This window comes from Rothia sp. HMSC064D08, assembly GCF_001809525.1.
GTDB lineage: Bacteria > Actinomycetota > Actinomycetes > Actinomycetales > Micrococcaceae > Rothia > Rothia dentocariosa.
Genome location: NZ_KV797900.1, coordinates 598,790 through 656,460, shown reverse-complemented (window position 1 = coordinate 656,460; position 57,671 = coordinate 598,790). Strand labels below are relative to the sequence as shown.

Sequence of the window (57,671 nt, the reverse complement as noted above, 5' to 3'; positions counted from 1 at the left end):
TTCTTCGCAGCGGGTGGTAACTCCCTTGCGGCACTCTCCGTCATCGCCAAGATTGAAGAAAACCTTGGAAAGACGCTCAGTATTGGTGCCCTCTTCGCTAATCCTACGGTCAAGGGGCTCGCTGCGGTCTTGAACGAGGATTCTCCTGATATCGAGTTCGCCCCGGTTCTGCCTCTGCGTGAGGTGGACTCGACGGACTCCGCAACATCGAAAAATACCGTACCGCTCTTTATCCTGCCGCCTGCCGGCGGCCTGGGATGGTGCTATGCCGCCTACCTGCCCCACATACCCGGGTATCCGCCGGTTTACGCACTGCAACATGAGGCATTCACGAACCCAAATGCTGGCTACGCCCAGAGCCTTCGTGAACTTGCCGAGGGGTATCTTGTGCGTATTCGTGAAACCCTTGAGGAACGTCAGCTTCCATCACAATTTTCCTTGATGGGCTGGTCCGTTGGCGGTACTGCCGCCGTCGAGGTAGCCGCGCTTGCCGAGACTGCCGGTTACGATGTACAACAGGTTACGCTTCTGGATGCATACCCCGTCGAACAGTGGCAGGGGATTCCTGAACCGGACGAGCAAGAGAGCTTTCGTGCCCTCTTACGTATGGGCGGTCTTCCCGAAGTATCGGCGCAGACCGTTCTTGACTTGCCACAGACGCTCGAACGACTGCGAGATGCCGGGTCGGCTATGGGATATCTACCCGAAGACAAGCTAGAAGTATGTTTGGAATCTATGCGTGCCTCTGCCGCCCTTATGCGCGGCTCGAACCACCTTAACTTTGGCGGAAAAGTCGTATTGATTGGAGTGAGCCATGACGATCAACCCTATCTGGATGCGCACGGCTGGGAGCCTCATGTGGGCTCGTTCCGTACCGTCACGTTGAAGAACGGTACCCATCCCGATCTGGTGAACCCGGAGCGCATTCCTGAAATTATTGCAGAAGCCTTCTAAAAGCGCCCTATGGGTATTGGGGGAAGAACAGAGACATCAACAGCACCACGCTAGGAGTTCGGCATAGGTCACGCCTGCGGGCCTTTTGCACTCTATGAAGGCTCAGCAGGAACCTTCCTAAGCACCTTCGCCAAATGCGAGGCATCAGCGGTAGTGCGTCCATCCTCGGGTTGAGGGAAACGCACCCCGCAGGTCGTCACATGATGTTCCGCAGACATAGGTGCCTGAGGATACGCCCCGGGTTCGCCTACCGTCAGGATCCTGCCTAGAGTTCCGTTACCGGCTACCGGATATGCTGTATAACCGTCCGCACCCGTGCGGTACGCGACCGCCAGCATTCGGTACCGTTCATGCTCGGATCGCTGCATTAAATCTTCACAATACGTGGTGTACCTGCCATCAAGGGTTGCGACCAGAATGCCTCGGGAATACAGCATCATATCTGGTTTCGCAAAGGCCGCACCCTGCTGGCGACCCTCAGCATTGCGGTGATAAAGCATACCAACGGGGCTTTCCACACGCACTTCTAAACCGGTATCCGTGAGGGCCCGCACCAACATTTTTCGCCATAATGACGAAGTATCAAATTTAATATTTGCCAGCACACCCGCTTCATACGGACTATCGCTTAAACCAAAGCCATATTGTTGCGACAAAATAGATTGCGCATAGTGGTAAGCGCGCAAAGTTTGTGCCGACAATCGCATAGCAAAAGCAGGGGAGAGCGTTTCGGTCAGCAGACTACGAATATTCTGCGTGCTCACATCACGCAACACAGACTCGTACCCTAAAGCATCGTCGACGACCTCATTATCGGCGGCATGAGTTGCCACCTGCTGTAATCCGGCGCGGATCATTTGCCATAAATGCGTATCCGTCGTCAGAGAATCGAACTCGCAAACAACCCCAATACGTCGGTTAATCCGCCGGTTTACAAGCTCGCGTGGAAGCATACGACCACGCACAAAAAGTAATTCATCCACCTCAGGCTCAAAAACCGGACGACGATGCGCCAAAGCCTGCCCGCTTGAATCAACAAAAACGCGGTACATAGCCTCTTTGAGCGAAGGAATATGCGGAAAAAGTTCGGAACCCTGCGGGGTAATGTCACGATGTCCCTGAATAATTGCCTGTTCCTCATGATGCTCTGCCAGCATACGCCATAGCAAAGAAACCTTCTGCCAGCCAGTACCTTGACCACCTGCCGAAAAGTCCATATTCTCACGGGCCGTAGCCGGCCCTAAAACCCGTCCACAAACCGTAGCAGCCACTGCATAGACAGGCTTTTCAGGGTACTCCAGCGCTGTCCACAGTGGATCTGAGGCACCGCCCTCATTATCATCATCATGCGGCGGCAGGGCAGAGCCCGAAACCGTCTCTAAATACCCAGCCCAAGGCTTCGGAAGCACCAGAATCTCAGTCTCATAGACATAGAGAGATAACGTACCGTCATCGCTATGCTCGTAAAGCGAAGACTCAGGATCCTGCACAGAGGCGAACTGTCCGCCTGCCTCAGGGGCGATTTTCACATTAAAAGGCGCAATAACCTCCGGCTGCTCAGCCGATACCCATTGTTTGCACCAGAGCTTGGGCAACACATGGATAACCAGAGTATGCACGGCACCCGGCTGAGGATGCGTGTGTTTTAGGATCGTAACGCCGACACCGTTACCGCGCGCGCTCGCTTGAAAGTAGCGAACTTCACTCACCACTCGTTACTTCCAACCAGGGAATTTGACCTGCGGGCTTAGGAGCAGAAGGCAGACCGGGACCGCTCCATGAACCAACCACGCGTGGGCGGCTGCCGAGTCGCTGGCCCACCATCTTGACGGATAGCCCATTGATAGAACCGATCTTTTCGAGAATGCCGGAACTGATATTGAAAGTCGCTGCAATTTCCGCAAGCTGGGTTAACAAAGCCCGTGCAATGTCTTCGGGAGTGGAATTTCGAGAGAAGAAATAGGAATGTCCTAGACGTGCATCCGGGCCAACCTCGGATTCAAGAATGGCGTTAATATCCGCATACCGTTCTATAACGATGTCTAATTCTTCAGAAATAGCACCTCGTTCAGCTTCAAGCTCTGTACGCAAATCTGTTTCATTGTGAGGATTCATTTCCATCCAGATAAAGCGACGGCGCAAAGCCAAATCAATGGTACCCACAGAGCGGTCGGTAGAATTCATAGTTCCCAGAATGTGCAGGTTATCTGGAACTACTAAACGGTTATATATTTTACCCTGATAATAAAGCGGAGTTTGCAAAGTCGCATAGGTGAAACCCTGGGGAATATCCGCATCAGCCGCAAATACTGAACCGTAAAGTTTTTCACGATGATCCTGAAGTTTTTTTACGGAAACACGCTTTGACGTTTCAATAACGAGCATAAGGTCGCCGAAAACACGAGAGGTATTGGCACGGTTAATCTCGTCAATGAAAAGCAGATGTGGTGTCGTGGGGTTCTCAACAGCTTTTCGGCAGGCTTGAAGAAATACACCTTCGTGCGACACAAATTCAGGCTCATCTTCTTGGCGTGAAAAGTTTGGACGCAGACCGCTCACGAACTCTTCGTAACTCGTAGACGGGTGGAAGACTACCGTTGTAATGTTGGCCTTGCCGTACCCAGTATCCTCGCGTGAGAGAGTATTGATCTGGTAAGACTTTCCACAGCCCGCGACTCCCTCAAGAACGACACATTTATTTTTAAAAAGAGATTTTGCAACAGGCCCGGTGGGATAAAACCTGCCGCTTTCTTCTTCAACAGCATTGAGGGTATTCTCAAAATCTTTAGGCGTGGGTTTTTTTCGTTGAGTAGGCGGTTTTTCGATTAAAGGTTTAATATGCTGCGAAATGAGATCCTGAAGTTTTACAGGAACTCGGGAATATGGCATTCCGGCAGAATTTCCAAAATAGATGCAAATACGAATATCGCGGTATATGGAAAACTTTTTTACGGTATCTTGTGAACGTTTATGGGCTTCCTGTACTGCGGTATTAAAAAGAGGAATGCACTCCACAAGCTGGAGTGCAGAAATATTAGGATTTTGATTCTCGGCAGCTTTAATTTGACGATCGATAATACGGTTCATGCCACCCGGAAGCAGGTTGTCATGGCCGTCAAGGATCATGCGCAGAGTTTCCCGAAAACCTTGCCAAATATTCTCGTAGAAAGCATGTTCTGTTTGAACGATAGTGTCATTGTATTTAAAGGAGTAATATACCTGCACGCTACCATTAAAAGGTTTACTCGGTAGTATTTGAGTATTCTTTTGTTGCGCGGATTTAATTTTCTCGACAAAAGTATAAAAAGATACAAATTCGGAATCGTGGATACTTTCTCCAAAAGCCCACGACGATGTAATCTCCGCGTCTATACTTTTAAAGTTTGCCTGGAGGTTGTTAGACACTGAAGTCCCTTGGTGATTGTGGTGATTCTGACCTTCCAATTATATACCGAGACATGGAGTAAAAAATATCATCAAAACATATTTATTTGATAAAGCTCCACCTGTGATAGAAGCCCCTCGGAAGTTGTACTGGACGGTTTTCAAGGGTAAAAAGTTCCCTCGCTCTTGCACCGTACAAGAGCGAGGGAAGCAGTTAATTTGGCTTTCCGCTGAAAGCCTGGCTAGAACACAATGGAACTAGTCATCGATATGTGTTGCCTGAATTGCGTTAACGTTATTCAGATCGTACTTGGCAAACGCCTTGGCAGCCGCATCGGCGGGCACCTTACCGTCCTTTGCCAACATCTGCAGGGCACGAACTACCATTGACTGAGCATCAATGTGGAAGAAGCGACGTGCACCGGGGCGGGTATCCGCGAAACCGAAGCCATCGGCTCCCAGAGTTGCAAAATCGTTCGGGAGGAACTGGCGAATCTGGTCAGGCATAGCCGACATGTAATCGGAGGTCGCCACAATAGGACCTTCAGCACCGGCAAGCTTCTGAGTCACGTAGGGTACACGTGCAGGCTTATCGGGGTTGAGTAAGGTTTCTTCTTCGGCGGCAAGACCTTCGCGGCGCAGCTCGTTCCACGAGGTTACCGACCATACATCAGCCGAAACGCCCCAGTCCTCAGCCAAGAGCTTCTGAGCTTCCAAAGCCCACGGTACAGCAACACCGGAGGCGAGCAGCTGAGTCTTGGGTCCGGAGGTAAGCTCAGAATCCTTGAGCTTGTAGATGCCCTTGAGCAGACCATCAACATCCAGGTTCTCGGGTTCTGCAGGCTGGTGGATCGGCTCGTTGTACACGGTCAGGTAGTACATGACATCGTGATCTTCATCGAGGTTGCCGTACATCTGCTCAAGACCACGCTTGACGATGTGTCCGATCTCGTAGCCGTATGCAGGGTCGTAGTGCTTCACGGCAGGGTTGGTGCTTGCCAGGATGGGGGAGTGGCCATCCATATGCTGCAGACCCTCGCCGGAAAGCGTGGTACGACCCGCAGTAGCGCCGATAATAAAGCCTCGTGCCAACTGGTCGGCAGCAGCCCAGAAAGCGTCGCCGGTGCGCTGGAAGCCGAACATCGAGTAGAAGATGTAAATCGGGATCATCGGCTCACCGTGTGTATCGAAGGAGGTACCGGTCGCGATAAATGCTGCGGTCGCTCCAGCCTCGTTAATACCCACGTGCAAAATCTGACCCAGAGGCGACTCCGTGTAGGAGAGCATAAGCTCGTGGTCAACAGGAACGTAGTTCTGTCCGTTCGGGTTGTACAGCTTAGCTGAGGGGAAGAATGCGTCCATACCGAAGGTACGTGCCTCATCGGGAGTAATAGGCACAATACGGTGGCCGAAGCCCTTGACGCGCATCAGGTCCTTCATGAGACGCACGAATGCCATTGTGGATGCGGCAAGCTGCTTGCCTGACCCCTTCTTGGTACCCGCGTAGACCTTGTCGTCCGGCAGTTGAATCTCAGGCTGAGTATTGGGGCGACCGGGGAGGAAGCCACCGAGCTCTTCGCGGCGCTTGAGCATGTACTGAATTGCCGGGTTGTCCTGACCGGGACGGTAGTACGGTGGGTTGTAGAGGTCCTTCTCCAGCTCTTCATCAGAGATCGGGATGTTCAGATGGTCACGGAAGCCCTTGAGCGCTTCCATGGTGAACTTCTTGATCTGGTGGGTCGAGTTACGGGACTCGAAGTAGGGGCCAAGAGCGTAACCCTTAATGGACTGTGCCAGGATAACGGTTGGACGTCCCTTAGTCTCCAGCGCTTCTTTGTATGCAGCGTAGATCTTCTTGTAGTCGTGACCGCCGCGGCGAATAGCCCAGATTTCGTCATCGGTCAGGTCTGCAACAAGTTCCTTGGTTTCGGGGTACTTGCCGTAGAAGTGCTCACGGATGTAACCGCCGTCTTCGCCGCGGAAGTTCTGGTAGTCGCCGTCCAAGGTTTCGTTCAGCAGTTGGGTGAGCTTACCGCTCTTGTCCTTAGCGAGAAGCTCGTCCATCTCGGAGCCCCAGACAACCTTGATGACATGCCAACCAGCGCCGCGGAAGAATCCTTCGAGCTCCTGGATGATCTTGCCATTACCACGCACGGGACCGTCGAGACGCTGCAGGTTGCAGTTCACTACAAAGGTCAGGTTGTCGAGTTTTTCGTTAGCCGCGAGCTGCAGTGCACCGCGTGACTCGGGCTCATCCATCTCGCCATCGCCGAGGAATGCCCAGACGTGTTGCTGTGAGGTGTCCTTGATACCGCGGTTCTGCAAGTAGCGGTTAAAGGAAGCCTGGTGAATAGCATTGAGGGGGCCTAGACCCATCGATACTGTGGGGAACTGCCAGAACTCAGGCATGCACCGGGGGTGCGGGTAAGAGGGAATGCCGTGCTCGCCCTTGGTCTTCTCCTGACGGAAGCCATCCATGTCTTCTTCGTTGAGGCGGCCCTCAACGAAAGCACGCGCATAGTTACCGGGAGAGGCGTGGCCCTGGAAGAATACCTGGTCACCACCGCCGGGGTGATTGCGCCCGCGGAAGAAGTTGTTGAACCCAACTTCATAAAGATCAGCGATACCTGCATAGGTGGAGATGTGTCCACCAACACCGATGCCCTGTTTCTGTGCGCGCTGCACCATAATGGCAGCGTTCCAGCGAATCCAGTTACGGTATTGTTCTTCAAGATCAGCATCGCCGGGGTATTCAGGCTGCTGGTCGACTGCAATGGTGTTAATGTAGTCGGTCTTGGTTAGAACCGGTACCTCAACGCCTTTCTTGCCTGCTTCCTGAATTAGGGATCGCAGGATGTACTCGGCACGTTCGGTGCCGTGAGTTTTGATGAGGTCCTCAAGGGACTCGGTCCACTCCTGGGTCTCCTCAACGTCGACGTCCTTGAGGCCGTCAAGTAGAGTACTCAGGGAGTGTTCGTTCGGTACGTTAGCCAAACTAATCCAACCTCTCTTCTTATCCAATTGTGAAGGCGCTTGTGGCGCTGGTGCGAGGCACCCTTCGGTAAGCATGCGCACAGTGTTCTAGGAGCATACTTCTTTCTCTACTATCTTAGACCTTATTTTGATCTCCGATGACTGTTTTTGAGGTTTTTTCGTTGGAGGCTTTGGGTTATGAATGAAAGTAGGCAGGTTGGTGCGATATTCCGCGGTAAGAATTTTTGCCTAAAATGTGCAAATTTCCCGATATAGGGGCTTTCCCCCTTAAAATTTGACACCTTGAGGCATGTTGTTATCTGTGTTTATGTGGTTTTATGAGGGGTATAGTCATGGGGTGAAGACTTTGAGGGCGTAGTAACCACTATCTAATTCTGATGTGACATATAACATGCACATCTCAGTTGCGAGTACATGAGAAACCCCGTATAGTATTACCTTGTTCGCAGGAAAACAAAGGTTTTTATGGCGAAAATTGGGTCTTTAGCTCAGCTGGTAGAGCGCCACGTTTACACCGTGGATGTCATCGGTTCGATCCCGGTAGGACCCACATATAAATCCCGTACCGTAACAGGCGGTACGGGATTTTCCTTTATATCCACTCTCTCCGCGCATTATGGGTATATCGTGGAGTGCTCACAATAATCATTCAAAGACTGCCGAATGTTATTCCTGTCTAATCCAAACGCTTAATTCCTTGGATACACGCGGATAAAACGTAAAACAGCGTATTCTTGTATACATGACTGAAAACAAGAAGGCACAGATTGGTGTTACCGGGCTTGCCGTCATGGGCGCTAACCTAGCACGTAACCTAGCACGTAACGGGTACACCGTAGCACTGCATAACCGTTCTGTTGAGAAGACCGATGCCTTGCTCTCTGAGCACGGCGCAGACGGTGACTTCATCCGTACCGAGTCGCTTCAAGGTTTGGTGGACTCGCTCGAATCTCCCCGCCGTATCCTGATTATGGTGAAGGCGGGTGCCCCTGTAGACGCTGTTATTGAGCAGTTAACCCCTCTTCTTGATGAAGGGGACATTATTATTGACGGCGGTAACTCTCATTTCCCCGATACTATTCGCCGTGAACGATCTCTTGCAGAAAAAGGTATGCACTTTGTGGGCGTCGGCGTTTCTGGCGGCGAAGAAGGTGCCCTCTGGGGACCCTCGATTATGCCGGGCGGTTCGGCTGAATCCTACAAGCATGTAGGTCCTATGTTAGAGAAAATTTCAGCAAAAGCGCCGCAGGATGGTTCTCCCTGCTGTGCCTGGATCTCTACCGATGGCGCAGGACATTTCGTCAAAATGGTGCATAACGGAATTGAGTACGCCGATATGCAGGTTATTGGTGAAGCCTACGATATTCTACGTTCTGTTGCAGGTATTGAACCCGCCGAGCAGGCTGAAATCTTCAAGAAATGGAATGAGACCGACCTCAGCTCGTATCTGATTGAGATTACCTCGGAAGTCTTGGCACAGGTTGATGCGAAGACCGGTAAACCGTTGGTAGACGTTATTCTTGACCAGGCCGGTCAGAAGGGTACCGGTCGTTGGACCGTTCAGGCCGCTCTTGACTTGGGAGCTCCAGTATCCGCTATCGCTGAATCTGTCTTCGCTCGTGCCCTGTCTTCTTCAGATGTTAAGGCGCGTGCACAGGCTCAGCAGGAACTTCCTGCTGGTCTCATTGCGACCACCGGAGTCGGTGCAGGCGATCCCGAATTTGTCGAAGACGTGCGCCGTGCGCTCTTTGCCTCCAAACTGGTGGCGTATGCACAGGGTATGGATATGATCGCTCGTGCCGGGCAGGAATACGGCTGGGAACTGCACCTTGACACTATCGCATCGCTTTGGCGTGCCGGATGCATTATTCGCGCGGAGCTTCTGGGCGATATTATGGCGGCTTATGCGGGCGAGGTACCGGCCAATATGCTTCTCGCACCCGCCTTCAAGAATCTGATGGAAGAGCTTGTTCCTTCTTGGCGCCGTGTGGTTGCAAAGGCTACCGCGTTGGGTGTGCCGGTTCCGGTCTTCTCCTCGGCGCTCTCTTACTATGACGGACTGCGCCGCGACCGTCTGCCCGCAGCCCTTATACAGGGACAGCGTGACTTCTTTGGAGCGCACACCTATGGACGTGTGGACGCAGAAGGCGCATTTCACACTATGTGGAGCGGTGACCGTTCAGAAGTAAACGCTGCAGATATCCACGTTCACTAGAACCTGGATCTTAAGAACAGCATCAATAAAAGGGGTGTGGCCGCTTCGTGAGAAAGCAGCCACACCCCTTTTTATTTTTTATATCAATGCAGGTGGTTCAGCGACTGGTCAGAGTGATAGCCTCACAAACATGTTGGCAATCAGCGATACTCCTCCGTCTGTCTAAGAAAATTTAAAGCACCACATGGAAGGTGACACTGGATTATCTTCCCTAAAAAATGGATTTAATACCTTATTCAGGGTACAGAAACCTTATATCGTAGTAGTTGCACTATTGAGGTTTGCGGCGAGATGCCGTCATAGATAAAACACCACAAACCTCATAGAGAGCACCACTCAAGATTAGATCCACATTGCCGGGTCGATATATTCCACAGCATCGACCAGAGGTTTCTTCTTCTCGGGTGTACGCAGACGATGTTTCGCAGGGATACCCGTAATTATGGAATCACGCGGATGATCGTTTACCACCACGGCATTTGCTCCGATAGCGCTATCTGCCCCAATAACTACTGGCCCCAAAACCTTAGCACCAGCACCGATTGTTACTCTATCTTCAATCGTAGGATGGCGCTTAACTTTTTCAAGCGAACGGCCACCGAGAGTAACGCCGTGATAGAGCATCACATCGTCGCCTATTTCGGCGGTCTCACCAATAACAATTCCCATGCCATGATCGATAAAAAAACGCCGCCCAATGACAGCCCCCGGATGGATCTCGACACCGGTCAAAAAACGGGTGAGCTGCGAGAGGGTACGAGCTAGAGATTTCGTGCCGTCCTTTTGCCAAAGTTTGTGTGTAAGCCGGTGAGCCCATATCGCATGCATGCCCGAATAGTTAAGCATGATTTCGCCAGCCCCACGCGCTGCTGGATCATGCTCTCGAACATTTTCAATGTCTTCGCGCAGACGGGCAAAAAATCCCATAATCTTCTTTCTGTTACCGTAGATACTTCCCCAAGGTACCAACATCGAAGCCAGTTTTCATATTAGGCGCGCCTGCGCCGCACAATATTGATGTTGACCCTTTATTGCGTACAACTAGAAAAGAATGCTGAAATTCCCTATTCTTCTCAGAGCAGAGAAACGCCCCACAGCACCGTAGCGAACGGAAGCGTGGGGCGTTGTTTCTTGAGGAAGGTTAGCCACGGATATCTTCGTAGAGTACCGTAGAGATATAGCGTTCACCGAAGTCGGGAACAACTGCAACGATCAGCTTATCCTTATTTTCGGACTTCTTAGCTTCTTCCAATGCTGCATAGACGGCTGCGCCGGAAGAAATACCACCCAGGATACCCTCCTGGGTTGCTAGTGCGCGGGAAGTGCGGATTGCTTCCTCACCAGATACTGCGATGACCGAATCGTAGATTTCGCGGTCGAGGGTATCCGGCACGAAGTTAGCGCCCAAGCCTTGAATCTTGTGCGGGCCAACGCGGCCTTCAGACAGGAGCGGTGAATCCTGAGGTTCAACGGCAACAATCTGCAGGTTAGGGTTCTTCTCCTTCAAGTACTTGCCTGCACCGGAGATAGTACCGCCGGTACCGATACCCGATACGAAAATATCAATCTTGCCGTCAGTCGCATCCCAAATTTCAGGGCCGGTGGTCTTGTAGTGAATAGCAGGGTTTGCCTCATTGGAGAACTGCGATGCGAGAATTGCGTTGTCCGTGGTGGCAACGATTTCCTGTGCCTTCTCAACAGCGCCGCGCATGCCGTCGGTGCCGGGAGTGAGAACAATTTGCGCACCGTAAGCGCGAAGCAGTACTCGACGTTCAGCCGACATGGTCTCGGGCATTGTCAAAATAACGTTGTATCCACGCGCTGCACCAACCATTGCAAGGGCAATACCGGTGTTTCCAGAAGTCCCTTCGACAATGGTACCGCCGGGCTTGAGAGCTCCGGCTTCTTCAGCGGCATCAATGATGGCGCGGCCGATGCGGTCTTTCACAGAGCCTGCGGGGTTGTAGAATTCGAGCTTGACGGCTACGTTGCCGGGCAAACCAGCATCGAGGCGGTTGAGTCGAACAAGGGGAGTCTGACCAATAGCATCAACAATGCTGTTTACGATCTCTGCCACAGTATTTAATCCTTTAGTGTGTGGTGAAAAATCCGATTGATTTTCCGGGGAACCTTGGGTACGTGAGAAACTTTACTACGCTGCGGGTAGCGGTGTAAGTTTACCCGTCACAGTTCGTAATATGCTACTGAGTTGGGAATAAAAACGCTGGCGGCGGTGTAGCAGGCAATAATTTTTCACCCTTAATAGTCCGCGTGCCGTATATATTTCCCATTGGAAAATTATACGGCACGGCGTTCCTTCTCGAGGCTCTAAGCGGTACTAATGGTCGAGTGAAAGAATAGTCCAAGCGTTATTCTGGTACTTTGCTTTGATATCGATATCTTGATCTAAATTTAATCTGTTGTTTTGAGTGTCGGTTGCCGTACCGTCTTTAACAGTCCATGCGCCAAAATCGACTTTGAAATGACCCGGCCAGGTATATGTATCACCATCTTTGGTGGGAGAACCAGCTTTGAGGGCGATGGTTACAACGGGGTTATCGGTCCACGTAGTACCCCCGAGGAAAGGGGAGTTAGACATAAAGAATACTTTGGTTCTCTCAGGAATATTGACCTCTTGAAGATAGCTCGTATCTCCAGTGCGCAGTGCATATTGCATGGCAGCGGCGGCAAAAGCGAGGGTTGAGTATAGCCCGCCGGTTGAATCATCGTTGATGTCTTGAGGCTTCTTGGGTTTTGGAACATTCTGCGCTGGATGCTCCTTTGTTGCGGGCTCATAAGAACCTGCAGATTCGTCATAGGAATCAAGTTTGACTTCGCCTTGGTAATCTTTGCCGCATGCGGTGAGCATTGGAATAACCGCGAGACTCAGTATTCCTAAACTGGTAAATCTGAGCGTGTTACGGCGGGAAAATATCCCGGAAGCAGGCATGATGAAGTAGTCCTCTCTCATGGGATGGGTTGGTGATGGTTTTAGCTTACCTAAACTTTATTATTTGGTACAAGCTTTTAATGTACTTCGCACAAAGTTAACACGCACTCTAAACGCTTTTGTTCGAGTCGCATTTATACAAGCGTGGAAAGACAGCATTTTGACGAGCAGGTGACTGACTGCCAGCTGCTCGTAGAACTAGAGTTAAGCACAAGAGTCGAGAGAGTCGTCGCACACATTCTGATACCCGCGTTGTGTCGTCTGCTGGACTCTTGTTAATTGGTGTCTTTTCGGTACGAAGACTGCTGCTTTGGTGGGTAGGGGGAGCCTCACATAAATATTTTTCTGCCGCACGTATCTTGGTATGCGGTACAGAAAAGAGATTTGAAAAATAATCGAGAAGATATAAAAACACCGTATACTCAACGTTTGTGAGCATACGGTGTTGTGCTGCGGAACGATACCTATTAGTCGATATCCATGTGTAGATCCCACACGTTATTGATGTAGCGGCCTACAGCCTCGCCCTGCATACGTACGTAGCGTTTATCAGAAGGGGTATCTTGCTCTTTACCCTTATTGAAGAGTTTTTCGCCCAAATCAATGGTGAAATCGACGGTCCAGTTATAGGCACCCTGCGCGATAGTAGGCTGCTTGCTGCTAATAACCATTGTGGCCGAAGGCTTTTCGTACCATGTCTTTTCTTCGATACCCTTCATCGTACGATCGGCGTATTTCTGGAGTGCATTCAGAGTATCAGCATCGGTGCTGACCTCCCGAACATACTTCATATCGCCGGTCTGCAGGAGGTAATCGACAGCAGCACCAAAATATGCAAGCGCAGAGGCAAAGCCCGCAACGGTGTTCTGGTGCATTGCTTCGGGAATAACGGGGGTGGGTACGTTCTGCGCGGGAGATTCCGCCGTAGCGGGCTGGTACTCTCCGGGGGTTTCGTACTGCTCTAACTTAGCGACTCCGGAGTAGTCTTTACCGTCGTTGACGAGTTCCGTAGGAGTCGGGGTGGGGGTAGGTGATTCGGAAGCTGAGGGGGTAGCAGAAGCTGAAGAGGAAGCGCTGGAGCTCTTCGTCTGAGAAGTGCTTGCGGAGGCTGAAGAATTAGATTCTTCTTTCTTATCGCTGCCGCACGCCGCTAAGAACGCGACACTTCCCATACTGAGAATCCCCAATGCTGCACGACGATTCAGAGCCGAAGACATCGTTATACCTTTCGTGTGAATGCATTAATCCCGTATAAGTCTAAACGTAAAACAAAACGAGATACTTGATTGTACCGAGGAATGTGACCTAACCCTAACCAAAGGTGAGTAACGTTACCGTATAAGGTAATACCTGGCATGGAGAGGGTATGGGTCTCATACGCACTTAAAACGCCCGGGCAAAGGCTTATTGCCATGCCCAGCGCAGACTTAGAAGTCCCGTATTTTTCTCTAGAGAATCCGGTGAAGACTAGTCAGCAATGTCCCGAATAGCCCATGCGCCATCGGTGTATTTTGCCTTGATTTTTCCTTCACTTGTAACTTTTTGCTCATTTTCTGGAACGTTGATTGCTCTGTGTTGAGCGACCGCCCAGTCGCCCTTGGTGAGTGTGAGCTTTGCAGACCAAAAGTATTCGTTGTCCTTTTGCTCCGGTTGATCGGTAGTGAGCTCAATCGTAACCGTGGGATTGGAGAGCCAGGTAGAACCATTGGTGATCTCTTCGATGGAATCTACAGTATGTTCTAGCTTGACCTCTTTGAGGTACTGGGCATCGCCCGTAATAAGCCGGTATTGCAGTGCAGCCGCAAAGAACGCGATAGTCGAGTAAAGGCCCGCTACTGAGTTGTCATTCATATTATTAGGCTTGACAGGTTTGGGTACGTTCCGTGCCGGATGCTCGCGTGACGCTAATTCATAAGTTCCGGCAGATGTATCGTAGCTATCAAGCTTAGCCTCGCCCTTATAGCTCGATCTTTCGGCGCTGTTTTGCGACGTATTGCCACACGCAGAGAGTACGGTGATTCCGCCCAGTCCAACAGTACCGAGGGCGGTGATGCGCAGGAGGATTCGGCGCGAAAAAGTGAAAGACATAAAATGCCCCTTCAACGTTGAAATAGCACTAGCTTCTCAAGTGTAGCTCTACATAGAAGACGCCCTGGCAAGATAGATATAGGGGACCCGCGAAATAGTTATACGTTGCTGTGCAGGAACCCCAATAGTTCACAGGGAAAGTAACACTGCTGCGCAGATAATACCGTATATGCAGGGCTCTCCGACATGTGAGGGAAAATACATATCTAGAGGGTATATGTCGAGACATAAAACCCTTAGTTTGACTTTGAAGAACGCAAGGTGAAGAGCAGGAATTCAAAATACCCAGCCTCCGGGTTCCTGCATCAACAGAACCCCGAAGGCTGGGCAAGGGTAACGAACAGCTATTATTTCTTGGGATTAGCTGCTTGTTCTTCGGTTGCCGCAGGATCTGAGGCTCCACCCGTTGCCGATGCAGCAGGACTTGCTGCCGCATTTCCCGAGCTCTTCGTGCCATAGGATAGATTGAGTTCCCAGGATTTCGTGGTGGGATTGTAACGCCCACGGAAATCACAGTCCTGGGTAGAGACTCGCTCTTCCTCCTTAACCGGTTTTATTTCGCCGTTTGTCACGCTTTCAGCACCGTAATCGAACGTGTAAACGCTCTTGAAGAGCAGGTTTCCATCGCTCATAATGGCGGGCTGCGACTCCTTGAGCTCATACCAAGCAGATGGATCTACATACCAGGTTTTCTGTTCAATTCCTTGAGCGATGGATTTAGCAAGCGCCTCATTTTCTTGGGCATCGTTACCTGCAAGTTTGACCTTTTTTACGGCGTCAAGGCTGCCGGTTTTCACTAGGTAATCCATGGCTGCAGCATAGTAAGCGACGGTCGCGTGGAAGCCTGTCACGCTATTTTCGTTGGCGTTATCAGGCAGCTTAGGCATAGGTGCGTTTTGTGGGGGATGTTCGGTGTTGCCTGGTTCATAAGTGCTACCCGGTTCAAAATTGTCAAATGTAATACGCCCGGAATAGTTATTGCCGTCGTCGCTATACCCGTGTGGGTTTGAGGATTTTGGGCTTGGTGCAGAGCCGTTAGCGTTATTGCCGTTTGATGTGTTGGTGGAGCTGTTCGAGGAACAAGCGGCGAGCATAGTGAGTCCGGCACCTGCTAAAACGGCTGTAACAGCTTGCCTGCGAGTTAAGTGCTGTGACATGGAAGCCTTTCGATGATTATGAGGGTTAAAGCGCATAGGCACCTTCACCCGGATGCGGTTGGAGAAGAAAATATTATGTCTCTATATTCTCATGCGGAGGTGCCGCTGAGCCTTCTTAGTTCTAGGACGGACTCGCGCCTGCCGTGGACTGCTGGTCACGAACTGTGAGTGTGAGGGACCAGGCTTCTTTCTCGAAGGTGCCTTGGATAGTACCCGCATAGTGGAATTTCTGCTGCTCGGCAGGTATTGCACTGGCCTGAGAGTTGACGACCTGCTGTTCTCCCAAACTGATATCGAGGGTGTATCGCCAATCTTTTCGATAATCGTTCACGGCTGTTGGCATGCGTGAGGTGAGGGAGAGCGTGGCTTGAGGAGAAACATACCAGCTTTTGGCAGCCTGACTCTCACCAGTCTCGTCAGTGAAAAGCAGGAGAGCTTTGGTGAACTCGGGGTTGATCGTGATGACTTCCAGAGGATTGGTGTCACCGGTAGCCAAGAGATAATTGAGCGCCGCATTGAGGTAACCGATGGTATCGTAAAAACCTGCAATGGAGTTTTTGCCCATATTCTCTGTTTTGATGGGGACCGGAACGTTTTGCGCCGGATGTTCTGCGTTTGCGGGTACATAAGACCCTGCCGAGGTGTTGAAGCTCTCGAAAGCCACCTCACCGCTAAAATCGCTGCGTACATACTGACTTACCGAAGGGTCACTCGTAGCATGAGTTTGCTGGTTTCGAGAGCATGCGACTATCAAAGTGGTGGCTGCAGTGCCGAATAACCCTGCCCCAACGGTACGTAATACACAGCGTCGGGAATAGGGAAGTGAAGTTATCACGCGGAACCTTTCACGTTAAGAAATAAAGGATTAGGGGTTTAGTAATCGGCGGGTATGGTACTCACCTTTGGGGTATAGGTAGAAGTCGGTTGTGGAGCGGGTGTATAGGCTCGTGTGGGCTTTGCCGCTGGGTCAAACTGCTGTGGGGAGATGATGAGCCACCTGTCCTTCATCCATTGCGCGTGGAGAGCCGTAAAATCGCGTATTTCATCCTGCGAAAGCGGTTTCGTCACGTTTGTCGTTTTATTGATGAGCGTTCCGTTTTCCTGGGTAGCGGTGCATTCCCACGAGAATTTGCCGTTATGCTCTGTCGGTTTCTCCGAGACGGAGATTTTCCAGGTACCTCCAACGATCCAACTATTATTAGGTTCGGCGTACAGAGTTTCCCAGGCCTTAAGCCGCTCAAGATCGACGGTGTTTTCGCTATGTACCACTTTGAGAGCAGGGGTGAGATCTCCAGTCATGCGTGCATAGTTAATACACGCCACATAATAGGCGAAGGTGTTTCGCAACCCCTGAAAATCCTCTTTGAACATCAGGTCGTCTTCTTGGGGGATGGGAACGTTCTGAGCCTTGTGATCGGCAGTTGCCGGGTCTGCCTGGGGAATCGGCACGACCTTTTCCCCGGTTTCGGGGTTCATACTGGGAGTGACCGGGGTGGCGGAATCGTAACGCTGCCAGAGTAGCTCTCCCGAAAGATTTCCATAGTGTGCGCCTGTCTCTGAGGGGGATGCTCCCTCAGCGGTTGCTAAACCAGCGGCAGAATTAGAGGAATCGTTAGAGGAACATGAAACTAATAATGGTGCGGCAGCAACGGCGCTGCCAGTAAAGACGAAGAACTGGCGACGTGAAGGGCGCATAGCAACTCCCAAAATATCGTTATTTCCAGAAAATCTGAAACCCGGGTTTAGTGTGTAAAACCAGACTAGGGCGTGGTGGGTGAAAGCACAAACGTACAGCGACCTAAACCATGATATTAGGCTAGAGTTACGCAAAATACAGCGCTTCGACTCTGTTTACGGCACCTAAAATTCGTGAGGTAAGCAACTTAAACTCACAGGAAACACTCTAAGTTTCCTCAGCAAGCATGCAATAAAGTGTGAAACAATAGCGCACGTGCAACACACAAACGATGAGCGTGTATATTCTGCACGCAAACTCCTAGATGAGCTCACTCTACCTCTCGATACCGCTGATGTTACTCGGGCGAGGGAACAAGTGCGTTCTCTGAGTAAACAGTACGACGATTACATTCTGCCGCGGCTTACCGCTTTGGAGGCACCCCTTACCGTGGTAGTTGGTGGTTCTACGGGTGCCGGTAAATCGACTTTGGTGAATACCTTGATGGGAACCCCCGTATCCCGTTCCAGTGCGCTTCGCCCCACCACTCGGCAGCCAATCTTGCTTTATCGTGCTGAAGACTCCGAATACCTGACCCCTGAACGTTTTCTGCCTACCCTAGAACGGCAGGAGATGGCATCTATCTCTGAAACTTCACCACGCCGGAGTGACATTTGGGAGCTGCCAGGTGCCGAACATCATCTGCACGATACGCTTATCAGCGTGCAAACTAGCGCTCTGCCGCGCGGCATCGCCCTGATCGATGCCCCCGATATTGATTCGGTCTCCGACGAGAACCGCAGGCTTGCCAACGAGCTCTTATCTGCCGCCGACCTGTGGCTCTTCGTCACAACTGCTAACCGTTATGCGGATGCCGTACCCTGGGATTTGCTGCATCGCGCTGCCCAGCGGAATATTGCTGTAGCAGTCGTTCTCAACCGAGTTCCCGAAGGGGCTGCGGATGAGATCGAGTCCGACCTTATGCGGATGCTCACCGAAGCCGGTATAACACCGGTTATTCTGCATAGTATCCATGAACAGCCGCGAGACGAACAGGGGATGCTGCCCGCAGAAGCGGTAGCGCCTCTAACATCCTGGCTTGAACAGCTTGGTGCGGATGCGCCAGCCCGTGCAGCGATCGCGCGTCGCACCCTGGCGGGCGCTATCACCGGTGCCGGTAACTCTCTACAAGAACTTGCTGATGCACAAACCCGTCAGGTGGAAACCTACACCGGATTAGAAACTGCGGTGATCTTAGCCTATGAGGATGCGCTCGCCCGTGTGGAAGATTCTCTCACTGACGGCTCATTGCTTCGTGGCGAGGTTCTGGCCCGGTGGCACGATTTTGTGGGAACGGGCGACTTCTTCCGCTCTTTGGAGAACCGCATCGGACGGCTGCGGGACAGGTTTGCCGGAATGTTGACCGGTAAACCGGCAGCGACCACGCGGGTTGAGCAGGCTCTCGAAACGGGTCTGCACGCCGTTGTTCTTGATGCCGCTCAACGTGCGCATGAAACTATCCATCGAAGCTGGGGAGCGGAACGAGCAGGGCGCGTACTCTTACAGGAGATTGACGAGAGCCCGTACCCTCCGCACAGCGCCCAGGCTCGTGCGGAGCTTGATGAGACTATCGCCGCAGAAATACGAGCCTGGCAAAGTTCTGTACTTGATATGATCCGTGCTGAAGGCAGCGGCAAACGCCAGCGAGCGCGCGTGCTCTCCCTGGGAGTTAACGCGACAGCGGTGCTGCTCATGATGGTGGCTTTTTCGGCGACTGGCGGACTCACCGGCATCGAAATTGGTATTGCGGGAGGATCTGGGGTCGTTGGATCTAAGCTTCTTGAATCGGTCTTCGGTGAGGACGCTGTGCGCCGCATGGCGACTCGCGCTCGCAGTGATCTAGTGGCACGCCTAGAAACCCTGCTCAAACGGCAATCCGAAGATTACCGGCAGGTGCTTTCTTCCCGTGAACCGCGCATACAGCCGGACGAAATTCGTGTCGCTGCCGAACAGCTTCATGAATTAGGTCAAGAACTAGATCATGATCCCTTGGCTCGACGTGAAGACTCGCTTCAGAACTCGGGGCTTGTTCAGCACATGCATGACGATACAACACAGCCATTACCTGTTAAGAACTCTCGCCAGGAGCACACACGATGAACTCATCTTTAGCATCCGCTACGCCGCGCGGGTCTTTTGAAGAACGTGCGCTTCGCCTTCACGATGCGCTCGGCCTGGGTCTTGACGTTATTCCTGATACCGTGCAGGAGAACGCATCCGCAACGCTGAGCCGTGTCATGGAACGTCGGCAGCTTTCGGCAGAACACACTGTAATTGGTTTTTTCGGGGCCACCGGAAGTGGAAAATCCACCCTTTTCAATACCATTGCTGGGATGCCCCTGGCACGTACCGCCGTTACACGACCGACTACCTCAGAAATTCAGGCGGCGATTTGGGGACGGGACGGAAGCGAAGAGCTTCTGGACTGGCTTAAGATCGAACATAGGGTCTATCCCGAGGAGAACGAATCGATACGCCAGATTCATACCCAAACACAAAATTCGGCGGCAGATTTTGCAGCACCCCACGAAATCGTAGAGCCCGTTCCTGGCATGTGGAATAAGCTCAAAACGGCGGTTGGGCGCGGGCAGACCCGCACACGATCTGGCGGGCTGATCCTGCTGGATCTGCCCGACCTTGACTCGGTAGCGCATCACCACCGGGAGCAGGTAGAGCGCATGCTCTCCTATGTGGATGTGTTGGTGTGGGTCCTCGACCCCCAAAAGTATGCGGATGCGGCGGTGCACCACGATTTTCTGGCTCCTCTCTCCACTCGTGGACATCGCATGGTATGCGTTCTGAACCAAGCAGATACCCTAGATTCCCATGAGGTTCCACAAGTACTTGATGCGCTCACGGAGCTTTTAGAAGCGGACGGTATTACGCCTCTGCTCATTACAGCCCCATTTGCACTCTCGGCGCATACCGGCGAAGGCGTTTCTGCCCTGCGGTCGTTGTTAGGACGTGTGGCGGCTGAGAAAAATGCGGCGTATGAGCGTACTGAGGCGCAGCTATATGCGATTCGCCGTGATCTTGCAGCCTATAAGGGCGGTGAAGTACCTCTTCATGAGCCTGACTACGCTGTTGATGAGCTGACGGAAGGCTGCTTTCAAGCCTGCGGGGCTGTTGAAGTTCTTGATGCTGCAGAAGCCTCGTATCGTCGTCGTGCCGTTGCCAACACAGGATGGATAGCTACGCGGTGGGTTGCTAAGTTCCGTGCCGACCCGCTTAAGCGTCTGCATCTTGGAGACGATACTGCGGGGATCCAGAGCGCGAGTGAATCTGCACCACAGAAATCTCCGATGCATCTAACGGCTAGTTCGTTACCACCGCTTACTGCAGCTCAGCAGGCAGCATTAGCTCAGGCCGCGCGCGGTTATGGTGAGTCTGTAGCCCAAAATATTGAAGCTCCCTGGAAGCAACGTATCCAGAACGCCGCCTTGACCCGAGAACAGGATTTTCCGGAGGCCTTTGAGAGGGCGATCGCGCGTGTAGACTACAACACTACCCAGTCACGTTTCTGGTGGAAGCTACTTAACGCGGTGCAATGGATTGCATTTCTAAGCCTTTTGGGAGGCGTAGCCTGGCTGACGGTAATGGCATTTGCAAGCTACCTGCAGATACCTCTGCCGCCTGCGCCCGTACCCGAAGGATCCCCTGTGCCGGTGCCCACACTTCTACTTATCTTGGGGGTGCTTTTAGGGATCCTGGGTGCCGTATTGGGTAGGGCACTGGTGAATGTGAGTGCTCGTGCATACCGGCGCTCCTTGCGAACGCGTATGATCCAACAGTGCGAAAACGCGGCACAGCAGGTTATCGTGGCGCCCGTATTGGCAGAATGCGAGAAGCTCAGGCGTTATAGGCAGGCTCTGACATAAGAATGAACATCTAAACAGCATTGAAGGGTGTGGAACCAACTAGTCGGTTCCACACCCCTCTATGGTTTTGACCTAAGCTACTATACGTTCCGAAGCGCTTGTGAAATCTTATGAGCCGCATCAACAACGACCTCGGCGTATTTGCGACCGGGCTGCATACCGAGTCTTTCGATAGGACCGGAAATAGAAACGGCTGCAATAACTTTGCCCGACGGTGAACGCACAGGGGCAGACACGGAAGCCGTGCCGCGCTCGCGTTCACCTGCCGACTGCGCCCACCCTAATCTGCGCACGGAAGCGAGCATGGCAGCGCTGAAATAAGCGTCTTGCAGACCCTCAACAAGGCGGTTCTGGTCTTCCCATGCCAAGAGAACCTGGGCGGCGGAACCAGCCTTCATGGAGAGCTGCGTTCCTATAGGAATTGAATCATGCAGTCCAACGGGACGTTCTGCGGATGCTACGCATACGCGCCAGTTTCCCTGACGCCGGTAAACCTGTGCCGACTCGCCGGTTACATGGCGAAGCTGATTTAAAACCGCTCCTGAAGCCGCTAAGAGGTGATCGGCACCAGCCGCATTTGCCAGTTCCATCAGGCGAGGACCCAGCATAAATCGCCCCTGAACATCGCGTGCCACCATACGGTGGTGAGAGAGCGCCACTGCCAAACGATGCGCCGTTGGACGGGCTAGCCCGGTGGCCTTAACAAGCTGCCCCAGCGTGACCGGACCAGCCTCTAGGCATGAAAGAATAAGCGCGGCTTTATCAAGTACCCCCACGCCAGAGGAGATGTTTGGTTCGACCTCAACAACCTGTTGGTCATCCGTGAGAGTATGGGGAGTCTTCAAAGGAGTCGAAAGCCCCGACGTATCGCGAGGGTGACGTGCTCCAGGCAACGGTGTAGACGATGGTGCAGATGTCATAACTCTAGTTTAGCTCAGTGCATCTCAAAATGTGGAAGATAGGGCGCACTTCATAGACTCTTCCTCTGAACCTGCCCATGATGGAGGAACCCTGAATACCAAATTTTTGAAATATATTCCAGGGCAAGAATATATGTGTTATAAGGCACTATATATCTATGATTGGCGGAAAGCCCGCCATATCAAAGCAGGAGGAAAAATGGCAGGGGACAATACTGCTGCGACAAGCGCTATACCCACATCTGTGAAGCGCCCGCGTACTCTCGCCGAAAAAGTCTGGGAGAACCACGTCGTGGTGCCCGGGCAAGATGGCAAACCCGACCTTCTCTATATTGACCTGCATCTTCTGCATGAGGTGACCTCGCCCCAGGCTTTTGAAGGGCTACGCCTCGAAAACAGGCCCCTGCGCCGTCTCGACTTGACGATCGCAACTGAAGATCACAATACCCCCACCGAAAATATTTTCTCGACCATTGCTGATATTACTTCGCGAACCCAGATCGAAACCCTGCGTCGTAACACCGCGGAATTTGGCGTGCGCCTTCATCCGCTCGGCGATATCGAACAGGGTATCGTACACGTAGTCGGCCCGCAGCTGGGATTGACCATGCCCGGAATAACCGTCGTCTGTGGTGACTCGCACACCTCAACCCACGGGGCTTTCGGTGCACTTGCCTTCGGCATCGGCACCTCTGAGGTTGAGCACGTGATGGCAACCCAAACCCTGCCGCTGGCGCGCTTTAAAACAATGGCAATCAATGTCGAAGGAACCCTAAAACCTGGAGTAACCGCCAAAGATATTATTCTTGCCGTTATCGCTCAGATCGGTACCGGAGGTGGGCAGGGATACGTACTCGAATACCGCGGTTCCGCGATACGCTCCTTGTCTATGGAAGGGCGTATGACCATCTGCAATATGTCGATTGAGGCAGGCGCGCGTGCGGGTATGGTAGCTCCCGACGAGACTACTTTCGAGTATGTTAAAGGACGCCCTCACGCACCCAAGGGGCAAGATTGGGAGGATGCGCTCGCCTACTGGAAGACCCTTCCCACCGACGAAGGGGCTGTTTTCGACAAAGAAATCTTTATTAATGCAGACGAGCTTGAGCCCTTCGTTACCTGGGGAACAAACCCGGGTCAGGGTGTGCCGCTGAGCCAAGCGGTTCCCGCACCTGAAGACTTTGAGGATGAAAACGACCAGGCAGCCGCATCCCGTGCCCTGGAGTACATGAACCTTAAAGCTGGAACTCCCATGAAAGATATTCCGGTGGACGTCGTATTCTTAGGTTCGTGCACTAACTCACGCATTGAGGATTTGCGTGCTGCCGCCGAAATCATTCGTGGGCGTACCCTTGCCTCAGGCGTGCGTATGATGGTCGTTCCCGGCTCACAGAAAGTTCGCGCACAGGCCGAAGAAGAAGGCCTAGATAAAATCTTCAAGGACTTTGGGGCAGATTGGCGCTTTGCCGGATGCTCTATGTGCTTGGGCATGAACCCCGATCAACTGGCGCCGGGGGAGCGATGCGCATCCACCTCGAACCGCAACTTTGAGGGACGCCAGGGTAAAGGCGGACGAACCCATCTTGTCTCGCCGCTAGTCGCTGCCGCAACGGCGGTTCGCGGAACCCTCTCATCACCTTCTGACTTAGAACCACACGCAGACAATGCCCCTGCGGCGGCGTAAAGGAGAACATTGTGGAACCAATTATTAAACACACCGGAATTGGTGTTCCTCTGCGCGTCTCGAACGTGGACACCGACCAAATTATCCCGGCGGTTTACCTCAAACGCGTAACGAAAACAGGCTTTGACGATGCCCTCTTTGTGAATTGGCGTAAGAACCCCGAATTTGTTCTGAACCAAGAACCTTATAAAAATGGGTCAGTGCTGGTGGCGGGCCCCGATTTTGGCACAGGGTCCTCGCGTGAGCACGCGGTCTGGGCGCTTAAGGATTACGGGTTTCGAGTCGTTATATCGTCACGATTCGCCGATATTTTTCGTGGTAACTCAGGTAAACAAGGACTCGTTGCCGCTCAGGTGGCTCAGGATGATGTCGAGTTGATTTGGAAGGCTCTTGAACGGGAACCCGGTACCGAAATTACCGTTGATTTAGAAAATAAGACGGTAACTGTGGGTGCCCTCGTGGTGCCTTTCCAGATTGATAATTATGTACGCTGGCGTTTGATGGAAGGGCTTGACGATATCGGGCTTACCCTTCAGAACATTGAGGCCATTAAAGACTACGAGGCGCGCCGCCCCGCATGGATGCCTCGGACTCAGGAAGTCTAGTCTGGATACTCGGTGAGGTGCGTACCCTGTGACATCAGGGTACGCACCTCACCGAGTATTACGGGGTGTATCAGATACACATTTATCGGTATGTTGCTGGGGTTTGATGGTTATATGAGGTGGTTCTTCGAGGAAGTTTATGAGCGGCATCTTTGAACTATCTCGATAAACATCGCGAAGCACAGGTTCTACACAGCTCTTCCGTTTGTAGCAGCCCGTTCGAGAACGTAAAATGATAGCTTGAAAGTCTGTGCAGACCTATTAATAATTCGTTAATGGCGCCGGACCTCAGCACTAACAGCAGTTCTTGTCGGCCCCACCGAGCCGACCGTTCGAAGGATTAGTTATGTCCCTTAACATCAGCGAACTTCGCATTGAGGGTGGTACCCCTCTTAAAGGCGAAGTCCACGTTCGAGGCGCCAAAAACCTCGTACCTAAAGCGATGGTAGCAGCGTTGCACGGATCCACCCGTTCGACCTTGCGTAACGTACCAGACCTAAGCGATGTTGAGATTGTAACTACCCTTGTTGAACTTCACGGTGCGAAAGTTAACTATGATCCTGAAGCCGGTATTCTCACATTAGATCCCGCCCAGGACGCGAAGACTGCGGCCGATAACGCTGAAGAGATTCAACTCTTCGGCGGTAACTCACGTATTCCGATCCTGATGGTAGGTCCGCTTCTGCACACGCTCGGTACCGCGCGTATCCCTAATCTAGGTGGATGCAAAATTGGTGATCGTCCTATCGATTACCATATGGATGCGCTCCGTAAATTTGGTGCCGTCGTTGAGAAAGATGATGAAAGCGGCACTACTCTGAACGCTCCCGATGAAGGCCTGCACGGTGCTGAAATCGAACTCAATTACCCCTCCGTAGGGGCTACCGAACAGGTTCTTCTGACTGGTGTGCGCGCCCGCGGCACCACGGTTTTGAAGAACGCCGCTATTGAGCCCGAGATTATTGATCTTATTGCGGTTTTGCAGAAGATGGGTGCAATCATCTTCATTAACGAAAACCGCACCATTATTATTGAGGGGGTTGACGCCCTAACCGGGTACGACCACACCGCCTTGGCAGACCGCAATGAGTCCGCTTCCTGGGCATCCGCCGCGTTGGCAACCGGCGGAGATATTTTTGTGCGCGGCGCTTCACAGAAGGATATGACTGCTTTCCTCAACCAGTTCCGGAAGATGGGCGGTGAATTCGAGGTTACCCCGGAAGGAATCCGCTTTACTCACCCCGGCGTGATTACCCCCGGCGCAGAGCTGAACCCTATCGTGTTTGAGACCAACGTGCACCCCGGTTTTATGACCGACTGGCAGCAGCCGCTTGTCGTTGCGCTCACGCAGGCAAAAGGAACTTCTATTGTGCACGAGACCGTGTACGAAGAGCGTTTTGGGTTTACTAATGCCCTCAAACAGATGGGCGCCGATATTGTGGTTATGCGCGATTGCATCGGCAGCGAGTTTTGTCGTTTCCACGGTAAGAGCTTCGGGCACTCCGCTATTATTAGCGGCTCTACCCCGCTTAAGGCCGCTGACATTGAGGTTCCCGATCTGCGCGGTGGATTCTCGCATATTATCGCCGCTCTAACAGCAGAAGGTACATCCCACGTTACGGGTGTTGAAATTATCGCGCGCGGTTACGAGAACTTTGAAAAGAAACTCGAAGCTCTGGGCGCAAAGTTTGAGGTACTTGCCCGCAAACAGAGCAAGACTCCTAAGCCCGATGCAGAAATTGAGATTGTTGTGCCAGAAGAGGTTGAGGTACAGGGCTAGTATGAGCGGTCAACAGGGGAAAAAAGCACTACCCACACTTGAGCCTACCCCTCAAGGAGATAAGCTCTTTAAGGTTCTTGGTAACGCTGCGCGCGTGGTGTATAAAGGCATAGCCCGCATCGAAATTATCGGGAGCGAGAACTTCCCGACCGACCGAGGCTATATCGTGGTTGCTAACCATTCCACCGAGATAGACCCTGTAACCGTTGCACTCCCTATCTTCAATAACGGAGTCTTCCCGCGGTTTTTAGCGAAGGACTCTTTGTTCCGAGCGCCCGTTCTGGGATATATTATGCGTAAAATGGCGCATATTCCCGTGATACGCGGCTCTGTAGACGCTCGCAAGGCGCTTATTACTGCCCGTAAAGTTGTAGAGGCTGGCGGCGCTGTAGTGATTTACCCTGAGGGAACAACTACCGGTGATCCTGAGGGTTGGCCCATGCAGGCCCGTACGGGTGCTGCCCGTCTTGCCCTCGCAACTGGTGCTCCCGTAGTACCGGTGGCGCACTGGGGCGATGAGCAGATTCTTGGGTATGACTACGAAACCGTGGATGGTGGCCGCGTCAAAGAGCATCGTAAGGTTTCCCTATTTCCCCGTAAAACGGTCAAAGTGAAGGTGGGTAAGCCTCTCGATATCGCCTCTTTAATCGATGATCCTTCGCCGGAGGCAAAGCATACGCGTACTGAGCTTGGGGTCGTGACCGACGCTATGCTTGATGCAGTGACCGAACTGCTGGAAGATATACGTGGTGAAAAGGCTCCAACCGGTCGTTGGAATCCCCGAACCAAGCGTCGTGAAGCTCCCGGTGAAATGACCGGGATAGCTGGTAACCTGGGCGAACCGGATCCTAAATAGGAGGCGAGGTTATGGCTCTTTTCACGAATTCCGCTGACAACAGCGAACCGGCTCCACGTAAGGTATTAAAAATTGCAATCTTGGGTGCGGGAAGCTGGGGGACAGCATTCGCCAAAATTGTGGCTGATTCGGCGCGAGAAAATAAAACGGGCGTGCAGGTAGTCCTTATTGGCCGCAGCGAACAAGCGATGGCAGAGTGCTCTCAGACTAGGGAAAATAGTAAATATTTTCCGGGGATGAAGCTACCCGAGAACCTGGAATTCACGGCGGATGCTCCTACCGGGCTCACTGGCGCCGATTTGGTGGTACTGGCTTTACCCTCACAGGTGCTACGTTCGCAGCTTCAACTTTATGCCCGCTATATTGAGCCGCATGCCCTGCTGGTTTCGCTTGCAAAGGGATTAGAAACCGGTACCGGTTTGCGCATGTCCCAGGTGATTACCGAGGAACTTGAGGAAGCCTTGGCGATGCGCGGCGCAGACATCCGCACTATCGGGCATATACCGCATCGGGTATGCGTGCTTTCAGGGCCGAATCTTGCTACTGAGATTATGGGGGAGGAGCCCACCGCCTCTGTAGTCGCAGCACGCACACTGCCTATCGCAGAAATTGTCGCGCAGGCTTGTGCCTGCAGCTATTTCCGCCCCTACACGAATACCGATGTGGTGGGTACGGAAATCGGTGGTTTGGTGAAGAACGTGATCGCCTTGTGCGTCGGCATCTGTGAAGGCCGCAATTACGGTGATAACTCCAAAGCCTCAATCATGACGCGCGGACTTGCCGAAATTACTCGTCTTGCGGTCGCACTGGGTGGTGAAGCAGCAACAATGAGCGGGCTTGCGGGGATGGGAGATTTGATTGCTACCTGTTCATCGCCGCTTTCACGAAATCATACTGCCGGGCGTCTACTTGCCGAAGGGGTAAGCCCAGATAAACTCAGCGAACATATGAGCCAGACAGCGGAATCCATCAAATCAGCCCCCGTCGTAGCGCAATTGGCACGCCGTCACGGAGTCGAAATGCCTATCGTGGAAGCGGTCGTTGCTGTCCTGACTGGACGCATCGAGATCGGACAGCTGGCACCGCTGCTACTGGGACGGCGCCTGAAACACGAAGGCCATTAACATCGAGATCTTCCGCAAGAAAATTTTTGCGGCAGATAAAACAACTAATACAGCACGTGTGCGCAGACATGGGCGCTTGAGGGGCGCCCTCTTACGAAGGAGATACAATGACCGAAAACGCACAGAAGAAAACTGTTGCTCTACTGTGTGGCGGACGTTCTTCGGAACACCCTATTTCTCTGATTACTGCCGTAGGCGTGCTAGGCGCCATTGACAGCAGCGTCTACGACGTGGTGACTATTGGCATTACAAAAGATGGTCGTTGGTATTTGACGAATCTGGAAGAGCTGAGTGCACTTCTCGACGCTGCCCCTGCACATGCAGAGTTTACAGGTGGTTCGCACCAGGTTTTCCTGCCTCTTGGAGCCGGGGATTCGCGAGTGCACCTAGTAGATGCTGACGGAAATCTTGAGTACGGTCCTGCCCTTGACGTGGTATTCCCCCTCATACACGGTCCTTTCGGCGAAGACGGAACAATTCAGGGTCTTCTGGAACTCGCTGAGTTGCCCTATGTAGGATGCGGCGTGACGGCATCAGCCGTAGGTATGGATAAGCACTTTATGAAGGTTGCATTTGAGTCGGCTGGGCTGGAGGTCGGGCCTTATGAGGTGGTGACCGATCGCCAATGGACTCATGAGCGCGAGGAATCGCTTAAACGTATAACCGCCCTTGGTTACCCCATGTTCGTTAAACCTACGCGTGCGGGTTCTTCTTTTGGCATTACCAAAGTGGATAAATTTGAGGAACTTGTTCCGGCTATCGAAGAAGCGCGCCTCCATGACGCAAAGATTATTGTGGAAGCTGGCATTGTGGGGCGTGAAATCGAGTGTGGCGTCTTAGACGGTCACCACGGTGATATGCCGCGTGCATCATACCCTGGCGAAATCGAGGTTGTTGATGAGGACCACGGTTTCTATGATTTTGATGCTAAATATATCTCAAAGTCTTCGGCAGTTACCCGGTGCCCCGCCGATTTACCGAAGGATATGCAGGAGCGTTTGCGTGCTCTGGCGGTTAAGGCGTTTTTGGCCCTTGACGGCGAAGGATTATCCCGCGCAGATTTCTTCTACACCCCGGATGGTCGTTTGGTGATCAACGAGGTGAACACTATGCCAGGATTTACCCCGATTTCAATGTACAAAACCATGTGGGAAAACACCGGAATTTCCTATACCGAACTGATTGATGAACTGCTGACTCTTGCACTGGAGCGTCCTTTAGGGCTGCGCTAATGAAGTCTTAAATAGAGAAGGAAATTCCAGTGTTAGAGCCCTCAAGACCTCAGGTTTTGGGGGCTCTAAAATTTGCGTTTGCGTGAAGCGAACTGACGGTAAGGATCCAGAGGTCTTGAATCCTCTATTTTCCGGTTTTGACACCGTTGAGAGTATCGTTGATGTTCGTGCATTTCTTCTGAGACGGAATTTGTTTGACCGCCGAGTTGAGCTCAGCAAGAAGAGTTGATGATGAAACCTTATCTGCGTCGAAGGTTACTTCAATGGCGGGCGTTCGTCCGTACGTGGTTGCCGTCCACGTTCCCGTCGCACGGTTTTCAGGGCCTGCAGCGGCGGAGGAAGACGCTGAGACTGGCGGTGTCGAGTTCTCTGGCGCATTCTTGGGACGCAGCACCCAATCAATCCCATTGACCTCAGCGCATGGGTCCGATACGGGTTCCTGAACGGTAACACCGCATTTGAGAATCACGGAGGCTGGTTCGCCCCAAGCGGTCGTTCCTTGCGCCGTAGTTTCACGCTGCTGTAGGCCAACGAGTTTTTCTGGCATAGCAACCATCGCATAAGCGCATACAGGGTTGGCGGCATCTGGAGCCGGATCAAGATTGACGTTGCCCGCTCCACACGCGCTGAGCGACAGCACCCCGGTGAGCGCAAGACCCAAGCCTGCTCGCTTCGCTGGGGACATGACGAAAAAGTTAAAAGACGTAAAAGTCACTCTCTCATTCTAACGTACGGTATATTCACTGGCGTGTCGCAGAAACATAGCGCGGCAGATCAGAGGAAAGCAAAAATTTGAATACCAATTTAAAGCTCAAAGTCACGACAATTTGCCCATAGTCCAGGTACCATGAAAGTAACAGTTAATAGTTGATCGTGAAAAGATTCTTAAAATTCGATAAACTTTTGAGAGAAGCACATCCTTGTTATTTAGGGTGTAGACTCACCCAAGCACGCATATTGTTCGGTAGCTATTCGGTATAAGGACACTTTTTGGGAAACAGACAATGCAAAGTAGCGTCGGCTAGCCTAGCGACTGCATTGATTGCATTCGGTAGTGTGCCGATCGCCGCAACGCTGACACAGGAGGCACGTGGCGCTTCCGGGAAGGTCGCAAACCATCCTGCGACCTCTGAGGCTGCCGCGCCCGGTCAAGCTATCACGCAGCCTGCCGTACCAGCTACCTTCGCAGCTTTAGGTCAGAAAAATGCCGTGACTCCTATGCCCATGCCGTCTGCAACCGCTACCTTGACTATGTACGGCATGGCCTCGGGCAACGTGACCTATGCTGCTCAACCCGCCGTTGCCCTGCAATCGGAATCTCCCATTGCAGGTGCCGAGTTTGCCGCTGCACCTCCGCTTGACTATGACCAGCAGGACGACGAGATTTCTGAGGCTACCGAGACCCCTGCGCAACGAGCTACCCCGGCTCAGAAAACTGATGAAGATAAAGCGGAAGTTCAGCCTGTCACCCCCGAATATGAGAGTCCACAGGCGCAGCCTTATGATGCCGAAGTTCCTACTGAGGATTCTGAAACAGAAGCTATAACTCCAACTCCTGCTGCTCCCGTTCAGAACCTTCCTGCTGAGGACGCTGAGGCAGCTTCCCCGGATCTCGGAGAAGAACCAGCGGCTACTCCTGTGACGCCTACTCCGGCTCCTACAGATCAGACTCCGGTGAATCCCGCACCAGTAACCCCTACGCCCACACCGGTTAATCCGACCCCGGTGAACCCGGAGCCTGTGCCTGCCAACCCTACTCCTGTAACGCCTACTCCGGCTCCTACAGATCAGACTCCGGTGAATCCCACACCGGTCCCGGCGAACCCTACGCCTACACAGGCCAACCCGACACCAGTTAACCCTGCGCCTGATCCGGTACCGACCATTGTGCCTAGTCCGGATCTGACTCCGGTTAACCCTGCTCCGGTGAATCCCACACCGGTCCCGGTGAACCCTACGCCTACACAGGCCAACCCGACACCGGTGTATCCTACCCCCACTCCCGTAACACCGGCTCCGGCTAAGCCAACACCCGTGACCCCCGCACCGGTCCCGGTCTCTCCGACCCCGTCGCCCGTAACACCTACTCCTGCAGACCCCGCACCCGCACCGTCTCAGGATCCTGGGTGGACCCCTGCGCCTTCGGAGCAGCCTACTAGCCAGCCTGTTCCGTTCCCGAGCCCAAGTGCTTCCGAATCGGCAGCTCCAACTCCTAGCCCGAGCCCTTCGGGGCATGGAAACCCGGGGTCTGACGATTCGCCAGCTCCAGATGCCAGCCCTTCGGCAACGCCGTCGAGCAATGTCTCTCCAGCACCCGCGCCGTCTACATCCGCTGAACCCTTCCCCAATAGCATCGCGACGTTGGGGCGTTTTGCAACAAATTCAGGGTTCCCCAATGCGTTCCCCGGCGCTGCGGACTGGGTACAGGGATATTTGTCCCGTGGAGAGAACGCCCGGAACGGCTCGCCAACTTTGAGAATGGCGAACCCACAGGAGTCTAGAAACGGTTCTTATTCTGTTCCATCTGCTGTGAACCCGGTTGCTCGTCCGCCCGCAACGTCCGCTGGTTCGCAAGCGCAACGGAACGGCGATAGCCCTAAGAGTGTTCAGGAACGTTCAACGGATTCTCGTGGCCCTGGACTCTCAGGTTTCGTGCCGTTGGCGTTCTTTTCCCTGCTAATTCTTGCGATTACCATTGTGGCGATTCGGTACTTTATCCGTGCCAGGTAACAGGGTATGGGCGATTATTGGGGAATGATCCCTCGGACCAAAAAGCATAAAGCACGGGAAAGTTCACTCCGGAAGAGCACATTGGCTCAGCTGGGGGAGTCCCGTGTTTTGCAATTGTTTATGCCCATGCTGGATGAGCATAACCGCTCCGTAATCCAGGTTGTCTCCGCACATGGGCAGGAACCGGTGCTTGAAGTAGGTCCCGGTGACGACTGCGCAGTGCTCACGGGCGATAACCGACGCACGGTTATCACCACAGATACTCTGGTACATGGGCAAGATTTTCTCGATATCTGGCCTGCCGGTCCGCGTAGCGGCGGTTACGAAGTAGGGTGGAAAGCCACCACCCAGAATCTTGCCGATATTGCGGCTATGGGTGCTGAGCCCGTTAGCCTTTTTGTATCTCTAAGTCTGCCGCCCGAAACCCCCTATGGTTGGGTTGAAGACTTTGCCCGCGGTATCCTCGACTCGCTGCATGCATGCGGCGCTACAGTCTGTACGGTGGGCGGCGGTGATCTAGGCAGCGCACGTGATGCCAGCGTTACCATAACGGCTGTTGGACGATGCGAGAACCCTGTGCTGAGGTCTGGGGCGCAACCGGGAGATACCGTAGCTTTGGCGGGCTGTACCGGGTGGGCTGATGCAGGGCTGCGGTTACTGACAACCACAGGCTCTCTCGACTCGATAGAGCAGCTGCCTTCCACGCAGAAAGAACGTATCGAACGCGCTGTTACCCATCAGCTAAGGCCCGTATCGCCCATACCCGCAGGGCGACGCGCTGCAGCATACGGTGCCAACGCAATGCTAGACCTTTCAGACGGACTCGTTAAAGACGCGCGTCGAATTGCCGAAGCATCCGGCGTCGATATCGTGTTCAATGATCCTGCGATTACAGAGCTGGCACGTGAGCTGGTACCAGTGGCAAGTCTTATTCTTGAGCATCAGCCCCATAACGATCATGGTGATTCTGCGGTCAGCCTGGCCCGTGAATGCGTTCTGGGCGGTGGCGAGGACCACGGGCTTTTAGCATGTTTTCCGGCGGGTGCCACGATTCCTGAGGGATTTGTCGCTTTAGGCTCTTGCAGTGCTCAAGAACGGAGTGCATCACGAATTTTGTGCGATGGATATGAGCTCCAAAACTATGGTTGGGAACATTACCGAGCATAACCGTCGTATGCTAGAAAGAGCACGGTTACCCAACCCCGGATGGGAAGGATACGTTATGACGAGCGAGCACTTTGCCGCACAAACCCCGCTTAACTTCGGGGTCACGTGGATTGGCGAGGCGCTCTCAACGGTGCGAGTATATTGCGACACACTTAACTCTCTGAACGCTTTCCCTGTTCCCGACCAGGACACAGGCTCGAATTTGGTACACACTTTAGAGGCCCTCAATAAGGCCTTTAGTGAGGAGCTTGATACCCTTCTGCATGATCTTCACGCTCTCACGACGGATATACAGAGCGTTAACCAACGTCTGGGTGAAATCTATGAGAACGCTCTCGTGCAAGCTAGTCGGATGGCTCGCGGCAATTCTGGGACGCTCCTGTGTGCCTGGGCGTTGGAGGCAGTGCGTACCTACTGGAATTTTCCCGGCCGTCTAGCAGAAGAGCTGGGCGAAGAGGCACATAATCTGCCGCTTCTTCAGGAACTTGAGGCGATGTACCGCGAAATACCCGTTACGGAAACCGGTACACGCGAGAGCGCGTACCGTGAGAGCTATGCGTTAGCGCTTGCCGCTGAACGAGTACGCCGTATTATTGCGGATGAAAGCCTAGAGCAGGGCACTATGGTAGCGATTATGGTTGCGCTCGCAGATTACCGTTTTCACTATCGTGCAGGATCGGAGCTCACCGATGTGACGGCACGTGCAGAGTTTCGTCGCGCCACGATGCGCCGAGCGCTTGAGGGCACGGCGCAGAATCCGCCGCTGCCAGAACTCAAGGGATACGTAGATGCAGGTGCCCTAGGCTTTTATTTGGCAGCGGTACAATCAAATCCGCGCTGGATGAGCTCGCGTATGCCTGAGCAGGAGGTTTATGCCTTGGCGGAGCCTCCTACAGATGTTACAAAGCCGAACAGTACGTCTGCTCGGAAAGCGCGAAAGACCGAAGGAACGAAGGACCAGGCAGAGCATCATACTGATGCGACCGGTACTCGGGAAAGCCCAGGGTCAACCTGGGAAATCATGGGGACGCTAACTATAGACCCCCTTACTCTCGTGCAGCTTCGAGCAGAATTAGAAGAGCTTGGTGACTCGCTGTTGCTCACCCCGCTCGATTTTAAGAACAATATGTGGACCTTACACGTGCATGTGCCGTCTTTGGAAGAAGCCCGCAAAGTTATCGCTCACTACGGTGTATTAGCGGACGAACGAGTAAGCTCGCTGACTGTTCACGAGGACGAGAGCGCCGCACCATCGTGTTCTCAAGATTTCTAGAGCCTGCGTTCACGGGGAGGGTGGGCAATCAGGACATGCGTTGCATGGTGACATGAGCTGACGGGGTTCGTAGCGTGCCCCAAATGTGCAACGGTAGTATTAAACCTACGCTACGTCTTATATGTCCGTTCGAGCCGAAGGTATTCGGGTTGGCGGAGTGCTGCGAGCAGAAAGGAGGGAAAACGTGTCACCTCAAAACTCGAAAGAAGCGCATGATGAGGGCGCGACTCCCAGCCTTTTTGCTGATGAATTTTTAGAAAGCGGTTTTGGACAGGCCAAGAAAGCTGCCAAACAGCAAACAACCGATACCGAGCATTCTGACCCTAAATCATCTGCCATTCTCTCTGAAGACGAACTTGTAGCCCATGAATATGTAACGGTTCGCGACCTTGCCGAGTATGCACGCGGCACTAAAACGTTAGCGGAGCTCTCCACCCTCGCGCATCAGCGTGAAAGTTCGGAGTATCAGCGTATTGTGGATGCTCTGAGTGCTTCTTTGGGTGCGGCAGCTCAAAGCATGGACACAGCGGAATTGTACGACCTTGCCGATATTGCGTATACGGCGCGTACCGAAGCACCGTCCCAGCGTGGAACGTCTATCCGAGGAAAAACCAAGAAGAGCACACAAACAGCATCGCAAAAACCAGCAGCTAAGGGAGCGAAACCCCCACGAACCAATCCAAAAAATTCTACGCATAAGCAATTAAGTACGGATATCTCTCCGGAGAAAAACAATAATCTTGCTTCTCTTGTAGAAGAGCCTCATCATGAAAAGGCCGAACCGAAGAACGCCGTAAAGACACCGGGAAAGAAACCTTCGCGCAAGAAAACCGCCGATCCAAAGAAAACAGATAAGCCAGCCGCGCGAGTGCGGAGTATAAAATATAATTCGGACTCTTCTCAAGAGCAAGAAAAGCAACAGCAACGTGCTGCACGGTCGCGGGCTTTAGCACACTATAACGATGAGAAACGCCTGGAAAACGCACCCTTAACACGCTACTTGTCAGCGGCAACGGCACGCGCCCTCAAAACTCACCTGAGCATAAGCACGGTGGGGGAGCTGCTGGAATATTTTCCACGGAAGTATCTGCCTCGCGGAGAACTTAGCCGGTTTGCCGACCTTGTTGAGGGACAGGACGTGACAATTATCGCCAGGGTCACGAACGTTTCGACCCGAACCATGGCGGCACGCAGAGGAAAAATCACCGAAGTCACGATTACCGATACCCTTGCAGAATCCGACCAGAATTCGGTCGATAGTTCTTCATCAGGTACCTTCGCCGTACGCGAGGGCAGGGCCAATACATCGCAACGAATGCCTGCGGGTAAAGCCAACCCGCGCGTGAGCGGATTAGCCGCGCCTTCCGCCGGTTACTCGGGCTATGCTGATTCCTACGGACAACAGAACGGCGGAAATGATCTTTTCGGAGTTCCGCAGTATAGTTTCGGCGGTTCAGGTGTACCAGGAACCGGGCGGGTGGGCTCCACCATGAAGCTTTCCTTTTTCAACGCATGGACCGCGGCACGCGAGATCCACGCTGGTGAAACCATGATGTTCTCCGGGAAGGTAGGGATTTATCGCGGGGAGTATACGCTGACAAACCCGCATTACGCCCTGCTTTCAGACGACGGAAATGCGAACGCCCCCGAACGGGCCGAGGCGCCCATACCCGTTTATCGTGCTCCGGTAAAACTGCCAACGGATCGCATCGCGACCGCTATTGCTCAGCTCATCGAATCTGTGCCCCTAAAAGAACTTGAAGACCCGGTACCGTATAAAATACGCCGCGCCCGAAAAGTCCCTTCGCTGGAGTGGACCTATCGCGCCCTGCACACTCCCGATAGTGAGGACACCTGGCGCGCCGCTCAAGCTCAGATGCGCTACCGAGAAGCCTTTGTTCTGCAGAGCGCCTTGGCCCGGTTACACGCCGCACGTGCCGCCCACGCCACCGTGGCCCGGCCCGCCCTGCCGGATGGGGCAGCAGATGCTCTGCTGAAGGTGCTTCCCTATGAGCTCACCGAGGGGCAGCAACGAGTGGGCAAGGAAATTTCCCGTGATCTCGCCTCACCGTCACCCATGAATCGGCTTCTACAAGGCGATGTCGGCTCGGGCAAAACGGTGGTAGCCCTTCGCGCTATGCTTCAGGTAGCCGACTCTGGTGGGCAATCCGCGATGCTCGCACCCACCGAAGTGCTCGCCGAACAGCATTTCCGTTCGATTCTCGATATTCTCGGGGATTTAGCGGATACCGAGGGCATACCGGGATATGAGACTACGCTTTTTCACCCCCAAAACCGAAAAGAAAGCAAAAAATCCGCGCATCGCGTGCGGGTTAGGCTACTCAGTGCCTCAATGCCTAGTGCACACAAGCGTGCCGTACTCGCCGAGATCGCTGACGGCACCGCCGACGTGGTAATCGGAACCCACGCCCTGCTTTCGGACACGGTCACCTTCCGCGACCTTGGCATGGTTGTGGTCGATGAACAGCACCGTTTCGGCGTGGAACAGCGTGACTCTCTGCGTGGGAACAACGGCGAGCTGCCGCATCGTCTGGTGATGACGGCAACCCCCATTCCGCGTACCGTCGCCATGACCGTGTTTGGCGACCTTGATGTTTCCGTACTCGATCAGCTACCCGCCGGACGGCAACAGACCGCAACCCATGTGGTGCCGCTTGCCGAAAAACCGACCTGGGCAGATCGCCTGTGGACACGCGCTCGCGAAGAGATCGATGCAGGGCACCAGGTCTACGTGGTAGTTCCCAAAATTGGCGATGACGATGAAGAACTTGAAGAAGGCCAGCAGCTCTTCGGCGATGCCGGGCGTGAAGGTTCTCAGAGCTCTGACGGCAAAATACGCCTGACCTCCGTGACCGCGATGACCGCCTATCTAAAACAGAATCCGGCGCTGACCGGAACCCGGATTGCAAGCCTGCATGGGCGCATGGACCCCGAGGAAAAAACTGCTGTAATGACCGCGTTTGAACGCGGCGAGATAGATATTCTGGTGAGCACCACTGTTATTGAAGTGGGTGTGAACGTACCGAACGCAACCCTCATGATGATTATGGACGCCGATCGCTTCGGTATTTCCGGGCTGCACCAGCTTCGCGGCCGCGTGGGGCGTGGCGGTTTTGCCGGAACCTGCCTGCTTGTTACCCGGCAAGAAGCGGGAGGGGCATCTCGTGAACGTCTAGATGCGGTAGCGGCCACCACCGACGGGTTTAAACTTTCGCAGATAGACCTGCAGCAGCGCCGTGAGGGTGATATCCTAGGTGCCGCGCAGTCCGGGAAGAAGAGTACCCTTAAGTTCCTGAGGGCTCTCGCCGACGCAACCATTATTGAGCGCGCTCGTGAGGATGCGCGGGCGCTGATCACGGCGGATCCCACGCTGGCGAAGCATCCGAACTTGGCACGTACAATTGACCGGGCGCTTGATGCCGACCGTGAGGCATTTTTGGGGCGTGGCTAACACACGGGTTTGGCGGTTTTGTCACCTTGGGGATCCGCCACTAGAGACTATCGACGAACAGACGTGAGGAACGCATGAGCCGTATTATTGCCGGAACCGCTGGTGGTCTACGCCTTGCCTCGGTGCCGGGGGAGAACACTCGTCCCACAACCGACCGAGTGAAGGAATCACTTTTCTCGAAGCTGGAGAGCTATGGCGTTGTGCAGGGGGCACGTGTTCTTGATGCTTATGCCGGATCGGGTGCCCTAGGGTGCGAGGCGCTTTCGCGGGGTGCCGCATCCGTCGAGTTCGTGGAGAAGCATCCCAAGGCATGTGAGGTTACCCGCCGAAATGTTGCGGTAACGTCGAAAACTGCAACCGGCGTTACCCGAGTGACTCAGGGGAGCGCGCAAAGCTATGTAGCGGTCCATAGCGGCCCCTGGGATCTTGTATTTCTTGACCCTCCATATGCGTTTACACAAGATCAGATTCTCGATATTTTGCATGTCATCGCCCCGAATCTAGCGGAGGGTGCCATCGTGGTCGTGGAGCGTTCTTCGCGCGACGCGGAACCCGCGTGGAAATCTCAGCTGCGCCGGTTTGCAATGAAGAAATATGGCGAGACAGTGCTGTACTATCTTGAACCAGATGAATCATATGCGGATACTGGTTCTGAACCCGCCGAAAGCGAGAATGCTTCATGTTAGCTATCTGCCCCGGATCGTTTGACCCGATTCATCACGGGCACCTAGAGATTATTGCTCGTGCCTCTGCGCTCTTTGATGAGGTGATCGTGGGGGTCGCGCATAACTCCTCTAAAAAATACCTTTTTTCTCTGCAGGAGCGAGTGAACTTGGTGGAGCGTTCCCTCGCGGAGCGCGGTATTACCACCGTGAAGGTTGAGGTTATTCCGCCGGGGGTACTTTTAGCACAGTGGGCTCAGGAACACGGGGCACAGGTGCTTGTTAAGGGTCTTCGTTCGGGGGCGGATTACGAGTATGAGGCTCCAATGGCGAGTATGAACCGCCATTTGGCAAACTTGGAGACGGTGTTCTTGGCGGGAGAGGACCGTTTCGGCGGGGTGTCTTCGACGATTATCCGTGAGGTTGCATCCTTAGGCGGCGACGTTTCGGTTTATGTGCCGCGTGTGGTTTCAGATGCGCTCGTCGCTAAGCACTCACAGGCTTCGGACCAATAACACGATTGCGTAGTTTTATGCGCGATTCTCCCATGATCGAAGGCGTCTTTCCTGGGTTTGCGCATATTTTATGTGAATTTTGATGCGTCGAATGTCATAGTTTGCCGCCCAAACCTTGATTAACGGCGGTTGAGGGGATAGAATATCTCTTTGGTTTAAGCATTTTGTATAAGGAGATATGCCATTTCACCTCAAAACTCCTCTGATTTGGTGGTGTCAGTCAAAAATCTGGTGCACCGTCCCGGATCTATGGAAACCCTCGACGAGGTTGTACAGGCACCCGCTGAGATGGGTAATGCCCTGATTGGTGTACAAGAAGGCACCGACATGGACCTGAACATTCGGCTGGAGTCGGTAGTAGATGGTATCCTGGTAAGCGGCACAACCGTAGTGGATGTACACGGCGAGTGTAGCCTATGTTTGGATCCGATTGATTACGAAATGTCGACCAACATACAAGAGCTTTTTGTTTTCGAGAAGGCCCCCTCTGGCGGCCCCGAAGACGAAGACGATGAGCAGTATGCCGTTGAAGGTGAATCTATTGACCTTGAGCCGGCACTGCGGGATGCAGTAATCCTTCAACTGCCGTTCCAGCCCGTCTGCCGGGAAACCTGCCAGGGACTGTGCTCTGAATGCGGAGCGCGCCTGGAGGAAGACCCCGGGCATCATCACGAGGTGTTGGATCCGCGCTGGTCAGCCCTACAGGGCTTGCTGAGCGAGGATACCGAAAACTAAATTGTTGTTACGAGAGAATGAGAGATAGCTGTGGCTGTTCCCAAGCGCAAGATGTCCCGCGCTAACACCCGCGCGCGTCGTTCCCAGTGGAAGGCATCTGTGCCGCCGCTGGTTAAGACTGTTGAAAACGGTCGCGTGACTTACAGCCTGCCTCACCAGGCAAAGGTTGTAACCGACGCTGCAGGCAATGCCCTGTTCCTGGAATACAAGGGCCGTAAGGTCGCCGACGCTTAATCACGCGAGTATTCCTGATGACTAACATTCCTAGCGAAGCTGGGGAGTTGCTTGAACGTCTCGGTGTCGATATTGACGCCGAGACGTTTTTGCTGTCTCTCACGCACCGTTCCTACGCCTTTGAAAACCCCGGAGTAGAGCATAATGAACGCCTAGAGTTCCTGGGGGATTCTGTACTTTCTCTCGCCATCGCCGAGGAAGTGTACCGCCGCCACCCCGAACTTCCCGAAGGTGAGCTCGTGAAACTGCACCATGTGGTGGTTTCGGCTCCCGCTTTGGCAATAGCCGCCCGTAAACTAGAGCTGGGTAAGCATATCCGTTTAGGCAAGGGGGAAAGGCTTACGGGAGGTGCCGATAAAGATTCGATTCTTGCCGACACCATGGAAGCTATCTTTGGAGCCACATACATCAGCTTGGGGCGGGAAGCCGCCCGTGAGCTCGTCCTGCGGTTGATTGCGCCCATGTTAGAAGACGAGCAAATTCTCAATTCCGGACGCGACTGGAAAACCGATCTGCAGACGTTGGTAACCTCGCGGTCTTGGGGAGATGTAACCTACGAGATCGAAGCAGAAGGCCCCGACCATGCTCGCGTGTATACTGCCCGCGCTATCGTGGCAAAGCAGACCGCGGGTACCGGAAGCGGACCTAGCAAGAAGGAAGCAGAGCGTCTCGCCGCAGAAGCTGCGTATCGCATACTAGTCTAAAAATAAGTTTGCGCCGCCCGGTGGGAGAAACTAGCTCTTGCGCCGAGTGGCCGAGTTCATGACGCTGTGAAGGGGAGAGATGCCGGAGCTACCCGAGGTTGAGACTGTGCGTGAGGGTGTGCATCATCATGCTGTCGGTTGTGTAATCGAGAGGGTACGCATTCTCGATGAACGCTCTATTCGCCGCCATATCGGGGGTTCTGCGGATTTTACGATGCGTTTAGAAGGAACCCGTATTCGCGGGGCATATAGGCGCGGCAAGTATATGTGGCTCACGCTCTCTGCCTCTGATGACGAGCCTTCCCCGAAACCCGGTGACAGCGATGACACGTTACTGCCGTACGCGCTTGTTATTCATCTGGGGATGAGCGGGCAGCTACTCGTGAAGACTCCAGAATTCCCCGCTGAGAAGCACCTCAAAATCGTACTTGAACTCGAACCCGCCGATGGTGAGAGTACCAATAAAGCCACTGAATTACGGTTTGTCGACCAGCGTATCTTTGGTGGAATGTTCCTCTCGAATCTAGTTCCCGACATTCCTGCGGGCACTTCGCCCGCTGGTGCGGAAGAAATATCGGAAGAGTTCTTGGTTCCTGAAACTGTTGAGCATATTGGGCGTGACCCGGTAGATCCATCCTTTGATGTGGCAAAGATTCGCCGCATCATGCTACGCACTTCCAGCGGCATTAAACGCCTGCTTCTGGACCAGTCCGTGGTTTCTGGGATCGGGAATATTTATGCGGATGAGGCGCTCTGGCGTGCCAGAATACACTACGCAAAACCTGCAAAATCTCTCAGTGCCGCCCAAACCCGGGAGCTATTCGCCGCCGTACACCAGGTACTGACCGAAGCGCTCCATGCGGGCGGGACCAGTTTCGATGCGCTCTATGTGAACGTCAACGGACAATCCGGTTATTTTGACAGGTCCTTGAACGCTTACGGTCGCGCCGGAGAACCCTGTCGACGGTGCTTAGAGGCCGGGCGCACCAGCATTATTGTGCGTGAACCATTTATGAACCGTTCCTCATACCGCTGTCCGCACTGCCAACGCACCCCGCGCGGGCTAAAAATCAGCTAATGTTTTTCCTACACTGCTGAAGAGGAACGCGAATATTTATCCCCGTAAAAAAGACCCAGACGACGGTACCCCTCATCGATCGTAACGGCGGGCTCCCACTGTAAAAGTTCGCGGGTGAGCCTCTGATCGAACCAGTGCGCCGTTGAAAGCTGCTCCGCCAAAAATTCGGTCATGGGAGGCTCATCCCCGGCTGTTACCGACTTCGGCAGACGACCCCACACCTTTTCGATCAAACGCCCCGCAAAAGCCGCCGCTGGCGCGGGAACCGAGAAACGCGGCGCAGGAACCCCAACCGCCGTGCAGAAACCACTCAGTAACTCAGCAATCGTGCGGGGCTGGCCATTTGTGACCACCAGCGCGCGCCCGGCTATCGACTCTAGACGCTCATAACCGCGTACCAGCGCATCTGCCGCGTTATCAATATAGAGCGTATCGATCAGACCTGTGCCCCCGGAAAGTAGGGGCAGCCGCCCGGACCGAGCCCTATCTAGGATACGCTCCACCAACTGAGTATCGCCCGGTCCCCAAATCAGGTGCGGGCGTAACGCCCCCACGCGCATGGTAGAGCCCGAGGCGAGCTTTGTGCCGTTCGCCGCCAAAACCGCAAGCTCTGCCGTCGCCTTGGAACGAGCATAGTTTCCGCGAGCATGCTCGGGGGACGCCGCCCCGTTCCCCTCGCCGATGAGAGCCGTTCCGGCATGAGCAACCGAAGGAGAAGATACATACAAAAACTTAGAAATCGAACGCTCTATAGCGGCATCCAGAAGAGCCTGCGTGCCCACAATATTGGTACGCTCATAATCCTCCCAATCGCCCGAAACCGAGACTTTCGCAGCGGCATGCACAATGCCGTCCACTCCCACAAGAGCCTGCTCAATAACCTCAGCATTATTAAGAGAACCGCGAACCTGATCGAAACGAGGGCGTATCGTATCTGGCAGTAGCGCTGCAATACCCGCATCACTGCGCTGGAATACGCGCACATCATACCCGGCACGCAACAGCGCGATGGCGGTTTCACGACCGAGCATGCCGCTTGCACCGGTAATAAGCACACGTTCGCCGCTACGGGCAGCAAAATACGATTCATCGACGGGACGCAAAGACCGCGGCGCAGGGTCGGTATACCGAGCCGCTAAAGGAGCCGGGGTAGCCATAAAAGCCTCCAAAATTCAGGTTTCTCCTGATCTTCAAGAATCTACATGCGAAAACACAACGGGAGAACAGTATCAGGCAGATTCCCTGCGTCCTCTCACCGCTATCTTAAGAACTAAGCACCCTCAAGTACCTTTGAAGCCCACTCGCCAAGGGCAGACCTATCAATCTTCGAGTTATGGCGAATATCGGTCGGATGCTCCTTAATAACCAACACAGCCGCCAGCTCGATACCCGTATCATCCTGAACGCGCTCGCGGATCTGTCGGCTCAGCTCGAAGGGTGCCTGACCCTGCTTGAGTTTACGGTTGGCGGCCTCAATGACGAGCACGGGTGCTGCTGTGCCTGCAGGACCGACCGAGACCAGTGCGGCACGGCGAACCGCATCCAAGGTCTCAGCGGACTGCTCAGCGGCAACCGGGGTCAGCACACCTTGGGCAGTCAAAAGGACATGCGCTAAGCGACCCTCAACCCAGAGACGACCGGCAGCATCAAGATGTCCCACATCGCCGGTGTGATGCCAACCAGGGGTTGAAATCGATTGTTCTTCGGTCACCCAGAGGGTATCGTAACGGTCTTTTACATGGGGAGCCGATACCAAAATCTCACCGGTCACACCCGGTTCGTGAGTCATCTCCGAAGCCACGGTTCCATCCTCCTGCAAAGGAGCGATCGCCACCGCCGCACCATATACCGCGTGCCCTACACATACCCCGTCTCGTGCAAAAGGATCAAGAATATCGCCCTCGGCATTCGGGGTTCCCTCAGCTAGTGCCTGGCGAATCATATCCAAAGATACATCGGTAACCGGCAACCCCTCGGTCATGCCATAAGGGGTGTGCAGTGAGGCATGAGGCACCAGCTTCGAGAGTTCGTCAAGCAGGGGAACAGGAATAGGCGCCCCAGCCGACAGCACGGTGGTGACCTCCGCTAGGGCTGCGCGCTGCGAATCAGTGAGTTCGGAGGCGCTTGCCACCACGTTCACGAGTGCCGCAGGGGAGGCGAAGACGGTGGATGCGCCAATCGCCTCGGTTGCGGAGGCTAACGCGGTTGCGGTGAGCGTCTTGGGCTTGGTCACGTCCATCTTCGGGGTAACACTCGTAGCGCCCAGTGCCGGGCCTAGGAGTGCGAAGGGCGCGAATCCAGCTACCAGACCTGACCCGGACTTGAATCCGTAGGTGTTGACGATGGCATCGCGCATACCCGCCAGCTGGCGCTGGGTGTACACAACACCCTTTGCGGGGCCGGTTGAGCCGGAAGTGTATAGGACAGCGGCATCCGCATCCGGATCGGGGTCGGGGAACTCGATAACCGCAGGAGTGGCAATAGGGGCGCTGAGTGTGTTTTCGGATGTTTTAGAACGTGCCGAACGTTTATGAGCGGACTCAAAGACAGAACCTTCTACACCAAGCACCCGATCCTGGAACTTACCGAGCGGTTCTATGGAAATGCGGTGCCCGGGCCACAACAGGGATCGTGCGGCGGCGAGAGCGGCGGGAATGCCCACGATAAATTGCGGGTTGGCGCCCTTGAGCGCGCGCGTAAGACCCGTAAGCCCCAAACCGGTATCCGCCACCACAATAACCGCACCTAGTTTAAGGCACGCATAAATAAGCGTTGTCAGGCGTGACCCAGGTGGCACCATCAGATTCACACGGTCACCGGGACGTACCCCTAGGGCGTGCAGGCGCGCCGCCGCCGCATCCACATGCGTTGCGAGCTGCTGCCACGTAAGCTGTGCTGCAACCTGGGTGCCATCGCCTGCGGAGTCCATATCTACAATTGCGAGTGAGGTGTCCTGCGCGCGTTCGTTCAACGCCGCTATCATCGGGCGGAATTCTTCGTGTGCTTCTTCTTCGGAAGTTTTCAGATTCCGAATACGTTCGTCCAAAGCTCGCCGCGCCTCACGATGCTGTGCCTCTGCGTTGACCGGCTTCTCTAGATAACCCTCAACGAGCGTGCCGAAGTTCTGCCCCAGCCAAGCAAAGATAGGGGCGGCAATATCTTCATCTTCGGCAACTAGGTGCGATGCCTTTTCGTAGCGGTGCACCTTGGCCTGGGGAAAACGATCCATCAGATCGAAGAGGTAGCGCCGCTGAAAAACCGGGTCTTTAGTACCCCACTGGAAGAACGCGGGAACCTTCAAATCCCGAACACCTTCCGCAATGCGCACCATATGAGCGTATGAGGGTATATCGGTTCCCGTGGGAATATCGCCCACAAAATTGCGGATACCTTCGCGCCACGCCGGATGCACATAAGGCGCCCGGTAGGTGCGGCGAATCCCCTCGTGAAGTTTGCTGGGGTAAAGCGCACGCGGTTGGGATTCCTGTGGCCCGGCTAGAGCCCGTTCCGAAGAGCCTGGCTCACCTTCGGAGGGCACCCGGCCCTGGTTCTGTGCCAGCCCCAGAGTAACGTCTAGAAAAGCTGTAGAGTCTCGTGTACCCAGCTCGTGAACCCCCAAAGCTAGGCGCAGCGCCGCCGGGATGCGCTCAACACCATCGTGATATACAGCCGTGTTCGTGAGCATGACGCCTGAAAGAATATTTTGGTGTTCAATCGCCCAGCCCAGCGAGATTAAACCGCCCCAGTCATGGGCGAGGGTCACCACCGGTTTATCGGTTGTATCCAGCCCGAGTTCGCGGGTAAAATCGCTCAAGTCTGCTATGCGGTCTTCAAGCGAGCGCCGTTCATCCTCCAGATCGAGGTGAGTGCGTTCGGAGTACCCCATATCGAGCTGGTCGACAGCGATAACACGCCACGGTGCTGTACTGTTCACGCCGGCATCGAGTACGGTACGCCACAGATACGACCAGGTGGGGTTGCCGTGTACGCACAGGATCGTGCCGATAGGGTCAAGCCCATGTTCCTGAAGCGCTGGTGTGTTGTCGAGGTAATGCCACCGTCGTGCCTGCGCCTGGGCGGCCCGCACCTCAATCGGGGCGGTGGTAGGTACCTCAAGCATGTGCGAGTAGCGAGGATCAACGCCCGTCCACTCGTGTGGGTTATATGGTGGTTGGGTCTTCGGGAAGTTAAGGTGGCGCATATACTGTCCTTGCTGTTGCGACGGCTCGTCGCCGGTGATATTCAGAGTACCTTGGCGTGGGGCTATGTACCGATACAGTGAGGAGCCCCGCACCTGCCGAGGCTCCCACGCGATGAGACGATACTAATTCACATTACCAGTCGATTTCCATGAGCGCAGTATTCAAACCGGAACCCACACCCATGCATAGAATACGGTCACCTTTTTTATAGGTAGGGGCGCATTCCGCAAGAGTCATGGGCAGTGCCGCTGCCGCTACGTTACCCCAAACGGGGAAAGTCAGCGGAATACGGTCGCGTTTAATTCCTACGGCTTCGATAATAGCGTTGGTGTGAGCATTAGAAATCTGGTGAGTCACATAGGAATCCATATCGGTCCACTCCCAGCCGTCCTCATGAGCTTGTTCCCAAGCCTGAGCTACCAGCTGCAGACCATGCTCAAGAAGACCAGCGGCATCAGTATTCATGCCCTGATCAGCTTCACCGCCAATGCACAGATTACGATGCTCAGTTCCCGCACGCGATACTGAACCGATGATGCGGTGCCCTTCGGGATGCGCATCTGCCTTCCCGAGTACCGCTGCCGCCGCACCCGAGCCGAGGGTGAGGGTAGCAAACTGGGCGAGCACATCCTCACGAGATGTATGAGGCTGGCTCAAAATCCGCAGGGCGGTACGATGCCATGGGGAAGGATCTTCACCGGCAACAACGAGAGCGTAGTCAATAGCACCGGAATCGATCATCGTAGACGCCACAGTCATAGCGTTTACAAACCCTAGGCAGGCGTTCGTAATATCGAAGTTTAGGGCGTGACGAGGCAGATTAAGGCGGTCATGAATACCCACAGATACTGCGGGTTCAAAATTATCGCGGGTTACAGAAGCATTAATGAGCAGCCCCACTTGGTCCCGGTCAACCTTCGCAGCTTGAAGCGCTTTCTCTGCTGCAGCAACGGCACCATCTTCAAAAGTTTGGCCCTCAGCCCAGCCACGACGTTCGCTAATACCCGCCAGACGCTCCAGTAACCCCTTAGGCATCTTCAGACGCTTATAGGTGTTGGACAATTGTTCGTCAAAATATGAGCTTGTAACTACACGGGGAGGAAGTTCATGCGCGATAGAAAGTAAAGCAGCGTTACAATGCCGGATATCAGAATTTACGCCGGGCTTATCTGCGTCAGAAGTCGCGGCTGCAGTGTGTTCGGACAATCTGTATGACCTTTACGGGGAGGTACGTCTATGATGGGTACAACGAAGAAATAGCGGAGGCGCTGGTACGCTCCCCGCATCGTCGACTTAGTTAAATCTACCGTACCCGCGCCCTAAAATCCGAAATTCCGCATTCATGACTCCGTGCGCCGCATGGCAGACATCCCTAGAATATCAAGGCGTAAAGTTATTGTGCAGCCCTTGGCGGCTTCGAGATACGGAATATTAGTTCACCTATCGCTTAAGACCTTCAACTGGAAGCCGACGCTTCCCGGCAGTTCAGGATGCAAACTTTCCTAAAGCCGGGCAACGTCCGTTGTGCGTCCTTAAAATCTGGATAAGCTCGTTTCATGCCCGGAACGCTGATGATGCATCTGAGTACAATAGAACTACTCTGCGCCTGCTAAAACCCCGGCGCGGTTTCCACCCGATGAAAGGCAATCCGTGCACCTGACTTCGCTCACCCTACGCGGCTTCAAGTCTTTCGCATCGTCCACCACATTTGAATTCGCACCCGGCATTAACGCTGTGGTAGGACCTAACGGCTCGGGAAAATCAAATATTATGGATGCGCTCGCCTGGGTTATGGGGGGGCAGGGGGCAAAAACTCTGCGCGGTGGCTCCATGCAGGATGTTATTTTTGCGGGTTCTGGTACGAGTGGAGCCGAAAACGGCGGAAAATCCCAATTAGGGCGTGCCCAAGTTGTTTTGCGCCTAGATAATACAGATGGTGCGCTGTCGATACCCGCCGACACTGTCGAAATCTCACGTACTATGTTCCGTGCCGGTGGCAGCGAATATGAGATTAATGGGTCGCCTGCTCGTCTGGCCGATGTGCATGATATTCTCGCGGAAGCTGGAATGGGGCGTGAGATGCACGTGCTTATCGGACAGGGTCAGCTCGATAAAATTTTGCATGCCTCTGCCGCCGAACGCCGCGAAATTATGGAAGAGGCCGCCGGAATCCTAAAATACCGCCGCCGCCAGGATAAAACCGCCCGCAAACTTGAGGCCATGAGCGCTAATCTGACCCGCCTGAACGACTTGGCTGCCGAGCTCAGCAACCAGTTGGAACCGCTTGGGGATCAAGCAGAGTCTGCGGCAACCGCGCGTGAACTGCAAGCACGCATCCGCGAACTGCACGGCATACTAATCGCCCGAGAAACCCATGCGCTCAACGCCCAAGTACAGGAACAGACCCGGCGACTTAGCGATACGAGTGAGCAGGCGCATGAACTCGATGAAAGCCGCGAAAAAATACGGACGCGGCGAAAAACCCTCGACGAGAACCTTGAATCAGCCCGCCGCGAGCAGACGGAGGCGAACGCTCATCTAGCGCGCATCCGCGAGCTTGTGGCACGGGTTAACGCGGTAATCGCGGTAGCGGCTGAGCGTGCCCAAGCGGAAGAAAACGCTCCTGCCCTTGAAGACTATCGGCAGGAAGTTGAGCGCTGTGCACAACGCCTTGCAGAGGATGAAAAAAATCGTGACAGCGCGGCTGTTGAGCACGAAAAAGCGCAGACGGAGGCTCAGGAGTCTGAACGTCGAGTACAGGAACTTACAAGCGCTCTCGCCACATTGGAAAACACTCGTGCTAAACGCGAGGTTGAGCGTGACCGCGCTAGGAAACGCCGTGCCGAACTTGCTGAAGCTACCGCCGTGGCACGCGCCACCTATGAACGCGCTTGTGCCGTGGAAGAGACCCGCCGTGCTGAACACGAAGACTTGACCGCCGAATCTGCGCGTATGGCTAAGACCGTAGCGCACTCAGAGGCTGCCCTGCAGACGGCGGCAGCGGAAGAAGAAACTCACCAGCGAGATCTCACCGCCGCCGCTAGCGTACGAACTAAAGCCGAAGAAACCCGTGAGAAGGTTCGTGCCCAGGTACTAGAGGCCTCCCAAACATATGCTGGTGCCCATGAACGTGCCGCAACTCTGCGAGAAGCCCTTGGGCAAAGTCTAGAGATAACCGACAATCTCTCGGAAGTACATCTTGATCAGCTCGTGCGTGTTTTTGAGGTTCTTACCATCGAGAAAGGCTGGGAGCGCGCCGCTTCCGCCGCACTGGCTGCTTTTGCATCGGCAGCAATCAACGCCCCGCAAGACACCCATATTTCTCGTCTTATCTTTGACGTTGGGAAGAAGACAGCAAAGACTAAGAAGACATCTCGAAAGACAGAAGAATCAGCGGAAAAAACTCTGGACCTTCCAGATGTACCAGATGCCGTAGCGGCGCTTACAGTCATTACTCCTGCCACAGACTCGGCAGAGAATCTACTCGATCAACCCGCCCGCACAGCTCTTAACGCGGCACTCTACGCACGCCTGCACGGAGTTTACTTCGTACAGGATGCGCCCGCAGCTGCCTTAGCACTTACCGCCGGCGCTCAGCGTGTTTACGACATACAGGGAATCGAATACACCGCCTTCAGTGTTCTGCACCCAGCACACGAACAGAGCACTCTCGAACTTGCCGCCGCCGCGCAGACCGCCCGTGACGATGCCGAAAAAGCTCTAGAAAAACTCAACCGTGTCAAGAAAAAACTTACGGCCGCCGAACGCGCTCTCACCGATGCAATCGAGACAGAACGCAGCACCGCCAAACTCCTAGGCGAATCCCGTGCCGCCCGCGCCCGCGCCGAGGCGGAGCATGCACGTATCCTAAGTCGATCCGAAAGTCTGCATGCCGAGATCGCGCGCGCTGCCGAAAAACTGCACCATGCCGCAGATGAAGCACAGGAACTTCAGAGCGCATACCAACAGACATGCGACGAGCTGACCGCCCATGAAGAAGCTCGTATGACGCATAGGACCATGGGGGGTGCAGAGGCCGAAGCCAACGGTACCCCGGATAACCCCGCCGATCTCGAAGGCTCTCTCGCGCAGGCACGCAAAACACTGCATGAGGCAGAACAGCACCATGCCCGCATCCAGGCCGAAGCTGCACAACGAGCCGCCGAAATGCATGCTGCAGAAGCCTCAATGGAACGCACCCGGGAGGCTTATAGCCGTGCAGAACGTGCTCTCACCGCAGCGCAGGCAGCGCGCGAGCAAGCGCATCGCCTAGCTACCGCAGCACGGTCACAACAGCGCCAAGCTCATGCGCTAGCTGATGCTCTAGCCACTGAAGCAGAAACCTGGAAAAATCATTTTGACGAAATCGCTCATAGCATGAGCAAAACCGCCGAACAACGTGCCGAAACCTACACCGAAGAACAAGACCTTGCGACAGCCCATCAAGCAGCCCTCGCCCTCATCTCGCGCGCCGAAACCGAACTCGCACGCCTCGAAACCCGTCGTGAAACTCTGGCAGAACGCTCACGGCTTCTGACCCATCTGCCTCTCGACGAAATTCTGCAGACGCACCCCATCCCTGACGAAAACGCCGAAGATTATGTACCCACCGAGACCATTCAAACACGGCTTGCCGCCACCGAACGCGAACTCGAAAAACTCGGCAAAATCAACCCCCTCGCCCTCGAAGAATACGAAGCGCTCACCGAACGACACACCTACCTGCGGGAACAAATCGCTGACCTCAAAAAATCTCGCGGCGATGTCATGACCGTCATGGACGAAGTCACCACCCACATCGCTGAAGTTTTCACGCAGGCATTCAACACCGTAAACGAGCACTATGAACGTATCTTCGGCATACTTTTCCCCGGAGGCGAGGGACGCCTGGAACTCTCCGACCCTGACGATATTCTTAACTCAGGCGTAGATATTTATGCCCGTCCGGCTGGCAAAAAAGTCAAACGTCTCTCGCTTCTTTCCGGAGGGGAACGATCGCTCGCATCCCTGGCGCTGTTAATCGCCATCTTTATGGCAAGCCCCTCACCGTTCTACGCCCTTGACGAGGTAGAAGCAGCCCTTGACGACCGCAACCTAGGGCGAGTCCTCACAGTACTGCAAGAACTAGGGGAGCGCTCGCAGCTCATCGTGGTCACCCACCAAAAACGCACGATGCAGATTGCACAAACCCTTTACGGCGTTTCGATGCGCAACGGCGTTTCGACTGTAATCTCACAAAATATGGATGAGCTGCGCGAACTTCTCTAACGTTTTCTAGGCGCAAAATAAAATGCTGTGGGCTAAGAACGCTCGAAGGTGTTCTTAGCCCACAGCATTTTGTGAATGTTCCCCTACCTTCCGGTATAGTTCTCATCCGCCAGTTCACTGGGCCAGCGTGGAGTACGGAATGGCAGCCAGGTGAGTGAAGCTGCCAGGAGCAAACCTCCGCAGAGCATGAATGCAGGTGTGAAGCCCCACGTATCGGCGACAGCACCGGCGAGAAGCGGGCCCAGAATCATGCCGAAGTCACTATGCATTTGGAAGGTTGCAAGTACGGGTGCGCCATCGCGTTTGCTGCCGATCACATCGGCAACAGAGGCTTGCAGCGAGGGCGTGATCAGTGCGGCACCAGCACCCATACCCACGATGAGAGCCACAAGCATCCAAGGCGCCGAAGAAATACCAATAGTCGAAATGGCGGTTCCGGCAATAAGCAAACCGATAAAAATCATGATGCGCCGCCCCAAGTTGTCTGATAGATGCCCCGAAACGGTTTGGGTAAGAGCATTTGCTAACGAACCGACCGCCATCACCGTAGAGGCAAGGACGGTTCCCTCCGGTGCCCTAGACGCATCGCCGCCCGTCGCCAAATACGCCGCGAGCAGAGGAATCAGAGAAGACTGTATGCCTAAAACCGCCCAGCCAATCGTAAAGTTCGTGAAAAGCGCCGAGCGGTAGTTCGTAAATTTGAGTGCTTGCCGAACGGTCATCGTGGCTGGCATAGGGGTTTTCTGCCGGGGTGATTCCTTGCCCGAAGCTGGTACATCGGTTGTAGAAGCATCGTTAGTATCGGGCTCGTTTGCATCGGGGGAGGCGTTGGAGCCAGTATCATGCTGGGTGGGAAGGCTGTATGCCTCACGTTCGGCATCGATCTGATCAGCAGGAGGCATCATGAACCAGACGATAGCCCCAGCTACTAGCAGCGAGCAGCCGTAGAGGGCGAATGGCAGGCGCATTCCCAAGCCGCTGAGTGCACCGCCGACGACCGGCCCCATAATGTTCCCGAGTAGGAATGCGGTAGCGTAGTATCCCGAAACCCGCCCGCGCATATGCGAAGGTGCTGAACGCACCAGAAGACCCATCGCAGAAACCGTGAACATGACTGAACCGATACCCGCGAATGCGCGCGAAGCGAGCAGCACCCAGTAATCCCAGGCAGCGGCATTTACGAAGGATGAAACCGCCACAATAATCATGCCGCAGGTGTAGATTGGGCGCTCACCAAACCGTGAGATGAGCTTGCCCGCACCCGGTGCGAAGACTAACCGCATGGCCGCCAATGCCGAGACCACAATCGTTGTTGCCGCTACTCCCACGTTAAAGCTACGCGCAAAACTGGGGAGTACAGGTGCTACGAGTCCGTACCCGAGCGCGATCATAAAAGATGCGGCAATGAGTACCTTCAACCCGGTAGGAATACGAGTTTTTGCAGGTGTTTCAGGCGGCGTACTTTCAGCTTCGTCAGCCTTCGTGAGCTGGATGCGCCTGCCGCTCTCATCCTCAATAGTTGCGGATGCGATGGCATCCGCACCGGGGCTGACGATAGGGATCGCACCGGTTGCTGCACTCATGTAGTCCGGTGTGCATTGCTGCGTGCTGCCGGTATTGGAAGGTTCGTTCTTCCCGGTATCCTGCTGAGTTTCTGCGGGGGAGGAGCCTCGGGACTGTGCGTTGTGTTCGTGCGGAGTCATAACTTTTTCTGAGTATTTGGCGGTAGAACCACCCTGGCGGCGAAGCTGCCGTGCGTGTTGGTTAGAGGGAGCGCATCATCTCGTCTGATGCCGCTTGCTCTCACTAGTCTACTCCTCTTAAGAATTGTGGGTCGGGAGCATTGAGGATATTCCTCGCCTACCGCGAAACGCCTGAGCGAAGAGTCATTTTATGCGGAAGCGCACGCTATGGAATTGTTTTTCCTGCGCAGTCCCCTTTTCATCTTCATACCAGCCGGTAAGCTAGTAGTGTGAATGAATCAATGTGGATAATCCTGGCAGTTGTGCTGGGTGTATTAGTGATTGCTGGCGTTATTTTCGCCTTTACACGCGGTGCTAAAGCGCCGCGTGGCGGGTATCCGAGCACACGTGATGCTGATGATACGCAGGCGGAAGACACATCGGAAGAGACCGAGCAACCAGCCTCCCGTTACGATATTCCTGATCCTTCGGCGGGGCGTCTGGTGCGTCTGCGTGCCCGTTTGGCGCGGTCGAACAACATGCTGGGCAAGGGGCTTTTGGCTCTGCTCTCACGAGATCGCATCGATCAGGATGTCTGGGATGAGGTCGAAGAGACTCTGCTCATGGCTGATTTGGGGGCTGAGCCGACCACGCGCCTAGTGGAGGCACTTCAGAAGCGGGTGCGTGTGGAGGGAACCGATAATCCCGCCGCCGTGAAGAAGATGCTTCATGAAGAGCTTCTTGAGATTATCGGTCCCACAATGGATCGTGAGTTAAAGACCGAGGGCACCGACGGTAATCCCGGCGTGGTGCTTGTGGTCGGCGTGAACGGGGTAGGGAAGACCACGACGGTCGGTAAGATCGCCCGCGTGATGGTTGCGGACGGAAATTCGCTTCTGCTGGGCGCGGCTGATACCTTCCGCGCTGCGGCTTCCGAACAGCTGACGACCTGGGGCGACCGTGTGGGCGTGAAGACCGTGCGCAGCGAGAAGGAAGGTGCTGATCCTGCCTCTGTTGCCTTCGACGCGGTAAAGACCGCTAAGGCTGAGGGTATCGGCACGGTGCTGGTAGATACCGCGGGTCGCTTGCAGAATAAGGCCGGTCTGATGGATCAGCTCGGCAAGATTAAACGCGTGATCGAAAAGGAAGCCCCCGTGACCGAGGTGCTTTTGGTGATTGACGCGACAACCGGGCAGAACGGTATGGTGCAGGCGAAGGTCTTCGGCGAAATCGTGGATGTGACCGGTATTGTGCTCACCAAGCTCGACGGTACCGCAAAGGGCGGCATCGTGGTGGCTATTCAGGAAGAATTGGGTGTTCCCGTCAAGCTCGTGGGACTCGGCGAAGGTCCAGACGATCTGGCGCCCTTCGATCCCGAAGGCTTCGTGGATGCGCTTCTCGACTAGCTCCTGAACCCTGCTCTCGTGCATCGGGCATTTTAGCGGGGCACATAATGAGGCGATATTTCCGGGAGTGTTTTCTTCATCTTAAATTGCTTCCAGATGAAGAAAACACTCCCGGTTCGTGCATTCACTCGCCAGAACACTCTATTCATAGGTTGCCAGGTGCTTGAGTTTTCCGTTCCACTGCGGCAGTTCGTGCACGAGAAACTCTGGTTTGAGCGGATAATCCGCCAGGGAATCGAGCGGTAGCCAGACACAGGGGTAGCGATGCTCCTCTTCGCAGGTGGTTATCGGAACCGCTTCAGAATCAACCTCCACGAGGTAGTGAAATTCAATGCGGTGGTTCGGTATACCGTGCACTGTGAAAAGGTGCTCTCCTACGAACGCAAGCTGCCGAACCGTGCAGTCGATGCCTAGTTCTTCGCGTACTTCGCGACGCACCGCATCCGCGCTGTGCTCACCAACTTGTACAGCGCCGCCGGGCACAAAATATTTGCCGTCGTGACTGTAGGTCAAGAGCTTACCGGCGTGTATGATCAGTGCCGAAGCTCGCACACCGTACTGATATCCTGCAGCTGTCGTTCGAAAATCCATACCTTTATTATCTAACTGCGTATTGTATACAGTTTCGCCAAACGCTCATTGGAGGGTGTCATCGACAGTAGATCTTGGCACATCCTGTATCCTTGGAGATTGAGTAAGCATCTTAAAAATGGGCGACCATCTTGGGTTCAAGCTGGGTGCAGTCCGTTTCCTCGACGATAAGAAAGTGATCACGGCTCGTGTTCAATTCTCTCTCTGACCGTTTGACGGCAACCTTTAAAAACCTGCGTGGCAAGGGCCGCCTCTCTGAGGCAGACATTGACGCAACCGTCCGCGAAATTCGCCGCGCTCTGCTGGATGCGGATGTCGCCGTGCCTGTTGTCCGTGAATTCGCCGCACATATTAAAGAGCGTGCCCTCGGTGCTGAGGTCTCAGAGGCACTCAACCCTTCACAGCAGATCGTCAAGATTGTAAACGAAGAGCTTATTACCATTCTGGGCGGGCAGACTCGCCGCATTAACATGGCTAAGACCGGTCCCACCATTATTATGCTGGCTGGTCTGCAGGGCGCCGGTAAAACCACGCTGGCGGGTAAACTCGCGAAGTGGCTCAAGGGGCAGGGGCATACCCCCATCCTGGTGGCATCTGACTTGCAGCGCCCAAACGCGGTAACCCAGCTGAAGGTTGTGGGCGAGCGCGCGGGCGTACCCGTTTTCGCGCCCCACCCGGGCGTGACCAGTGAATTTGATACCCCTACTGGCGATCCTGTGCAGGTTGCACGAGATGGCGTTGCTGAAGCGCGTGCGAAGCTCCATGACGTGGTGATCGTTGATACTGCAGGCCGTTTGGGTGTGGATGCTGAACTCATGCAGCAGGCGCGTAATATCCGCGATGCTATTGAGCCTCAAGAAGTCCTGTTCGTAATCGACGCGATGATTGGTCAGGACGCCGTGAATACCGCAAATGCCTTCAACGAGGGTGTGGACTTTACCGGCGTAGTGCTCTCTAAACTTGATGGTGACGCCCGTGGTGGTGCGGCTCTTTCCGTTGCTTCGGTTACCGGCAAACCGATTATGTTCGCATCCACGGGTGAGAACGTGGATGATTTCGAGCAATTCCACCCCGACCGTATGGCCAGCCGCATTCTGGATATGGGCGATGTGCTCACCCTGATCGAGCAGGCAGAGGCCACGTGGGATAAGGCAGAAGCCGACCGCATGGCCAAGAAATTCATTGATCAGGAAGATTTCACCTTTGATGATTTCTTGGCGCAGATGCAGCAGATTCGCAAGCTGGGTTCCATGAAGAAACTTCTCATGATGATGCCCGGTGCCGCCCAGATGCGCCAGCAGCTAGAGTCTTTTGACGAACGTGAAATTGACCGCGTTGAAGCTATTGTACGTTCGATGACCCCGCATGAACGTGTGGCACCGAAGATCATTAACGGCTCACGCCGTGCGCGTATCGCGAAAGGTTCGGGCGTGACTGTTTCTGAGGTGAATCAGCTCATGGAGCGTTTTGCTCAGGCACAGAAGATGATGAAGAAGCTTGCCACCGGCAAGATGTCTGGTATGCCCGGCGGCATGCAGATGCCCGGTATGGCCGCGGCTGGCGGAAGTAACCGTAAAAAGAATAAGAAAAATAATAACAAGAAGAAGGCGGGTCGCTCAGGCAACCCCATGAAGCGTAAGCAGCAAGAGGCAGAGGCACTTGCCGCTCAGAAGGCACGCCAGGGTGCGGCTTTCGGGCAGCAGGCGCAGCAGCAAGAAGATCTTGATCTTTCGAAGATGAATCTGCCGAAGGGCTTTGAGAAGTTCCTACAGTAGAGAGACTGTGAAATGGTGTTCGCGGTGTTCTGGCGGCTTTATGAAAGAGCCGTCAAACATCGTGAACGTTGTTTGACAAGAATTTACCGGTGTATGAAGACGACTCACTCCGTATTCACACATCATGAAGACATACGCGTTACTCTGGTATAGAGGATTCGATAATACCGCGCCTATGACACACACCATCAGGTCACGTGCTGCAGGCTGAAAACCTGCATGAGAAAACGGATCCGATTGATAGGCGTGGAATGCAGATCTCTACAGTGTGCATCCGATGATTCGTAACGCCGTTTCTCACCGGCGATGCCCTAAAAGCGAACTGCGCCTACAAATTAGCAGAAGGCTTTACGGTGTTAGTAGCGGGGCAGATGAGGCAAACGGCAGAACGCTATTAAGGGGAAGAATGCAGAACAACGAGCAACATCACCGAGAATCAGCGCAGGGCGGCGCTGAACAGAACGGTCGTGAGCGCCATGAAACTGCCAACCCTTGGACTTACACCAAGCCGGAGGCATCTGCCAGTCAAAATGGCCCCATCCCGGACTATTTATGGGTTCGCCTGTCTTTAGAGTATGGTGAAAACACCCCCGACATCGCCGGTTCTAAAGTGGTCTATTC

General features: G+C 54.1%; 41 protein-coding genes, 1 tRNA gene and 1 pseudogene (2 of these 43 running past the window's edge). 25 read left to right on the top strand and 18 right to left on the bottom strand.

Going from position 1 to position 57,671, the window contains the following annotated elements; all coding sequences use genetic code 11:
- On the top strand, positions 1-954 hold the final stretch of the coding sequence (locus tag HMPREF2625_RS09560) for a non-ribosomal peptide synthetase (protein WP_070524164.1). It extends 3,279 nt beyond the left edge of the window; 954 of the gene's 4,233 nt are visible here — the last part of the coding sequence; its start codon lies beyond the left edge, outside the window; the stop codon is at positions 952-954.
- Positions 955-1,046: 92 nt separating this feature from the next.
- Here the strand turns inward: HMPREF2625_RS09560 and HMPREF2625_RS09555 are convergent, their stop codons facing one another.
- The 3 genes from HMPREF2625_RS09555 to aceE form a co-directional block, all read right to left on the bottom strand.
- Positions 1,047-2,663 carry an McrC family protein gene (locus HMPREF2625_RS09555; protein WP_246826777.1) on the bottom strand — a complete coding sequence of 539 codons (1,617 nt, stop codon included), beginning with the start codon at positions 2,661-2,663 and terminating at the stop codon, positions 1,047-1,049.
- Positions 2,656-4,359: an McrB family protein gene (locus HMPREF2625_RS09550; RefSeq protein WP_070524161.1), complete on the bottom strand. Its 1,704-nt coding sequence runs from the start codon at positions 4,357-4,359 to the stop codon at positions 2,656-2,658. Before HMPREF2625_RS09550 ends, HMPREF2625_RS09555 begins: the two co-directional genes overlap by 8 nt.
- Before the next feature lie 237 nt (positions 4,360-4,596).
- Positions 4,597-7,332 carry a pyruvate dehydrogenase (acetyl-transferring), homodimeric type gene (gene aceE / locus HMPREF2625_RS09545; RefSeq protein ID WP_070524159.1) on the bottom strand — a complete coding sequence of 912 codons (2,736 nt, stop codon included), beginning with the start codon at positions 7,330-7,332 and terminating at the stop codon, positions 4,597-4,599.
- Positions 7,333-7,809: 477 nt separating this feature from the next.
- On the opposite strand from aceE, the gene HMPREF2625_RS09540 reads away from it, so the two are divergent.
- Both HMPREF2625_RS09540 and gndA read left to right on the top strand, forming a co-directional pair.
- Positions 7,810-7,882, top strand: a tRNA-Val gene (locus HMPREF2625_RS09540).
- Positions 7,883-8,074: 192 nt separating this feature from the next.
- On the top strand, positions 8,075-9,547 hold the full coding sequence (gene gndA, locus HMPREF2625_RS09535) for an NADP-dependent phosphogluconate dehydrogenase (protein ID WP_004004915.1): 1,473 nt from the start codon (positions 8,075-8,077) through the stop codon (positions 9,545-9,547).
- A gap of 342 nt (positions 9,548-9,889) precedes the next feature.
- Here the strand turns inward: gndA and epsC are convergent, their stop codons facing one another.
- The 8 genes from epsC to HMPREF2625_RS09495 all read right to left on the bottom strand — a co-directional run bounded on the left by epsC (position 9,890) and on the right by HMPREF2625_RS09495 (position 17,437).
- A complete protein-coding gene (gene epsC / locus HMPREF2625_RS09530) occupies positions 9,890-10,474 on the bottom strand; it encodes a serine O-acetyltransferase EpsC (protein ID WP_070448513.1) in 585 nt (194 codons plus the stop codon).
- Positions 10,475-10,688: 214 nt separating this feature from the next.
- Positions 10,689-11,624 carry a cysteine synthase A gene (gene cysK, locus HMPREF2625_RS09525; RefSeq protein ID WP_070524157.1) on the bottom strand — a complete coding sequence of 312 codons (936 nt, stop codon included), beginning with the start codon at positions 11,622-11,624 and terminating at the stop codon, positions 10,689-10,691.
- 261 nt (positions 11,625-11,885) lie between these two features.
- Complete coding sequence (locus HMPREF2625_RS09520; protein WP_246826776.1) at positions 11,886-12,497, bottom strand: DUF6318 family protein; 612 nt, start codon at positions 12,495-12,497, stop codon at positions 11,886-11,888.
- 467 nt (positions 12,498-12,964) lie between these two features.
- On the bottom strand, positions 12,965-13,714 hold the full coding sequence (locus HMPREF2625_RS09515) for a DUF6318 family protein (RefSeq protein WP_048751519.1): 750 nt from the start codon (positions 13,712-13,714) through the stop codon (positions 12,965-12,967).
- Between the two features lie 250 nt (positions 13,715-13,964).
- Positions 13,965-14,585: a DUF6318 family protein gene (locus HMPREF2625_RS09510; protein WP_070524156.1), complete on the bottom strand. Its 621-nt coding sequence runs from the start codon at positions 14,583-14,585 to the stop codon at positions 13,965-13,967.
- Between the two features lie 347 nt (positions 14,586-14,932).
- A complete protein-coding gene (locus HMPREF2625_RS09505) occupies positions 14,933-15,742 on the bottom strand; it encodes a DUF6318 family protein (RefSeq protein ID WP_141745432.1) in 810 nt (269 codons plus the stop codon).
- 121 nt (positions 15,743-15,863) lie between these two features.
- The gene (locus HMPREF2625_RS09500; RefSeq protein ID WP_004004908.1) at positions 15,864-16,577 is read right to left on the bottom strand and encodes a DUF6318 family protein; all 714 of its coding nucleotides are present in this window, start codon (positions 16,575-16,577) and stop codon (positions 15,864-15,866) included.
- A gap of 38 nt (positions 16,578-16,615) precedes the next feature.
- A complete protein-coding gene (locus tag HMPREF2625_RS09495) occupies positions 16,616-17,437 on the bottom strand; it encodes a DUF6318 family protein (protein WP_246826775.1) in 822 nt (273 codons plus the stop codon).
- Positions 17,438-17,693: 256 nt separating this feature from the next.
- Between HMPREF2625_RS09495 and HMPREF2625_RS09490 the strand changes: the two genes are divergently transcribed.
- Both HMPREF2625_RS09490 and HMPREF2625_RS09485 read left to right on the top strand, forming a co-directional pair.
- Positions 17,694-19,577, top strand: coding sequence for a dynamin family protein (locus tag HMPREF2625_RS09490; protein WP_070524152.1), 1,884 nt, complete (start codon positions 17,694-17,696; stop codon positions 19,575-19,577).
- The gene (locus HMPREF2625_RS09485) at positions 19,574-21,355 is read left to right on the top strand and encodes a dynamin family protein (protein ID WP_070524150.1); all 1,782 of its coding nucleotides are present in this window, start codon (positions 19,574-19,576) and stop codon (positions 21,353-21,355) included. The genes HMPREF2625_RS09490 and HMPREF2625_RS09485 overlap by 4 nt, the downstream gene beginning before the upstream one ends.
- 80 nt (positions 21,356-21,435) lie before the next feature.
- On the opposite strand, the gene HMPREF2625_RS09480 is transcribed toward HMPREF2625_RS09485, so the two are convergent.
- A complete protein-coding gene (locus HMPREF2625_RS09480) occupies positions 21,436-22,275 on the bottom strand; it encodes an IclR family transcriptional regulator (RefSeq protein ID WP_244864735.1) in 840 nt (279 codons plus the stop codon).
- Positions 22,276-22,474: 199 nt separating this feature from the next.
- Here HMPREF2625_RS09480 and leuC point away from each other — a divergent pair, with 199 nt between their 5' ends.
- The 6 genes from leuC (at position 22,475) to HMPREF2625_RS09450 (ending at position 29,556) form a co-directional block, all read left to right on the top strand.
- The gene (gene leuC, locus HMPREF2625_RS09475) at positions 22,475-23,959 is read left to right on the top strand and encodes a 3-isopropylmalate dehydratase large subunit (RefSeq protein ID WP_048751508.1); all 1,485 of its coding nucleotides are present in this window, start codon (positions 22,475-22,477) and stop codon (positions 23,957-23,959) included.
- An 11-nt stretch (positions 23,960-23,970) separates the two neighbouring features.
- The gene (gene leuD / locus HMPREF2625_RS09470) at positions 23,971-24,564 is read left to right on the top strand and encodes a 3-isopropylmalate dehydratase small subunit (protein WP_013399252.1); all 594 of its coding nucleotides are present in this window, start codon (positions 23,971-23,973) and stop codon (positions 24,562-24,564) included.
- A 346-nt stretch (positions 24,565-24,910) separates the two neighbouring features.
- Positions 24,911-26,344: a UDP-N-acetylglucosamine 1-carboxyvinyltransferase gene (gene murA / locus HMPREF2625_RS09465; RefSeq protein ID WP_004004898.1), complete on the top strand. Its 1,434-nt coding sequence runs from the start codon at positions 24,911-24,913 to the stop codon at positions 26,342-26,344.
- 1 nt (position 26,345) lies between these two features.
- Positions 26,346-27,200: a lysophospholipid acyltransferase family protein gene (locus tag HMPREF2625_RS09460; RefSeq protein ID WP_070524148.1), complete on the top strand. Its 855-nt coding sequence runs from the start codon at positions 26,346-26,348 to the stop codon at positions 27,198-27,200.
- An 11-nt stretch (positions 27,201-27,211) separates the two neighbouring features.
- Positions 27,212-28,324: an NAD(P)H-dependent glycerol-3-phosphate dehydrogenase gene (locus HMPREF2625_RS09455; RefSeq protein ID WP_070524146.1), complete on the top strand. Its 1,113-nt coding sequence runs from the start codon at positions 27,212-27,214 to the stop codon at positions 28,322-28,324.
- A 107-nt stretch (positions 28,325-28,431) separates the two neighbouring features.
- Positions 28,432-29,556: a D-alanine--D-alanine ligase family protein gene (locus HMPREF2625_RS09450; protein ID WP_070524144.1), complete on the top strand. Its 1,125-nt coding sequence runs from the start codon at positions 28,432-28,434 to the stop codon at positions 29,554-29,556.
- Positions 29,557-29,680: 124 nt separating this feature from the next.
- On the opposite strand, the gene HMPREF2625_RS09445 is transcribed toward HMPREF2625_RS09450, so the two are convergent.
- Positions 29,681-30,271 carry a DUF3515 domain-containing protein gene (locus HMPREF2625_RS09445; protein ID WP_306762169.1) on the bottom strand — a complete coding sequence of 197 codons (591 nt, stop codon included), beginning with the start codon at positions 30,269-30,271 and terminating at the stop codon, positions 29,681-29,683.
- Positions 30,272-30,546: 275 nt separating this feature from the next.
- Between HMPREF2625_RS09445 and HMPREF2625_RS09440 the strand changes: the two genes are divergently transcribed.
- The 10 genes and pseudogenes from HMPREF2625_RS09440 (at position 30,547) to mutM (ending at position 42,126) form a co-directional block, all read left to right on the top strand.
- Positions 30,547-32,286, top strand: coding sequence for a transcriptional regulator (locus HMPREF2625_RS09440; RefSeq protein WP_070524142.1), 1,740 nt, complete (start codon positions 30,547-30,549; stop codon positions 32,284-32,286).
- 81 nt (positions 32,287-32,367) lie between these two features.
- Complete coding sequence (gene thiL / locus HMPREF2625_RS09435; RefSeq protein ID WP_246826774.1) at positions 32,368-33,453, top strand: thiamine-phosphate kinase; 1,086 nt, start codon at positions 32,368-32,370, stop codon at positions 33,451-33,453.
- Between the two features lie 55 nt (positions 33,454-33,508).
- Positions 33,509-34,726 (top strand): DAK2 domain-containing protein, encoded by a 1,218-nt coding sequence (locus HMPREF2625_RS09430; RefSeq protein WP_246826773.1) that lies wholly within the window; start codon positions 33,509-33,511, stop codon positions 34,724-34,726.
- 184 nt (positions 34,727-34,910) lie between these two features.
- Positions 34,911-38,198 (top strand): ATP-dependent DNA helicase RecG, encoded by a 3,288-nt coding sequence (locus HMPREF2625_RS09425; protein WP_246826772.1) that lies wholly within the window; start codon positions 34,911-34,913, stop codon positions 38,196-38,198.
- A 68-nt stretch (positions 38,199-38,266) separates the two neighbouring features.
- Positions 38,267-38,884: pseudogene (rsmD, locus tag HMPREF2625_RS09420) on the top strand (16S rRNA (guanine(966)-N(2))-methyltransferase RsmD); the annotation flags it as partial.
- The gene (gene coaD / locus HMPREF2625_RS09415) at positions 38,878-39,375 is read left to right on the top strand and encodes a pantetheine-phosphate adenylyltransferase (RefSeq protein ID WP_070524136.1); all 498 of its coding nucleotides are present in this window, start codon (positions 38,878-38,880) and stop codon (positions 39,373-39,375) included. The pseudogene rsmD and the gene coaD, both read left to right, overlap by 7 nt.
- Before the next feature lie 249 nt (positions 39,376-39,624).
- The gene (locus HMPREF2625_RS09410) at positions 39,625-40,110 is read left to right on the top strand and encodes a YceD family protein (RefSeq protein ID WP_179958720.1); all 486 of its coding nucleotides are present in this window, start codon (positions 39,625-39,627) and stop codon (positions 40,108-40,110) included.
- A gap of 30 nt (positions 40,111-40,140) precedes the next feature.
- Positions 40,141-40,344 (top strand): 50S ribosomal protein L32, encoded by a 204-nt coding sequence (gene rpmF / locus HMPREF2625_RS09405; protein WP_004004885.1) that lies wholly within the window; start codon positions 40,141-40,143, stop codon positions 40,342-40,344.
- Positions 40,345-40,361: 17 nt separating this feature from the next.
- Positions 40,362-41,048: a ribonuclease III gene (gene rnc, locus HMPREF2625_RS09400; RefSeq protein WP_004004884.1), complete on the top strand. Its 687-nt coding sequence runs from the start codon at positions 40,362-40,364 to the stop codon at positions 41,046-41,048.
- Between the two features lie 79 nt (positions 41,049-41,127).
- Positions 41,128-42,126 (top strand): bifunctional DNA-formamidopyrimidine glycosylase/DNA-(apurinic or apyrimidinic site) lyase, encoded by a 999-nt coding sequence (mutM, locus tag HMPREF2625_RS09395; protein ID WP_070524134.1) that lies wholly within the window; start codon positions 41,128-41,130, stop codon positions 42,124-42,126.
- Between the two features lie 8 nt (positions 42,127-42,134).
- Here the strand turns inward: mutM and HMPREF2625_RS09390 are convergent, their stop codons facing one another.
- From HMPREF2625_RS09390 to HMPREF2625_RS09380, 3 genes are all read right to left on the bottom strand, one after another.
- Positions 42,135-43,283 carry an NAD-dependent epimerase/dehydratase family protein gene (locus tag HMPREF2625_RS09390; protein WP_070524132.1) on the bottom strand — a complete coding sequence of 383 codons (1,149 nt, stop codon included), beginning with the start codon at positions 43,281-43,283 and terminating at the stop codon, positions 42,135-42,137.
- 113 nt (positions 43,284-43,396) lie between these two features.
- Positions 43,397-46,327 carry an alpha/beta fold hydrolase gene (locus tag HMPREF2625_RS09385; RefSeq protein WP_070524130.1) on the bottom strand — a complete coding sequence of 977 codons (2,931 nt, stop codon included), beginning with the start codon at positions 46,325-46,327 and terminating at the stop codon, positions 43,397-43,399.
- Positions 46,328-46,460: 133 nt separating this feature from the next.
- Positions 46,461-47,534: a 3-oxoacyl-ACP synthase III gene (locus tag HMPREF2625_RS09380; protein WP_070524128.1), complete on the bottom strand. Its 1,074-nt coding sequence runs from the start codon at positions 47,532-47,534 to the stop codon at positions 46,461-46,463.
- 444 nt (positions 47,535-47,978) lie between these two features.
- Here HMPREF2625_RS09380 and smc point away from each other — a divergent pair, with 444 nt between their 5' ends.
- Positions 47,979-51,596: a chromosome segregation protein SMC gene (gene smc, locus HMPREF2625_RS09375; RefSeq protein WP_070524126.1), complete on the top strand. Its 3,618-nt coding sequence runs from the start codon at positions 47,979-47,981 to the stop codon at positions 51,594-51,596.
- An 83-nt stretch (positions 51,597-51,679) separates the two neighbouring features.
- On the opposite strand, the gene HMPREF2625_RS09370 is transcribed toward smc, so the two are convergent.
- Positions 51,680-53,299: an MFS transporter gene (locus HMPREF2625_RS09370; RefSeq protein ID WP_246826771.1), complete on the bottom strand. Its 1,620-nt coding sequence runs from the start codon at positions 53,297-53,299 to the stop codon at positions 51,680-51,682.
- Positions 53,300-53,568: 269 nt separating this feature from the next.
- On the opposite strand from HMPREF2625_RS09370, the gene ftsY reads away from it, so the two are divergent.
- Positions 53,569-54,684 carry a signal recognition particle-docking protein FtsY gene (ftsY, locus tag HMPREF2625_RS09365; protein WP_004004877.1) on the top strand — a complete coding sequence of 372 codons (1,116 nt, stop codon included), beginning with the start codon at positions 53,569-53,571 and terminating at the stop codon, positions 54,682-54,684.
- A gap of 141 nt (positions 54,685-54,825) precedes the next feature.
- On the opposite strand, the gene HMPREF2625_RS09360 is transcribed toward ftsY, so the two are convergent.
- Positions 54,826-55,275 (bottom strand): NUDIX hydrolase, encoded by a 450-nt coding sequence (locus HMPREF2625_RS09360; protein WP_070524124.1) that lies wholly within the window; start codon positions 55,273-55,275, stop codon positions 54,826-54,828.
- Positions 55,276-55,463: 188 nt separating this feature from the next.
- Here HMPREF2625_RS09360 and ffh point away from each other — a divergent pair, with 188 nt between their 5' ends.
- Together ffh and HMPREF2625_RS09350 are read left to right on the top strand one after the other, a co-directional pair.
- Entirely contained in the window at positions 55,464-57,050 is a 1,587-nt protein-coding gene (gene ffh, locus HMPREF2625_RS09355) for a signal recognition particle protein (RefSeq protein WP_013399233.1), read from the top strand.
- Positions 57,051-57,456: 406 nt separating this feature from the next.
- On the top strand, positions 57,457-57,671 hold the 5' end (the start) of the coding sequence (locus tag HMPREF2625_RS09350) for a hypothetical protein (protein WP_070524122.1). 2,197 nt of this gene lie beyond the right edge of the window; the window shows 215 of its 2,412 coding nt (coding positions 1-215); its start codon is at positions 57,457-57,459; its stop codon lies off the right edge, out of view.

Bases quoted from the DNA above. Each gene is read 5' to 3' on its own strand.
- gndA (WP_004004915.1), top strand. From the start codon at position 8,075: ATGACTGAAAACAAGAAGGCACAGATTGGTGTTACCGGGCTTGCCGTC.
- epsC (WP_070448513.1), bottom strand. From the start codon at position 10,474: ATGGGATTTTTTGCCCGTCTGCGCGAAGACATTGAAAATGTTCGAGAG.
- HMPREF2625_RS09520 (WP_246826776.1), bottom strand. From the start codon at position 12,497: ATGCCTGCTTCCGGGATATTTTCCCGCCGTAACACGCTCAGATTTACC.
- HMPREF2625_RS09515 (WP_048751519.1), bottom strand. From the start codon at position 13,714: ATGTCTTCGGCTCTGAATCGTCGTGCAGCATTGGGGATTCTCAGTATG.
- HMPREF2625_RS09510 (WP_070524156.1), bottom strand. From the start codon at position 14,585: ATGTCTTTCACTTTTTCGCGCCGAATCCTCCTGCGCATCACCGCCCTC.
- HMPREF2625_RS09505 (WP_141745432.1), bottom strand. From the start codon at position 15,742: ATGTCACAGCACTTAACTCGCAGGCAAGCTGTTACAGCCGTTTTAGCA.
- HMPREF2625_RS09495 (WP_246826775.1), bottom strand. From the start codon at position 17,437: ATGCGCCCTTCACGTCGCCAGTTCTTCGTCTTTACTGGCAGCGCCGTT.
- HMPREF2625_RS09485 (WP_070524150.1), top strand. From the start codon at position 19,574: ATGAACTCATCTTTAGCATCCGCTACGCCGCGCGGGTCTTTTGAAGAA.
- HMPREF2625_RS09480 (WP_244864735.1), bottom strand. From the start codon at position 22,275: ATGACATCTGCACCATCGTCTACACCGTTGCCTGGAGCACGTCACCCT.
- leuC (WP_048751508.1), top strand. From the start codon at position 22,475: ATGGCAGGGGACAATACTGCTGCGACAAGCGCTATACCCACATCTGTG.
- murA (WP_004004898.1), top strand. From the start codon at position 24,911: ATGTCCCTTAACATCAGCGAACTTCGCATTGAGGGTGGTACCCCTCTT.
- HMPREF2625_RS09460 (WP_070524148.1), top strand. From the start codon at position 26,346: ATGAGCGGTCAACAGGGGAAAAAAGCACTACCCACACTTGAGCCTACC.
- HMPREF2625_RS09455 (WP_070524146.1), top strand. From the start codon at position 27,212: ATGGCTCTTTTCACGAATTCCGCTGACAACAGCGAACCGGCTCCACGT.
- HMPREF2625_RS09450 (WP_070524144.1), top strand. From the start codon at position 28,432: ATGACCGAAAACGCACAGAAGAAAACTGTTGCTCTACTGTGTGGCGGA.
- HMPREF2625_RS09430 (WP_246826773.1), top strand. From the start codon at position 33,509: ATGACGAGCGAGCACTTTGCCGCACAAACCCCGCTTAACTTCGGGGTC.
- coaD (WP_070524136.1), top strand. From the start codon at position 38,878: ATGTTAGCTATCTGCCCCGGATCGTTTGACCCGATTCATCACGGGCAC.
- HMPREF2625_RS09410 (WP_179958720.1), top strand. From the start codon at position 39,625: ATGGAAACCCTCGACGAGGTTGTACAGGCACCCGCTGAGATGGGTAAT.
- rnc (WP_004004884.1), top strand. From the start codon at position 40,362: ATGACTAACATTCCTAGCGAAGCTGGGGAGTTGCTTGAACGTCTCGGT.
- mutM (WP_070524134.1), top strand. From the start codon at position 41,128: ATGCCGGAGCTACCCGAGGTTGAGACTGTGCGTGAGGGTGTGCATCAT.
- HMPREF2625_RS09390 (WP_070524132.1), bottom strand. From the start codon at position 43,283: ATGGCTACCCCGGCTCCTTTAGCGGCTCGGTATACCGACCCTGCGCCG.
- HMPREF2625_RS09385 (WP_070524130.1), bottom strand. From the start codon at position 46,327: ATGCGCCACCTTAACTTCCCGAAGACCCAACCACCATATAACCCACAC.
- HMPREF2625_RS09370 (WP_246826771.1), bottom strand. From the start codon at position 53,299: ATGACTCCGCACGAACACAACGCACAGTCCCGAGGCTCCTCCCCCGCA.
- HMPREF2625_RS09360 (WP_070524124.1), bottom strand. From the start codon at position 55,275: ATGGATTTTCGAACGACAGCTGCAGGATATCAGTACGGTGTGCGAGCT.